The sequence below is a fragment of the Oceanobacillus sp. MO10714A genome (genome assembly GCF_037072045.1).
GTDB lineage: Bacteria > Bacillota > Bacilli > Bacillales > Amphibacillaceae > Oceanobacillus > Oceanobacillus indicireducens.
The window spans coordinates 230,531-286,996 of sequence record NZ_JAXHDC010000001.1 but is presented as its reverse complement, the minus strand read 5'-3'; the positions used below and the strand labels follow the sequence as shown (position 1 = coordinate 286,996).

The following is a 56,466-nucleotide window of genomic DNA, read 5'->3' as shown; positions in this document are numbered from 1 at the left end:
TTACGACAATTAACGAATGGCCATTTTTTTCAGCTGTCGTTACAAGAGTTCTGCCGGTCTGTTTCGTATATCCGGTCTTTCCCCCTGTAGCATTCTCATAATACCCAGTCACAAGCTTATGTTTATTCCGCCAACTGTAGGAACGGTTTTCAGATAAATAACTCGTACTGCCGCTAATTTCCCGAAACTGTTTATTTTTCATCGCCTCTCTTGTTAGAAGCGCCATGTCGTAAGCGCTCGAATAATGTTCTTCATCATCCAAGCCGTGCGGGTTTGTGAAATGAGTCTGATCCATCCCTAACCACATTGCCTTTTCATTCATCAAATAGACGAATCCCTCTTCACTTTCCCCAATATGTTCAGCAATCGCGACAGCAGCATCATTTCCTGAACGCAGCATTAGCCCATAGACAAGATCTTGAATTGTAATCTTCTCCCCCTGTTCCAGATAAATAGAAGAACCTTCTGTATAAATAGCATTTCTTGAAACAGTTGCCTTCTCGTCCATTTTTCCAGATTCAATTGCAAGAATAGCTGTCATGATTTTCGTAATGCTTGCAATCGGTCTTGCTTCAAATGCATCTTTTTCAAATAAAACTTGTCCACTCTCTGCATCCATTAAGATTGCCTGTGCTGCTGATACATCTGGAGCAGCCTGTCCATGCTCAGGTAAAAAGAAAAAAAGGGAAACGCATAATATGAATCCGAAGAATAATCGCATGCGAACTTGCCTCCTAGCATATTTCTCTATTTCATTCTATGCAGGAAGGTTTTCTATATATGACAAAGATAAACTTAATCGCGGATGTTCATTGCTCTTAACAAGCGATTGTTGACATCCTCCCAGTCCACAATATTCCACCAGGCTTCCACATAATCGGCTTTCTCTGTTTTATATTGTAAATAATAAGCATGTTCCCACATATCAAGGACAAGGAGCGGAATCATCGAAACGAGGTGATTCTGCTGATGTTTCTCAATTGATTCAATTACAAGCCGGTGGTTAACTGGATCGTACAATAATGCAGCCCAGCCCGGACCTTGGACACTTTTGGCGACATTTGTAAAACCTTCCTTAAAATGGGCGAAAGAACCAAAATCCCTATTAATCCATTGCTCTATCTGTTTGCTTGGTACTTTTGATGAGTATGGGGTCATATTTTTCCAAAAAACAGAGTGAAGCAGATGCCCTGATCCGTTGAAAGCCTGCTCTCGTAACCAATGTCTTAACATATCCGGTTCATGATTACGGTAATAAATCTCTTCTTCAGCTTTATTTAATCCATTCACATACGCTTGATGATGCACGAGATGGTGGAGCCTCATGATTTCTTCACTAATATATGGCTCCAATGCATCATAAGCATAGGGAAGCGGGGGAAGAACATGATTCGCATAATCTGCACGGATTAGTTCTTTTGAAGAATCACTTAAATGACGCCGCAATTCCTCCCCTTGCTGGTGGAGCTTCATTAATTGTTCTTCTTCCACGCCATTTTCAAGAGAAGCTTGAATTTCCTCGTCCCAGTTTCCCCAAGTATTTATCGTTTCCTCCGGTAAATCTTCCATTTGTATGGTCTTCTTTACATCATCACTCCACTTTTTTAACGCTCGTAAATACAATTCATTCATATTAAAAAGCCCTCCTCCAAAGTATTTTATGAAGGGGGCTGCTAATTGCGCCTATGAACTACTCTTCTAGTTCATCATTAAATCGTTCGAAAAACAAATCAACTTCTTGATTGTTTGTATCGTCTGTCGTTTCCGGAAGTGGCGGCAATTCGTCAAGGGAAGTTAAACCAAAATAAGTCAAGAAATCTTTCGACGTTCGAAAGAGGATGGGACGTCCAATCGTTTCTTTTCTGCCCATCTCTTCAATTAATGAGCGATTAAGTAATGTCTGAACCGGTCCATCGCTCTTCACCCCTCTGATCTCATCGATTTCCGCCCGGGTGATGGGCTGCTGATAAGCGATGATTGCAAGTGTTTCAAGGGCTGCCTGTGACATTCTTGTCGAGCGGGGTGTTTCAATTAATTTCTTGAAATACGAGCTATGTTCCGGTTTCGTTGTCAGGTGCAATACTCCATTTGCTTCCATGATTTTCAGTCCACGAGTTTTCTGTTCATAATCATCTTTTAATTCATCAATAAGCTCTGTTGCTACGTCTTCTGTAATATTAAGCACTTTACTTAATTGTTTAATGGTAACTCCTTCATCTCCTGTGGCAAAGAGAAGCCCTTCCGCGACAGCTTTCAGTTCTCCGATATCCACTTTCATTCCTCCATAGCATACAAATATAACACATCAAAATGCTTCGTTTGTTTACAATAAATTTGTCTATCCTTCATTAGTTCTAATAAGGCAAGAAAGGTGACGACTATATGGTTCCGGGTGCGCTCCGGAAATAATTCATCAAACCGGACGCCTTCCCTTGTTTTATTAACGATGGAAAGCACTTCTTCCATCCGCTCTTCTATTGAAATTTCGGCGCGCTGGACTTTCGTATCAAGCGGTTCACTCCATTTTTTCCTTTCTAGCATCTTACCGAGAGCACCAAGCATATCATAAATCGTAATTTCCCCTTGTACAACAGGCGGTTTTTTAGTTAGGATTTCATCAAATCCCATCGGTGGCCGTGTAAAGGTGTGAGTTGCTTCTTCTTCTTTCTTCTTGAACTTCTCAGCGGCTTCTTTGTATTTACGATATTCGATTAAACGCTGCATAAGTTCATCCCGCGGATCTTCCATATATTCTTCCACGTCTTCCGTCATTTCTTGCTTAGGTAGAAGCATTTGACTTTTAATTGCGACAAGCGTCGATGCCATAACGAGATATTCACTTGCAATATTCAACTCTAACACTTGGAAGGTATGGATATATTGCATATATTGTTTCGTTATGTCTGCTACAGGGATATCATAAATATCAATCTCATATTGCTTGATTAAGTGTAATAAGAGATCAAGCGGCCCTTCAAATTGTTCTATTTTCACCTTATAAGCTTCTTGCATCATTTGCATCCTTTCTAGAAAAGAAAAAAATATTATGTAATCTGCCCAAACATATTTGTTAGCAACACATAAGCTATATCGTAAGCAAAGTCAGAATGCTCTTCATCTGACTTTATCACCTACGCATTACGTAAAGGAGGTTTTTAGTTATGAGTGGTTACGGTGGAGGCTTTGCAGGAGGGTTCGCGCTAATTGTCGTGCTGTTTATACTCTTAATTATTGTAGGGGCAGCATGGTTCTAAGTCGAATGTAGGTGATTATTCTACCGGCTTAAAATAGCAGGTATAAAAGCCAGCCCGGTTGATGGGGCTGGCTTTTACTACTCAATCGAGTCACATTTCTCATAAAACTGTCTGATTTGTTCACTTGGGTAAACAATATATTTCTCACTATATATTTCTTTTATTTCTTGTATTAAAGTTTTCCCTAGGCCTAGGTTCCGGTGGGATGGGTTGACGGACAAATCTTGAATAATCGCATTCATTTCATCCTCCATTCGAACACCAATCGTACCTAGGATGTCATCTTCCTCGTTTTTCCATAAATACAAATGCCAATCCGGATTCGTTTCATACTCTTTTATATGTTGCTGGAGCTTTTTTACATCCCTTTTTTCATCAGGCATAAAAGATAATAAGCCCATTGCAATTTTCTCCATATTTTTCTTATAGCGAATTAACATATTAATCCCTCATTAATAAACTTAAACTTATATTAAGTCATTTCAACAATGAATCATTCTAAAGCATATATATATTTATGGCATTTTAATGCTAGTTTGTCAACAAAAATCGGTTATGAAAAAATGAATGGTCCTTAGTGCTCTAGAATTATTCAGCAGATACCCGCACTTCTTTCATGACATCACCATTCTGCATATTACGTGCAACTTCTAGTCCAGAAGTGATTTTTCCAAATACAGTATGGACTCCGTCTAGATGTGGTTGCGGTTCATGGACAAGGAAAAATTGGCTTGAGCCTGTGTCTTTACCAGCGTGTGCCATAGATAATGCTCCTGCTTCATGTTTGTGCGGATTACCTTCTGTTTCACACTTAATGGTCTTACCACTGCCACCAGCCCCAGTTCCTGTCGGGTCTCCTCCCTGGCTAACGAAACCAGGAATTACGCGGTGGAATGTCACCCCATCATAAAATCCTGAATTTGCAAGTTCTTCAAAGTTCTTTACCGTGTTCGGTGCAGCTTCAGGGAAGAATTCCATTTCAATTTTTTCCCCATTTTCCATTTGTATATAGCCTGTTTTAGTCATGCAAAACGCTCCTTCTATGTTTAGTTCATATTCCAATCTAGTTTACCATTTTCGATTATTATTGAAAAGAAATGTCATATCATTCATAGGATAAATCATTTTTTACAATGTCTTCTACGCTCTCTCTTCTTACAACGAGTCTATCCATACCATCTTCAACAAAGACTACCGCAGGCTTTGCTAAACGGTTATAATTACTTGCCATAGAAAAACCGTAAGCTCCGGTTGCAAAGACTGCAAGTACATCTCCGGGCTGGACTTCCGGAAGCGGCAGATCCCAGATAAGCATATCTCCTGATTCACATGCTTTCCCTGCAATCGATACAGTTGTTGTCGGTTCTTCCGTCGCTTTATTAGCGAGAACTGCTTCATACTGCGCCTCATAGAGGGCTGGGCGGATATTGTCAGCCATCCCACCGTCAACTGATACATAATTTCTTATATTGGGAATTTCTTTGGATGAACCAATCGTATATAAAGATACACCAGCATTTCCAACAATCGAGCGACCTGGTTCAATCCAGATCTCCGGCAGGGATATGTTTAAACGCTCACTGTTTTCTCTCACAGCTGCAACGATTTTTTCCGCGTAGATATGATATGCCAAAGGCTCATCTTCTTCTGTATAACGAATCCCGTATCCTCCACCAAGATTTAATACTTCCGGAACAAAATCTACTTGATCCAACCACTTTTCTAGTTGATCGAATAATAGATTAACAGCAACCATAAAACCTTCTGTTTCAAAAATTTGTGAACCGATATGGCAGTGTAGTCCCTTCAATTGAATATGTCCATGATTATGTAAGAGTTGAAAAGCTTCATCCGCTTGCCCGTTAATAAGATTAAAGCCAAACTTAGAGTCTTCATTCCCCGTCATAATATATTGGTGAGTATTCGACTCGATACCAGGCGTTACGCGAATAAGAACATCGATTGTTTTATTCTCTTCCCGAAGAATTTCTTCAAGCAATTGAATTTCATACAGATTATCAATGACGATACAGCCAATGTTTTCGTCAACTGCCATTTTTAATTCTTCTCTGCTTTTATTATTGCCGTGTAAGTGGATCCGCTCTGTTGGAAATCCAGCTTGAAGGGCGGTATATAGCTCCCCTTCTGAAACGACATCAAGACACAAGCCTTCCTGTTTCGCAACTTGTACCATTGCAATACTGGAAAATGCTTTACTTGCATATGCCACTTTAGCTTGGACATCTAAATCTTTAAACGTTTGGACGAAGCTTCGCGCATTTTTACGGATAATCCCCACATCATATACATATAATGGGGTTCCATATTTTTCAGCAAGCGTCAGACTATCAACGCCCCCGATCATTAAGTGCCCTGCAGCATTAACCTCAAATGGATGGTGGTCAATTATCATCTTCATCTCCCCCGTACGCTATATTGTAAAATGATACATTACTTTACCATATTAAAGGAGAAAACAAAAGCACAATGCCTTAAAATATTATAATTATACACTCAACGCATCACTTTCATTCAGCGTAAGTGCAACTCTCTTTCCAGGGTCCGCAGTCCAGACACCTCTCGCACCTGCTGAGCGGCTGGTGAGCCTCCTCGGGCTAACGCCCTGTGGGGTCTCACCTAGGCCTATCGACGAACAGGAGGTTCTAATGCCGGCATTGGTCACAGGAAGTGACCGCACTTAGCCGGCCTCCCGCAGGAGTCTCGAGGTGTCTGGACTGCTCCGAGGGGAAAGCCAAATTTGGAACCCTATTTATTATTCTAGGGATAGAACGCTCATCATGATTGGATCGTTTCCAATAATAATGTACTCTACCAGTTCAGTTGCCCGGCGGACGGTGACTCCTACGGGAAAAGCACGAGTCCAGACCTGAGCAGGAAGCGGTTTTCTTCCGAGGCAGACTAAGAACGCTCTCGTATGTGGCAACGTCTGACATTAACGTCCTGTGCGTCGAGGCTGAGGCCGTACCCGTGGAAAGCATCCGTCCGCCGGGTAACTGAACGGCGATTAGAGATCTAAACTAAAGGAAACGAGCAAAGACACTTACGCTGAATGAAAGGGAACGAATTATTTGTCTTTTCCTTTCCCTTTTTCAAGTGGTTGCCGGTAAACATTCTTCGGATGAACAATGCTTGGTCTTCTGTTCGTGTACGGAACAGGAATACGAAAGATGATATGGAGCAATGCACTTGGATTATAAGGAATGAACGGCCAGAAGTACGGCGTTTTCAATGATTTTTGCTCTACCAAAAATAAAATCGTTAACGTAAAACCAATCATTAATCCATTAATACCAAATAGCGCCGTTACAATCACTAGAAAATATTTAAGAATCTTATTCGCTGTCCCTAACTCATAACTAGGCGTCACATAGGAACCGATTGCTGAAATAGATACATAAAGGATGACTTCCGCACTGAACATACCAACATCAATCGCGATTTCACCAATCAATACCGCCGCAATCAAACTCATCGCAGTGGAAAGAGGCGTTGGGGTATGAACAGCTGCCATCCGCAAGAATTCAATCCCCAAATCGGCTAAAATGATTTGAAGAACGATTGGCACACTTCCTTCTTCGTTTGGACCGATAAAAGCCAGATTTTTCGGTAATAAACTCGGATCCTGGACAAACAATATCCATACGGGAAGCAGAAATATTGATAAGAATACGGCTAAGAATCTTATCCATCTTACGAAAGTACCAAATACCGGTGATTGTCTGTATTCCTCCGCATGCTGCAAATGGTGAAAATAAGTTGTAGGAAGAATAATCACACTTGGTGAAGAATCAACCGTCACTATTACATGTCCCTCTAACAAGTGATTCGCTGCTACATCCGGACGTTCGGTATAACGTACTAATGGAAAAGTATTCCACTTTCTTTTAATAATAAACTCCTCTAGTGACTTGTCGGCCATGGATAAACCGTCGACTTCAATACCTTCAATTCTTTCCTTGACTAAGTCTACAAGACCATCGCTGGCTATATCTTTAATGTAAGTGATACAGACGTCCGTTTTAGACCGTTCTCCCACTTTCATCATTTCATTACGCAAACGAGCGTCCCGCAATCTTCTTCTCGTTAAAGCAGTATTTTCTACCACATTCTCTGTATATCCATCTCTGGAACCCCGAATGACTTTTTCTGTGTCCGGCTCTTCAGGTGTTCGCCCAGGGTAATGTCTTACATCAATTGAAAATACTTGGTTATATCCATCTACAAATATGACAACCAAACCGGAAAGCATTTCATCTACTGCTTCATCCAATGTTTTCAACTTAGCTACCTGTTGATGTACTAAGCGGTTTGTAAAAATTTCGGGAAACTTCTCCTTTTCTTTCTCATTTTCATTCAAGTTAAGCATTTCTATTAATAACTCTTGAACGATGGTCGTATCACAAAGCCCGTTAACAAAATACAGTTGAACACGGCGACCAAGTATAATAACTTGCCGGTAGTCAACATCATAGGAAATATCCAGGCCTAACCTTTCCTTCATATACTTTTCATTTTTCTTAATATCTTGATATACTTTCGTTTTTACTTCCATCCCGTTCACTCCGAATTCTCGTTTAGTACGAATCTAAACCGTTACGAAATATAGCCATTGAAAAAGTGAGCCAATAATTTTACCGAACATAATCGCCATTAATAACCAAAGTAAAAAACTATCCAATTTTACTCGCTTCAGCAAAATAGGAAACACATTCAGTATTTCTGTAAGTGCCGCTGCGAGCATCCCATTAAAAATCCCATGCAATAACCCCCATAATACGAGCAGTATAACCGGCTCCTGCCAACTGCCGTTAAAGAAGGTGAGAAAAGTTCCAAATAATAAACCTAATATAATACTTGCTGTATATATTTTAATAAATGCTTCGCTTTTACTTAGCTGAATGAGGCGCGGAATGATCCTTAATACTGTAATAAAGGCAACAAAACCAGCACCAACCGTAATGCCACCACCAAAACCGATGAACGCTTGCGCGAGATTCAGACTAATTTCTTTCATCGAGCTCATTCTCATGCATCACTAAATACTGATTGAGTTCAGTTTGATAATTTGAGATTTCGATCTCAAGAGGACTAGGCTCTTCGTTAAACCGTTTATTGAACCAATGGTTGAAAAACAATAAAGTCCCGAGACCGAGACCAAGGGAATAAGGGATTTGAATCCATAATGGAAATTCATTTTCTTCACCGGTTAATATATAGTGGAGCTTCTGTTGAACTTCCTGCATGCTGACATCATAATGAAAGTTCATGATAGTCATTGCTGTACCAATAAATAAAAGCAACCAGATTAATACTGCAATAAACAAATTTGCTTTTTTCTTTTTCTTTTCTATCCGGATGACCGTTTGATCCGGTCCAACTGATTGGATATCCAGTTCAGGGAATTCTTTTATAAGTTCTTTAATAATGAGAAATACGTCAATGACAAGGATGTTGAGGTCTTTATCACTGATGCGGTAAATTGGTTTATTTTCAAGGTTCTCTTTAATCGCAAAAGGTGCTGCTATATGGGCAATATCTCTGAGATGCAGCTGCTTATTTTCATTTACATCCACATTACGCTTCATTCGCAAATAGACCGTATGAACCATAACATCATCAACCTTTACCGAGCATTTTGCTTAGTATGAGTATTTCGATTGAATTTTATCCTCCAAAAAACAATTTCAGAAATATATTCTATCGTTACAGAAATATACAACACTTTCCGCAGGGGCGAACAGAAATACCCCCAGCAAGGATCCCGATATCCATGCTGGGGGTATGTTTAGATTCCTAAGTATTCTTTTATCTCTTGTAAGAGCTTTTTTTCAATTCGTGATACTTGGACTTGGGAGATTCCTAGACGTTCTGCTACTTCCGTCTGGGTCTGGTCTTTATAATACCGCAAATAAACAATTAATCGCTCTCTTTCATCTAAATGCTGAATCGCTTCTTCCAAGGAAATTTTCTCAAACCACTTCGTATCCTCCGTTGAAATCTGATCTAGCAATGTAATCGGATCACCATCATTTTCAAAAACCGTTTCATGTATTGATTGCGGTGTTCTTGCAGCTTCTTCAGCATGAATGATTTCTTCTACGGAAAGATCCAACTCCTGCGCAAGTTCACTTACAGAAGGGGATCTGCCCAGTTCCTTCGTCAAGGCATCCTTCGCTCTCCGTATTTTATTCCCTGCTTCCTTTAACGTCCGACTCACCTTTACGCTCCCGTCATCTCGAATGAACCGCTGAATTTCACCGATAATCATCGGGACGGCGTAAGTGGAAAAACGTACGTCATAGGTTAAATCGAATTTATCGATGGATTTGATTAAACCGATACTGCCGATTTGGAATAAATCGTCCGGATCATACCCCCGATTGATAAAGCGTTGCACGACGGACCAAACAAGCCGAACATTCTGCTCCACCAAGAAATCCCTTGCTTCTTTATTGCCATTTTGGCTTTGGAAAAGTAGTTCTTTAACTTCCTCATTCGTAAGCTTATGCTTATTTGACTTTGGTTTTGTATTAAGATCCATTGGCTTTCATCCTAATTATAAACCGTTTTATTATTTATTAATTGCTTTGACATCTCTACCGTCGTACCTTCACCGGGACGGGAAACAATCTCTACTTTATCCATAAAGTTTTCCATAATCGTAAAACCCATACCTGAGCGCTCTAGTTCTGGTTTGGATGTATAGAGCGGTTCACGGGCTTCTTCAATATCGTCAATACCTAATCCTTTGTCTTCAATTCTAAGTTTAACTTCATTATCCTCTATTGAACAAAAGATTTTAATGAAATGATGAGGTTCATTCTGGTAACCATGAATAATCGCATTGGTTACCGCTTCAGAAACAACGGTCTTCATTTCTGTCATTTCCTCAACCGTAGGATCTAATGGAGCGATGAATGCTGCAACAGCTACTCTCGCAAAGGCTTCATTCTCACTAACACTCAAAAATTCCAATTGCATACTATTTTTCATGATGCCACCCCCAAGGTTTCCAAAGCATTTTCCTCATTTTCAGCAAGACGGATAATTTTAAATAACCCAGCCATTTCAAACAAGCGATTAATCGCTGGTGTAACAGAACAAACGACCATTTCACCACCAAGCTGTAATACTTCTTTATATCTGCCTAAAATAACGCCTAAACCAGAACTATCCATGAATGAGATTCCACCCAAGTTTAAAATAACATGTTTTACAGGACGACTATAAAGCATGTCTTTCCACTCTTTTCGAAGCGTTTCAGCTGTATGATGGTCCAGTTCTCCCGTCAGTCTGACAATTAGTACATCCTCCTTCACGGAAAATAAGGATTGTAATCCCAAATTAATCTCCTCCTCTTTAATTCCTTAATCTATGTTTCTTTATTCCTTCGTCTAATTCCTGCATGATGACAAAACTAGTCAGAATAACCGTTTATTCGACCCTTATTCAAAAACAGCCACTTCCTGTAAAGACCGTTTCATTAAGGTGAAAAAAGATGCCTTATGAATTGGGTGTTCTACGGTCAGCGGGGATTCGATTATAATTTCTTCACCATTTTTAATCAAAAGTGTTCCAATTCTGTCCCCTTGTTCAATTGGAAGACTGATATCGTCCATCAATTCATATTCTGTTGTTAAATCTTCAAGCTTTTGACCCTTCGTATGAATCGTGCTTATCGGGGATGCAGTAATGATATTTGTTTTTTTTCTGTCACCTTTTAACGTAGTAATTTCGGTAATGACCTCGCCTTCTTCATAGAGCCTTTCCGTTTCAAATTGATTAAATGCATAATCAAGCATTGAGGAAACAGCAGCATTTCTCGCTTTCGAGCTCTCGTATCCTAAAACGACAGCAACAACTCGCATGTCATCCTTTTTGGCAGTTGCAGTCAAACAATATTTCGCTTCACTCGTGTACCCTGTTTTTAATCCATCTACTTCAGGGTAAAAACGGACGAGTTTGTTTGTATTGACAAGCCAGAATTCCTTATCAGTATCTTTCCGTAAGTAGTCCTCATAAATCGAAGTAAATTCTGTGATTTTTTCGTATTTTAGCAGTTCGCGTGCCATCATTGCCATATCATAAGCTGTGCTGTAATGATCATCTGCTGGTAGTCCGGAAGTGTTTTGGAAGTTGGTATTTTCTAGACCTAGGGATTTCGCTTTTTCATTCATCGCTTTCACAAAAGCTTGCTCACTTCCCGCAATCCGTTCAGCAAGTGCTACACTCGCATCGTTTGCTGATGCTATTGCAATACCTTTCAAAAGATCTGTAACCGACATTTCCTCCCCTGCCTCAAGGAAAATTTGCGATCCACCCATAGACGCAGCATTTTCACTCACACGCACCTTCTCATCGAGTGATAAGGACCCTTCATCGATCGCTTCCATGATTAATAAAAGAGTCATGATTTTCGTCATACTTGCGGGTGGTAATTTTTCATGAGGATTCTTATTAAATAAAATGGTGCCAGTGTCCTGTTCAATCAAGATTGCTGACTTGGCATCCTCCGCGAGTTCCGGCTGATTTTCCTCCTTTGAAGCTGCATGAACTGCAAGTAGTGGGGTGAAACTAGTAAATAGTAAAAACGAGATAACTGTTAGAAGAATACTGCTTTTATTCATAGATTTACCTCCAAAATATAGTATGGAACTAGGATGCCCAATTTGGAGGGTTTTATACAGTAAAAAACCCTTATTCATTTGAATGGAATAAGGGCTTAATGCGTTTAGTTAAGCTCTTGGATGATATGCTTTGTACATATCTTTCAGTCTTTTCTTCGTAACATGTGTATAGATTTGCGTGGTGGAGATGTCCTCGTGACCAAGCATTTCTTGGACGATCCGTAAATCAGCGCCATTTTCGAGCAAATGGGTGGCAAAGGAGTGGCGTAAAGTATGTGGTGTTATATTTTTCTTAATACCAGCTTCTAGTGCTTTTTTCTTGAGGATTTTCCAAAATCCTTGTCGTGATAACGGTCTTCCATGCTGGTTGACGAAAAGTGTTTGCGTACTTTGTCCTTTAACAAGCTTCGGTCTAGCGTTTTCTAAATAGTCTTCAATCGCATGGATTGCTGTATTTCCCAATGGAACGATACGTTCTTTAGATCCTTTGCCGAAGCATTGCACAAATCCCATCATAAGATGCAGATCATTTGTTTTCAGTTCAATCATTTCCGTCACCCGTAAACCTGTTGCATACAATAATTCGAGCATCGCTTTCGTTCGTAATTCTAGCGGGGTGTCATCATTTATTTCAAGAAGCTTATCAATTTCCTCTTGCGCTAAGACGTCTGGTAACGTGCGGTCGTTCTTCGGCTTTTCAATATGGAGGCTAGCATCTTGTGCGACGATTTGCTCCCTGACTAAAAATTGATGGAGTGAACGGATAGAGGAAATATGCCGGGAAATGGTCGCAGTTGATTTCCCGTTATCCTTTAGATGATAGAGAAACTGTATAATATCGTTACGTGAAACTTCTTTCCAGTTCGTTTTAGCTGCTTCTTTCTCCAAATGTTTTATATAATTTTTTAAATCTCGCTTGTAGGAGGTCAGCGTATTTTCCGCTAGACCCCTTTCAATCTGTAAAAAATGCAAAAAATCTTCCAGTTCATTATGTAACATCGTTCTCATCCCCTATATTGTCTAATTTACCCTTTTTCAGCTCAAATGTAAATGACAGTCTGACCGAATATATGGAGTTAGACCGCAGCATTTACTTGAGTTTCTTATACACAAAAAAAGCTTCATCCCGTTTTTGGACAAAGCCGTTCTTTGCATTGTTATTGTACTTTCACTACTGATTCCTGGCATTGTTTGCAAATTCCATGAAACGTCAAACGATGATCCATCACCTGGAAACCGAAATCATTTTCAACAATTTTTTCAACATCTTCTAATAGATCATTAACAATTTCTTCAACAGAGCCGCATTCAATACAAACTAGATGGTGATGAAAATGTTTAGCGCCTTCTTTACGAAGATCATAGCGAGAGACACCATCTCCAAAATTTATTTTATCGACAATCTTCAGTTCAGATAATAACTCCAATGTTCGGTAGACAGTCGCTAAACCAATTTCAGGCGATTTTTCTTTAACTAATAAATAAACATCCTCCGCACTTAGATGATCTTCTTCTCTTTCTATTAATACCCGAACGGTTGCTTCTCGTTGCGGTGTCAATTTATAATTCTGTGCATGGAGTTGTTTTTTAATTTGTTCAATCCGATGTTCCATTCCCTGTTCGCCTCCCTCATAATCCCAACTTTATTATAGGCACCATTCGTAAGCGTGTCAAAGTATAGTCTATCACTTTATATTAATAATAATTATAAAGAAGGTTCGATTATAAGTAAAATGATTTGATTAGCGCCTCCATCAAACCACCGGAAATATAAACTTCAACGAAGGATGCGCCGATTGATACGATAATCAGGATTGAGAATATGACGATGTAATTGACAAATGGTTGCCAAAGCGAATCAACATTTCTTCTCGAAAATATTTTCCGTAAACTGAAAAGCGCAAAGATCATCGCCATTGTGCCGGCAAATATATAGATTGGGATGGCAATTAAATTATGTGGGGCTATCGTTAAAGTTGAAAACAAAAGACCTTCTGAACCTAGCTGATTAACGATGAAACCAACAGAGAATCCAATGACTAAGCCTTTAATGAACAATAAAATCCAAATAACCGGCAAGCCAATCACAGAAAGACCCAGTACAAATAATAACAAAAGATATTTCAAGTGAAAATAAAAGCTATCTTTCCATACCATAAAGCGGTCCACATCTTGTTCGTCTATCGTATGATTGAAAAAACGTTCCAAATAAAAAAACAAGTCCTGTTTCTGGATAAAATTCATGCTGTTAACGAGGAGCGCACCGAAGATGATTCCCGTTAACAGCAAAATGCACATGAATAAATAGATGATAGCGTAAGTTCGTATATGGTTGGCGAACCGTAATTTAAATTCTTGCATGTGGACCCTCCTTCGCATATTTCTATAATTATGCTATGAGGGTCTATAATTAAATAGAACTTATTACTAGATTCACCCTTGAAAAAGAAGAGAGTTTAATTGCTGGAATCTGTTTCACTGGCAACAACTTTACCATATTTACCGCCACCACCTGCTGCTATTTGCAATTCTCCATTCCGGTTTGCTAATATCATCTCGGCCAGTTTAGCAGGGACGACTTCTTCCAATTCTTCTTTACTCACCCGGTGAATGATATTCATTTCTGTACCGAATGCTTTTAATAGTTTTGCGTACGTTTTCGCACCTAAGGAAGGGATGAAGTCAAGCGGAACTTGGTGTACATAGGTTGGACGTTCACGAGAATATTCATTCGTTTTTAACATATCAATCCGTTCCTTCACACCATTTATCCGCTGTAGGGAGCCGCAGTTACTGCACGGTTCATTTTTAGGCGCAGGGTGTAAACATTTTTTACAAACCGTATGATAATATTTTCCAAGAAGTGGATTCATTCCATAATTACGAACTATTTTTCTTCCTTTGACGTGATGGATTGCATAGTAAAGCTCCTTAAAACTCGGTGTTTTCATAAGCACTTCCTGATATTCCCTCGCCATCTTCCCTAATGAATGGGCATCAGAATTCGTTAAAAATGTATAAGGATTAAGCTCATCAATCCCGTCAACCATATACGTGTCCGAACTAAGACCTAGCTCGACTGCATCAATTAATGAGTCATCTAATACTTCCCGGAGTGACTGCTGCACCCCTTTTCCGTATAAACTCTTAAATGGGGTGAATATATGGGCCGGAATAAACAAGCCGGATAACTCTTTTACTTTATACTGTAAATCCTTTGCGGAACCATAATACCTTTGGGAGCTGAGGTTAATATTTGTCATCCGTTCCCTTAGCCAAGCTGTAAAGGCGCTCATACTTGCTAGAGTCGGGAAAAAACAAAGCACATGGATCGGTCCTTTACAATTTTCATCATAGATTTCGATCTCTGAGCCTAGAATCAATGTCACTTGTTTGAACTGGATTCCACCATCTTTCAATTCTTTAGCCTGCTTCGTATCGATCAATTCCTGAATTTCAGCTTGTACGGCAGGGGCGTGGCAATCGATCACACCAACCATATCCAATCCCTTCTTTTCATCTGCTTCCTTTAGAATATTGGATAAGGTAAGTGTCTTTGCTCCTGTAATCTTCACCGGTCGATTATGGTAATCCCTGCCGATATGAATATGCAAATCTACAAAATACGATGATAAGTTCATTACATCCTCCCAAGAGCGTGTAAGTAGAGAATGGCATAATTTGTTTTCGCATCATGAATCTTTTCTTCTTCGACGTACTGCTTCGCTTCATCCAGTGTCAATTCAATGATTTCGATAAACTCATCGTCATCTCCTTGAACTGGTGTCTCCAACTTTTCCAATGTATCCGTAATGTAAATATAGATAAGTTCATCTGCAAAGCCAGGTGATGTATAAAAAGATGTGACGAAATTCAGTTCTTTCGTCGTATAACCCGTCTCTTCCTCCAGCTCGCGTATCGCTGCTGCAAGTGGTTGTTCATTATCATCCAATTTCCCTGCCGGTATCTCTACTAATGTTTTTTCAAGCGGTTTACGATATTGTTTCACAAATACGATTTTTTTATCCTTTGTAATCGGTATAATTGCCACTGCACCAGGATGTTTGACAATCTCCCTTTTTGCTTTTTCACCATCTGGTAAAACGACATCATCGACTTGCAGATCAATTATCTTTCCTTCATATATTTTTTCTGTATGAATTGTTTTTTCTTCAAAATTTTTCATTATAATCTCCTTTATTTCCTTGTATGTCTCACCATTTTATCATATATTTAATTATTAAAACTAGTAACTGATTGGCGTATGTCACGAATCTTCCTTATAATAGAGTTAACTTGAAACTAGTGAGGTGCAAGACATGAAAATGAATCAATTAGGGAAATCAGATATTTATGTATCCGAGCTTACCCTCGGTTGTATGTCCCTTGGACAAGACAAAAATAAAGCAAAAGAAATTATCAGTACCGCATTAGCACAAGGGATTAATCATCTCGATACAGCTGATTTATATGATTTCGGATTAAATGAAGAAATTATCGGAGAAATTATTAAAGATAGAAGACAAGATGTGATTCTCACTACGAAAGCTGGAAACCACTTTTCAAAAGAAACGAAGGATTGGTTCTGGGACCCGTCTAAAGAATATATCATGCAGGCTGCAAAAGAAAGCTTAAAACGACTCCAGACCGATTATATTGACTTCTTCATGCTTCATGGCGGAACGATGGAGGATCCAATAGACGAAACGATTGAAGCAATGGAAGAACTGAAAAAAGCAGGATTAATCCGAGCTTACGGTATCTCCTCCATCCGTCCTAATGTAATTGATGCATATGTGAGAAAATCTTCCATCGATGGTGTCATGCTGCAATACAGCTTGCTTGACCGCCGGCCGGAAGAAAGTGTATTAAAGCAGCTGGATGATAATAATATTAGTGCAGTAGCAAGAGGGCCACTAGCGAAAGGGATGCTGAGTACATATTATAAAGAAAATATTACGAAGAAAGCTGCAAAAGGTTTTCTCGATTATAACCAGACCGAGCTGCTGCAAACAGTTGAAAATATTGCCGCACTCTCTGAAGGTATGCCAATGAACGAATTGGCTTTAAAATATGTCTTACAACACCCTGCCGTGACAACAATTACCTTTGGTGCGAGTACGACAGAGCAAGTCATAGAAAATACCAAGGTTGATTTAACTACTGGATTATCTGAAGAAATGTATGAAAAATTAAAAGAACAAACAAAACGAAATATCTATGAGCAGCATCGGGTCTAAACCTACAATGTTTCGAAAGGATGGATCACTTGCAGACGATGATATTCGCTCACCGCGGAGCAAGTAACTATGCCCCGGAAAATACGATGCCCGCTTTCGAGCTCGCCTATCAGATGGAGGCGGAAGGAATTGAAACCGATGTACAATTAACAAAAGATGGCATCCCCGTTCTGATTCATGATGAAGACGTCCGGCGAACGACGAATGGAAGAGGTTTTATTATAGATCATCGATTAGAAGAACTACTGAATTTGGACGCTGGCGCTTATTTTGCACCTAAGTTCAAAGGTACCCGCATATTGACACTTGATCAATTCTTAGAGTGGGCATGTGATAAGCCGTTACACTTAAACTTAGAACTGAAAAATAATAAGATAGCCTATGAAGAAATTGAAATTAAAGTTCTTGACGCAATACGGAACTATAATGTTAAGAAGCATACGACGATATCGAGTTTTAACCCGGAAAGCGTCAAACGGATGAGGCAACTTGATCAGACATTAGACGTTGCCCTGCTCCGTTCAAGGAAACATCCTAATCTTGTGGGGTATGCCAAGGAATTAGGAGCAAGCTCTCTGCATGTTAAACATACCTTACTCACCCCATCCTTAGTTAGGGCATGTAAAGCTGCAAACATACAACTTCGGGTTTATACTGTAAATCGGACGATCTTAATAAAAAAATGCCTAAAACTCGCTTGTTCCGGCATCATTACCGACGTCCCGGATAAAGCACATCACATCCGGAATAATTTTAAATAAACCATCTATCACCTTCGTTCAGCGTAAGTATTTTGCTCGTTTATTTAATTTAGCGCTCTAATCGCCGTTCAGTTGCCCGGTGGACGAATGCTTTCCGCGGGCACAGCCGAAGCCTCGACGCACAGGACATGGCGAACTTAGTCTACCTCAGGCTGAGCACTAAGGGGTCTCCGGACTCGTGCTATTCCCGCAGGAGTCACCGTCCACCGGGCAACTGAACTGGTAGGGATGATTACTTTGAATGGAAATTATCTCCTCCCAATGAGCAAACATCGTACCTGTTAAATAATAGTGTTCTAAGTCAGGCCTTTCCTCGGAGCAGTCCAGACACCTCGAGACTCCAGCAGGAGGATAGGCCTAGGTGAGACCCCGCAGGGCGACAGCCCGAGGAGGCTCACCAGCCGCCTGCGGAAAGCGAGAGGTGTCTGGACTGCGGACCCCCAGGAGAAAGTAGAAAGTTGCACTTACGCTGAAAGTAAAGGTATACCTAGCTGTCTAAGAATACGGAAGTTGGATTAATAAGTAAACTATTTGTTTCGGAGGAAATCGCATGGAAATTACATTTCTTGGTACTGGCGCAGGTCTTCCATCGAAAAGCAGGAACGTGTCGGCTATTGCCCTACACCTTCTGCAAGAAGAGAATCAAATCTGGTTATTTGATTGCGGAGAAGCAACCCAGCACCAAATCTTACACACTTCGATTAAACCGAGGAAAATAAATAAAATATTCATTACCCATTTACATGGCGACCATATTTTCGGTCTCCCTGGCCTGTTAAGTAGCCGCTCCTTCCAAGGAGGAGATGATGCTGTCACAATTTACGGGCCACAGGGTTTACGTGATTATATCGTAACAGCACTGCGAATCAGCAAATCCCATTTGAACTATCCGATAACGATTAAAGAAATTAAAGATGGGACGGTTATTAAAGAAGACAACTATACAATTTATGTAAAAGAACTGGATCATGGAATCCCGAGCTTCGGTTATCGAATTGTCGAAAAAGACTCCCCTGGGGAGTTACTTGTAGACAAATTACAAGCAAAAGGAATACCAGCGGGACCGTTATACGGTAAAATTAAAAGTAATGAATATATTAATACGAAAGACTATGGTATACTCTATCGCAAAGATTTCCTCGGCCCAGATAAACCTGGGAAAATCATTACGATTATGGGAGATACCCGTTATCGGGAAAGTTTTACTTCTTTTGTTGAACGGTCTGATGTGCTCATTTATGAAGCCACCTTTAACGCGGAGCAGGAAGATTTAGCTTTTCAATACTTTCACAGTACAACGAAGCAAGCCGCAACCCTAGCGAAAGAAGGGAACGTAAAACAATTAATCATGACTCATATTTCGTCACGTTACCAGTTAGCAGATTATGAGGATTTATTAAAGGAAGCTCGAGAAGTTTTTCGAGACACAGAGCTTGCAAACGATTTTTATCATCATCAAATTAGGTAATGAATGAGGGTTACACAGTAGGAGAGAGAAAAAATGAATCGTATCCAAGAATTAATAGAAAATCAGCGAACCTTCTTTATCCATGGGAACACCACTGATTTTGAATACCGCAAAGAAAGTTTATTAAAATTAAGGAAAATGCTCAAAGAAAATGAAACAGAGATTTATTACGCTTTAAAACAAGATTTAAATAAATCAAAACATGAAGCCTTTGTGACAGAATTAGGCTTCTTATATTCCGAGATTGATTTTACATTGAAAAATTTAAAAACGTGGATGACTCCGGAAAAAGTCCCGTCCCCATTATCACATAAAGGATCGAAATCCTATATAATGAAAGAACCATACGGGGTTGTACTAGTTATATCGCCATGGAATTATCCATTACATCTTGCACTCGCACCCGCAATTGCGGCTCTTGCAGCTGGAAACTGTGTCATTATTAAACCATCCGAACATGCAATAGCAACATCCCAATTGCTACGTGCGCTCATACAAGATACGTTTGACCCTTCTTTAATTGACGTTGTTGAAGGTGGTGTAGAAACAACAGAAGCACTTCTGAAAGAAAGGTTTGATTATATCTTCTTCACCGGTAGTGCGAACGTTGGAAAAATAGTAATGAGAGCCGCAAGTGAACATTTAACACCGATCACGCTTGAATTAGGCGGAAAGAGTCCAGCAATTATTGATTCTGACGCCAATGTTAATCTTGCAGCTAAACGAATAACATGGGCGAAATTCACCAATGCGGGACAAACGTGTGTAGCCCCGGACTATCTCTATGTTCATGATGACGTCAAATTTAAATTTATGAAAGCACTCGTGAAACAGATTAAAGCCTTATTTGGAAAGCATCCGTTATACAATGAGGATTATACAAAAATAATTAATGAGAAACATTTCAACCGGTTAGTAAATTTTATTGATCAGGAAAAAGTTATTCATGGCGGAGGTTTTGCGCCTGACACGCGTTTAATCGAGCCGACTGTGATGGATAAAGTGACCTGGGATGATCCAATTATGCAAGAAGAAATTTTCGGGCCACTTCTCCCTGTTCTTTCCTTTTCCAATATTGAAGATGCCTTGTATACAATCAAGCGACAAGAAAAGCCGCTAGCTCTCTATTACTTTGGAGAAAATGAAAAAATTCAACAGCAGGTCATTGAGTTTATTTCCTTTGGTGGTGGGGCCATCAATGATGCTGTCTATCATTTAGGCAATCCGTTCTTGCCGTTTGGCGGTGTTGGCCAAAGTGGAATGGGAGCCTATCACGGTCAATACGGCTTTGACACATTTACCCACCAAAAAGGCATCCTTAAACAAACAACCAAATTCGACTTCCCGTTCCGTTACCCAGGAAGCAAGCTAAACACTTCAGTTGTGAAAAGAATCATGAAATAAACGGTAACTAAATAAGCTACCAAAAATCCGCAGTGCAAAGGAATCGGGGCTGCGGATTTCGTTTATTTTTTAAAGTCATCGAGGAAGTCTTTTTGAAAGCTTGTTCTGAATTCATTGGAATCATTGTCTTCTTTATTAGGTAATGCCTTAAATGTGTCCTCGCCAAATTTATCTGCAAGTTGGTTTACCGTCTGCTTTAACTTCTCTTTTTTCACCGCGTCTTCATACGTAAATAAATCAAGCTGCTCCCCAACATTACGCTTATCTTCTAGATGTTGAGCGGTCACTCCTAATAGCCGGATGGGTTGCTCATTCCAATGCTGCTCGAATAACTCAACCGCTATTGGCAGGAGATCCGCCTTCTCATCGATATATGTATCCAATTTCCTGCTACGCGTAACCGTCTTCCGGTCATGATAACGAATCATAACTTGCACACTTTTCCCCACGACTTCCTTTCGCTTCATGCGGCTAATGACCTTCTCAGAAAGCTTATCAAGCAAGTAGTGAATCTCTTGAAGGTTCGTTGTGTCGTATGGTAAAGTTTGTGAATTGCCGATACTTTTGAAATCAAAAATCGCATCGGGGTCGACTTCCCGATTATCAATGCCGTTTGCACGATTGATCAATCGCTCCCCGTTGATGCCAAGCAATTGCCGTAACTCATAAACATCTGCTTCCGCCAAATCTTTAATCGTATGAATTTTAATCGCTTTTAATTTTTCCGCCGTCTTTTCCCCCACACCATACATTTCATCAATGGGAAGTGGCCACAACGTTTCGGGCAACTCCCTTTTTCGGATAATGGTTATACCAAGGGGTTTCTTGAGGTCTGAACCCATCTTTGCTAAGAATTTGTTCGGGGCAATACCGATACTGCATGGCAAATCTAGTTCATTTAATATCCGCTTTTGTAAATTTCGAGCAATCTCTATAGGAGTACCTTGACCCTCCACGTCCGTCACATCTATGTAGCCTTCATCAATCGATACAGGCTGAACAAGTGGGGTAATTTCAGACATCATCCGGAAGATTTCACTTGAAGCAGCCCGGTACCGTTCAAAATTCGGCTTCAAGATGATAAGTTCTGGGCAAAGTTTCTTCGCTTGCCAAACCGTCATAGTTGTCCGAACTCCTTTTGCCCTTGCCTCATAACTGCTCGTTACAATAATCCCTTTTCGTTCTTCAGGGTTTCCTGCAATAGCGACAGGTTTTCCTTTCAGGTCCGGATTGAAGGCCATTTCAACAGATGCATAAAAACTATTCATGTCTATGTGAAAAATTACTCTTCTTCTCCCTGTTGGCTTCAGCGTAGACATGTTAACCACCCTCTACTGATTGGTTGTCACTCTCTATTATATCATAGAAAAAGCATCCATTAGGTCTGAATCAGACCCTGGATGCCTATTATAATGGTTTAATTTATCATTACTTTGTTGTTTCCATAACAATTGCTGTAATTAGTTCTGTAATTTTAATCAAATTGTCTATGGAGATTCTTTCTTTCGTCGTATGGATTTCTTCATAACCTACTGCAAGGTTCACGGTTGGAATTCCGAAACCAGCGATAATATTGGCATCACTGCCACCACCGCTTTTCAGCAGTTTACTTTCTCTACCAATCGATTTCGCGGCTCTTCTTGCCACTTCAACGACTTGGTCTCCACTTTCTTGTTTGTAGCCGGGATACATGAGCTTTATTTCTACTTCCGCTTCACCGCCAAGTTCACTCGCTGCGTGTTTAAACGCTTCTTTCATTGCTGCTGTTTGTTTATCGAGTTTCTTTTTGTCTAAGGAACGAGCTTCTGCAATAATATCTACATGATCTGCAACGATATTCGTTTGTTGTCCCCCTTCAAAACGACCGATATTTGCCGTTGTTTCTTCATCGATCCTTCCAAGCGGCATCTTAGATACTGCTTTGGCCGCAATCGTAATCGCAGAAACACCTTTTTCCGGCTCGACTCCAGCGTGCGCAGTTTTCCCTTTAACGGTTGCGAAGATCTTCGCCTGATTCGGCGCTGCGACAATAATGTCACCAACATCACCATTACTGTCAATTGCGTAACCGTAATCAGCGTGAATAAGAGAAGCGTCTAATGCTTTAGCACCTACTAGACCAGATTCTTCTCCGACTGTAATAATAAATTGAATATCTCCATGCTCCACATTTTCTTCTTTTAATAAACGAATCATTTCTAAAATTGCTGCAAGGCCAGCTTTATCATCTGCGCCAAGAATGGTAGTACCGTCAGACTTAATATAGCCGTCTTCTATTACTGGCTGGATATTTTTCCCTGGTACAACGGTGTCCATATGGGAAGTAAAATAAATAGTATCGCCATCCGATTTGGTCCCTTTTAGTGTACAGATTAAATTTCCTGCACCGTGACCAGTCTTTTCCTTTGCATTGTCTTCTTTCACTTCAACCCCAAGTTCAGTGAATTTCTTTTTCAGTAAAGCTGCAATTTCTGCTTCATATTTTGTTTCTGAATCCACTTGAACGAGCTCAAGGAATTCCTCTACTAATCTTGTTTCATTTACTGTGACCATTATTTAACCTCCAATTACTCTTATTAAATTATAGTGTGTGTTCAAAAAGAAGCAAGGTCGGCTAAGTAGTAGGGTGGCCTTGGCAAATTCGCCCCTAACGTACTATGCGCCGAAACTCGAGATTGCGAGAGCTCTCCGTACCGGAATAAGCTGGTGAGATATGAGAAAAGCAAAAGCAAGCCACCCAGCTTATCACTTATGTGACGGATTCTATACCATTCGGCTTAAGTAGAACTTCTACATTCATGAAGTGCCCTTTAAACAAGACTTTTTGAACAACCTCTTATAAAGGTATATTTCCATGTTTTTTATGAGGCCGTTCTTCCTCTTTGTTCCGCAGCATTTCTAAAGCTTGAATAAGCTTAATTCTCGTTTCCCTTGGATCAATGACGTCATCAACCATACCTAGACCTGCAGCTATGTAAGGGTTAGCGAATTTCTCGCGGTAGCTTGCAATTTTCTCTGTCCGCAAGCTTTCCGGATTTTCACTTTCAGCGATTTCCTTTGCGTATAGAATATTAACTGCTCCTTCTGGACCCATTACAGCTATTTCAGCGTTCGGCCAAGCGAAAACGAGGTCAGCACCGATTGACTTACTGTTCAATGCTACATAAGCTCCGCCAAATGCTTTTCGCGTAATCACCGTAATTTTGGGAACAGTTGCTTCTGAGTAAGCATATAAAATTTTCGCCCCATGACGTATAATACCACCATGCTCTTGTTTTACACCAGGGAAAAATCCGGTAACATCTTCAAAAGTGATAATCGGTATATTAAAGCAATCACAGAAGCGAATGAATCGGGAAGCTTTATCACTTGAATCAATATCAAGTCCACCGGCCATATATTTCGGCTGATTACAGACAAGACCAACTGCTTCACCTTTAATCCTAGCAAAGCCAACGACGATATTTTTCGCGAAATCTTGATGAATCTCAAAGAAACTATCTTCATCAACAATCGCTTCAATAACCTGCTTTACATCATACGGACGAACTGGATCAAAGGGGATGAGATCTGCTAAATTTAAACGGAGCTCTTCTTCCATTCGTTGCTCCTCATATGGCTGTCGCTTAGGCTTCTCTTCAAAATTCGCTGGAATATAGGATAATAGTTTTCTAACTGTATCAAGAGCAGCTTCTTCAGTTGGAGTTCTTATATGCGCATTTCCGCTTTTTGTATTATGGATCGAAGCACCGCCAAGGTCCTCTGAAGATATTTTCTCTCCAGTAACCGCTTCAATCACTTTCGGTCCCGTAATGAACATTTGTGAGGTCTTCTCCACCATTATGACAAAATCAGTTATTGCAGGTGAGTAGACCGCTCCACCCGCACTTGGACCCATAATAACTGAGATTTGCGGAATAACACCTGAATAGATGGAGTTGCGATAAAACACATGCCCATAGCCATCCAATGAAGAGACACCTTCCTGGATGCGTGCGCCGCCTGAATCGTTCAATCCGATAAACGGTACCTTTGATTTGGCTGCAAGGTCCATTACAGCCGCAATTTTTTCTCCATGCATCTCACCAAGAGCACCGCCATAAACAGTAAAGTCTTGGGCAAATAAATAGACAGGTCTTCCATCGATTTTTCCGTAGCCTGTTACAACTCCCTCTCCCTTACCGCTTGAGTTACAGAAGATAATCAATACGTTCCCTTGCAGTCATTTTCCCTTTTTCATGCTGCCTTTTAATTCGTTCGTCCCCTCCGCCTAGTTCAACTTCCCTCCGTTTATCATACAACTCATTAATCTTATCATACATATCCATCACTCATCACTTCCTTTTGCCTGTTCGCATAACTCAACTAAGACACCATGAGCTTCTTTCGGATGAATGAAAGCGATTTGACTGTCGTTTGCACCTTGTTTCGGTTCTTCATTAATGAGGCGGATGCCTTGTTCTTTCAACCGGGAAAGCCTCACCGCTAAATCTTCCACTTCAAAGGCTATATGATGGACGCCTTCCCCACGCTTTGTTAAAAATCCTTTGATCGGTGACTGGTCATGCAATGGTTCGAGTAATTCAATTCGTGTTTCCCCTATTTTTAAAAATGCGATTTTAACACCTTCCGACTCAACCTCTTCAATTGCTTCCACTTCAAGGCCGATTGTTTCCGTAAAAAAATGCAATGCGTCTTTAATCTGATGAACGGCAATACCAATGTGGGCAATCCTTTTCGGAGGAACTGGCGCTTCTTCCGGTCGCAGGAGATTCTTTAAATAAACAGCCATTTCTTCTGTTGATGATCCGCTCGTGAATATTCGTTTTATACCTTTTTCAAGCAGGAATGGTATATCCTCATTCGGGATAACTCCCCCGCCAATTACCGGAATATCCCCTGCATTTCGTTTCTCCAGTTCTTCAATTACTTTGGGAAATAGTGTATTATGTGCCCCTGATAAAGAAGACAAGCCAACAACGTCAACATCCTCTTGAATAGCCGCAGTAGCAATTTGTACAGGTGACTGACGCAGCCCGGTATAGATTACTTCCATTCCGTGATCACGCATTGCCTGAGCAATGACGAGTGCTCCACGATCATGCCCATCGAGTCCAGGCTTCGCAATTAGTATTCTGATTTTCCTCATGATACCTTCCCCCTTAAAATCCTGTGTACTCACCAAACTCATCACGCAACACGTTACAGATTTCACCAATCGAGGCATAAGCTTTTACAGCATCTAATATATATGGTATCAAATTAGCCTCCTCGTCAATTGCCACCCTGCGCAGTGCTTCGAGCTTTTGGTCAACTGCTTCTTGGTTCCTCTTTTTGCGTACTTTGTGTAAATTATTGATTTGGGCCTTCTCCAACGCCTCATCAACCTTCAATAGATCAGGGTTAACCTCTTCCTCCAATTTAAATTGATTGAGTCCGACAATAATTTCTTCTTCACTTTCAATTCGTTTTTGCGTTTCATAGGCATTGTGATGAATCTCCCGTTGCATATATCCTTCTTCAATTGCTTGCACGGCCCCTCCGAATTCCTTGATCCGTTCTAAATAATCCATTACTTTTGCTTCCAGCTCATCTGTTAGCGCTTCCACATAATACGAGCCACCAAGGGGATCGACCGTATCCGCAACTCCACTTTCATGGGCAATAATCTGCTGTGTCCGTAAAGCTATTCGTGCCGATTCCTCTGTCGGTAAAGAAAGTGCTTCATCGCGTGAATTTGTATGCAGACTTTGTGTGCCTCCTAATACTGCTGCAAGGGCTTGCATGGTCACACGAACAATATTATTATCCGGTTGCTGCGCAGTCAGTGTTGAGCCGCCAGTCTGAGTATGGAAACGCAATTTCCAACTTTTCGGTTCCTTTGCCTCATAATGTTCTTTCATAATTTTTGCCCAAATTCTTCTCGCTGCCCGGAATTTAGCAATTTCTTCAAAAAAGTTATTATGAGCATTAAAGAAAAATGCCAGCCGTGGTGCGAAAGTGTCCACATCAAGACCGGATGCAATTGCAGCATCGACATAAGCCATTCCATTTGCGATTGTAAACGCCGCTTCCTGTACAGCATTTGAACCCGCTTCCCGGATATGATATCCAGAAATACTTATCGTATTGAATTTAGGCAAATGTTCTTGACAATAAGCGAAGATATCTGTAATTAGCCGCATGGATGGCTTCGGCGGGAAAATATATGTCCCCCTTGCGATATATTCCTTTAAAATATCGTTCTGAATCGTTCCAGTAAGCTTTTCAGATGATACACCCTGTTTTTCCCCTAGTGCAATATACATACATAAAAGAATTGCTGCAGGAGCATTAATTGTCATGGATGTACTTACTTTGTCTAGTGGAATTTGATCTAATAAATTCTCCATATCAGCCAATGTATCAATTGCGACCCCGACTTTCCCAACTTCCCCTTCACTCATGACATCGTCTGAGTCGTAGCCTATTTGTGTAGGTAAATCAAAAGCGACAGAAAGACCTGTCTGGCCTTGTTCCAATAAGTAGCGGAATCTTTTGTTCGTCTCACTTGCAGAACCGAATCCAGCATATTGTCGCATTGTCCATAATCTGCTGCGGTACATCGTAGGCTGGATCCCGCGCAAATAAGGATATTGACCTGGATAGCCCAAGTTATAATTTGCATCCTCTGTTCCATATAAATAGTCAACCGTGATTTCAGAGGAAGTGTGAAACCTTTCTTTACGCTCCGGAAAGCGCTTTAATGTTTTCTCGACATCTTTTATCCATTTTGTTTTTTCACTCTCATGCTTTTCAGGCATATTAGTTCCCCCATTCTCCAGCAGTTCCATAGCAAAAACATTTTCTAACAATTTTTAAACTTGTCCAATGAGCAATTTCACGTTAAAATACTTAATAGTAGTAATTGTGATAAGGAGGTCAGAGAATTGTCCAAACAATCTTATACAAAAAGACAATCAAAACGTCAACGCAGGACAAAGATTATTGTATACGTAATGATTATCCTTATGTTGTTGTCAACATTCACTTACGGGTTGGCCGCCTTCGCTTTTTAATGAATCCGACTAATAAAAATGACTTACAAAGACTGGTAAATAAAACCGGTCTTTTTTAATTTCTTATTGATTCCACGTTCACATCTGAAAACTGCCCATTGCTTTCATACAGCGTAAGTGTCTGCTCTTTCACTATTAAGGGCTCTAATCGCCGTTCAGTTGCCCGGTGGACGGATGCTTTCCGCGGGCACAGCTGGAGCCTCCTCGGGCTACCGCCCTGCGGGGTCTCCAGACTCGTGCTTTTCCCGCAGGAGTCACCGTCCACCGGGCAACTGAACTGGTAAGATGATTATTATTGAAAGCATTTATTCTAGTCCCATGTCACGATAGAAATTATATCTGTGGAATAATAAAGAGTGATCTAAATTGGGCTTTCCCTCGGAGCAGTCCAGACACCTCGAGACTCCTGCAGGAGGAAAGGCATAGGTGAGACCCCGCAGTACGCAAAGCGTACGAGGAGGCTCACCAGCCGCCTGCGGAAAGCGAGAGGTGTCTGGACTGCGGACCTCCGGAAGAGAGTTACAGACACTTACGCTGTATAAAAGGAATTCAGTTTATTCTTCAGTTTATTTTAAGTTTTATAAAGAAATGTTTAGTTATTTTAGGGTATGTAAGGTTGAGCTATGTAGTAAAAAGGAGACTGACTTGTGCTTGCCAGTCTCTACCTGATAATAATTAGATTTCTTCACAGTGTGCGTCAAATAACGCTTGCAGCTTCACCATTACGTCCATTGCACTATAGCTTTCGATATCGTGACGTTCTAGCATAGACACGATCTCGCCGTCTTTAAGTAAAGCAAAGGCTGGGGAGGATGGCGGGTAGCCTTCGAAATATTCCCTTGCTCGTTCCGTTGCCTCACGATCCTGACCGGCGAATACCGTTACTAAATGGTCTGGCCGTCTATCATAGTGAATAGAAGTTGCCGCTGCAGGGCGTGCAATTCCTCCTGCACATCCACAAGTTGAGTTAACCATAACTAATGTAGTTCCTTTTTGTTTAAGTGCTTCATCCACCTCTTCTGGTGTTCTAAGCTCTTTAAAACCTGCTTCTGTTATATCTTTTCGAGCGGCATCAACAATATCATTCATAAACAAGTTAAAATCCATCACAAACACTCCTTTCCCGGGATAAACATAAATTTGTCTAAATACATATTTAGCTTAGCAGGGAATATTATTAATTTCAATTAAATAAATTGCAAAATACCTTCATAACGACCGATTAATAAACTGAAGTCGTACTTTCATTCATATTCTCAAGAATTTCTTTCACCCTTCTTAAGAACTGACCACAGACCAATCCGTCGAGTATACGATGATCTAATGATAAACATAGGTTAACCATGTCTCTTGCAGCAAACATATCGTCAATTATAACTGGTCGCTTTACAATCGATTCTACCTGAAGAATTGCCGCTTGCGGGTGGTTGATAATCCCCATCGATTGCACCGAACCAAATGTACCCGTATTATTTAGCGTGAATGTGCCACCACTCATATCTGCAGTAGTTAGTTTACCACTCCTTGCTTTCTGTGCTAGTTCTGTGATCTCTCGGGCAATTCCTTTAATCGATAACTCATCAGCATGTTTAATGACGGGAACAAACAATTCCTCATCACTTGCTACTGCAATTGAAATATTTATTGCTTTTCGCTGAATAATTTTATCTCCTGCCCATGTACTATTAAGCTGCGGGAATTCTTTTAATCCCTGCGCGACAGCTTTAACGAAGAAAGCAAAGAAGGTTAAATTATAGCCTTCTTGTTCTTTAAAATCTTTCTTAAGTGAATTACGATAATTAACAAGGCTGGTTACATCTGCTTCAACCGTCATCCATGCATGTGGAATTTCTTGAGTAGAGGTGACCATTTTTTGAGCAATCGCTTTTCTTACACCGGTTACCGGAATTTCGATATCGCCGGTTTCTGATTGAATGAACGATTCGACCGATTTTTTCGGCCTTTGTTGATCCGGTTTCGGTGCATCAGTTGCTGGAGGCTCTGTTGCTTCTGGTTGGGGAATATTTCCGGATTCGATGATTTTCTCAATATCTTTTCTCGTAATTCGACCACCACGTCCAGAACCTTCCACATTATTTAAATCAATATTATTTTCCTGTGCTAGTTTTAATACGGCCGGAGAATATCTCTTCTTCATCGAAGTGTCTTTTTCCTCGCTAGGAGCAGGTTCGATTACTTTATCTTCCCCGGTAGTCCTTTCATCTTGCTCAGGCGAGGCCCCGCCTTCTGTTTCAATTTGGCACATTACTTCACCAACTGCAATGGTATCTCCTTCATTTGCAACAAGTTCTTTTATTACACCTGAGAAGGAAGACGGTACTTCGGCATTCACTTTATCTGTCATTACTTCAGCGATGGGGTCATATTTATTAATTTTATCCCCAGGTTGTACAAGCCAGGTTGTAATGGTCCCTTCCGTCACACTTTCTCCAAGTTGCGGCATTGTAATTTTTTCCAAGCCCATTTTTTCATCCTCCTAAAGCTTAAAATTCAGCTAAATCACGCATCGCATTCTCGACTTTGTCCGGATTAATCATAAAGTATTTTTCCATCGTTGGAGCATAAGGCATGGCAGGTACATCCGGTCCAGCGAGACGCTTGATTGGTGCATCCAAATCGAATAGGCAGTTCTCTGCTATAATTGCTGCCACTTCGCCAATGATGCTCCCTTCTTTATTATCTTCTGTGACAAGTAATACTTTTCCAGTCTTCGTTGCCGCTTCAATGATAGCTTCCTGATCGAGCGGATAAACGGTGCGTAAATCAAGAATATGAGCTTCAATCCCCTCTTCCGCAAGCTTTTCCGCTGCTTGCAGGGCGAAATGTACACCAAGTCCATACGTAATAACCGTGATATCATCGCCTTCACGTTTCACATCTGCTTTTCCGATTGGAAGTACATAATCGTCGCTAGGGACCTCTCCTTTAATGAGTCGGTAAGCCCGCTTATGTTCGAAAAACAAAACAGGATCATTATCCCGGATTGCTGCCTTAAGTAACCCTTTTACATCGTATGGGGTAGACGGCATGACAATTTTAAGTCCAGGCTGGTTGGCAAACATTGCTTCAACAGATTGAGAATGATATAAAGCACCATGTACGCCACCGCCATACGGAGCACGGATGGTAATCGGTGCCTGCCAGTCATTATTAGAGCGATAACGAATTTTAGCTGCTTCTGAAATAATTTGGTTGAATGCGGGTAAAATAAAGTCAGCAAACTGCATTTCAGCTACCGGCCGCAAACCGTACATTGCCGCTCCGATTCCAACCCCAGCAATCGCTGATTCAGATAGAGGTGTATCCAATACACGCGCTGCGCCAAATTCATCGTAAAGTCCGTCCGTTGCTCGGAATACGCCACCTTTCTTACCGACGTCTTCACCGAGAATAAAAACTTTATCATCCCGTTGCATTTCTTCTCGTAATGCAGTAGTTACCGCTTGTATATAAGACATTACTGCCATTTCTCTTATCCCTCCTGTTCTTCATAAACAAAGCGTAATGCATGTTCCGGTTCTGCATAAGGAGCTTCTTCTGCATATTCGGTTGCTTCGTTCACAATCCCCTGTACTTCACTATTAATCTTTTCTTCGATTTCATCTGTAAGTACACCGGATTCTTTTAAGTAAGTGGAGAAAGTAAGGATACAGTCATCTCTTTTCGCTTCTTCCACTTCCTCTTTCTCACGATACGTGCGGTCGTCATCATCACTCGAATGAGCGGTAAGACGATATGTTACTGCTTCGATGAGTGATGGACCGTCTCCGTTAATCGCTCTCTCCCGCGCTTCTTTAACAGCAGCATAAACTTCAATTGGATCATTTCCATTAACCGTCACGCCATGCATGCCATAGCTTTTAGCCCGCATTGACACGTTTTCACTTGCAACCTGACGATCAAATGGCACAGAAATTGCGTATTTATTGTTTTCAACCATCGTGATGACCGGAAGCTTGTGTACACCAGCAAAGTTCAGACCTTCGTGAAAGTCACCTTGATTTGTAGACCCTTCGCCGAGTGTTACAAAGGAAACAAACTCCTCCTTCTCCATTTTACCTGCGAGGGCAACACCTACCGCATGTGGTAGCTGCGTTGTAACAGGAGAAGACCCAGTTAATATCCGATTTTTCTTTTGACCAAAGTGCCCTGGCATCTGTCTTCCACCAGAGTTTGGATCCTCCGCTTTCGCAAAAGCGGAGAGCATGATATCTTTTGCCGTCATTCCGAACGCTAAAACAACACCTAAGTCGCGGTAATATGGTGCTGTCCAATCTTGCTCCCGGTCAAGCGCAAAGGATGCTCCAATTTGTGCCGCTTCCTGACCTTGACAGGATATAACAAATGGAATCTTGCCTGAACGGTTCAATAACCACATCCGTTCATCGATTTTCCTGGCGAGCAGCATCGTTTTATACATGTCAAGTACTTGTTCGTCTGTTATGCCAGCTTGTTGATGACGATTTAAACTCATCTTTCGTTCACTCCTTTTATTTAAACCATTTAACCATGGATTTGCTTTCCATCTACAGCGAGTGCCGCTTCACCTATCGCTTCTGAAAGCGTAGGGTGCGGATGTACAGCAGATGCAATTTCCCATGGGGTTGCATCAAGGACCTTTGCAAGACCTGCTGCTGAGATCATATCTGTCACATGGGGTCCAATCATGTGAACACCTAGTAAATCATCTGTATCCCTGTCCGCAACGATTTTTACAAAGCCTGCTGCTTCACCATGAACTAGCGCTTTTCCGACTGCTTGAAATGGAAATTTGCCTACTTTCACATTATACCCTTTGTCCTTCGCTTCTTTCTCTGTTAAACCTACATGTGCTGCTTCTGGACTCGAGTAGATGCAACTCGGAATCGTTTCATAGTCAAGCGGCAATGGATTTTCATTTGCAAGATGTTCTACTGCTTTTATTCCTTCATGAGAAGCAACATGTGCAAGTTGCATACCACCTATCACATCACCAATCGCATAAATATGCGATTCTTTCGTTTGCATGGAGGAATTCGTTACGATAAAGCCTTTTTCTACTTGAATATCCGTGTTCTCTAAACCGATATTTGCTACATTAGCCGTTCTACCGACCGATATAAGAATTTTTTCCGCATTGAAATTGATTTTTTCCCCAGCAACTTCTGCCTGTATGGAAACATCATCCGCAATATCTATCGTATCGGCGAGGACATTCGCCCCTTTCACAAAGTGAATCCCCTTTTTCTTAAGGAGGCGCTCCATTTCTTTCGCGATTGCTTCATCTTCCGTTGGTAAGATTTGTTTCGCATATTCAATGACTGTTACATCCACACCAAAGTCATTCAGCATAGATGCCCATTCAATTCCAATTACTCCACCGCCAATGATGAGCATGGAACTTGGGAGTTCTTCCAATTGTAAGGCATCATCTGAAGACAAGATATGTTCCCCGTCAAATGGCAGGCCGTTCAATGAGCGAGGACTTGACCCGGTAGCGATAATTACATTTTTAGGAGTCAAAATTGTATTTTCCTCCCCATTTTCATACTCTACCGAAATCGTGCCAGGCATTGGAGAAAATATGCTGGGACCAAGAATTCTTCCAAACCCTTCATAAACATCGATTTTCCCCTTCTTCATCAGTCCCTGTACACCTTGATGCAGTCGGTCGACAATTGAATTTTTCCGGGCCTGGACTTCTAGGAAATTTATCGTCGTATCTTTCGTTTCAATTCCGTAAACACTTGCTTCCTTTGTCTGACGATACACTTCAGCACTGCGCAATAAAGCTTTAGATGGGATACAGCCTCGATGGAGACATGTCCCTCCAAGCTTCCTATTTTCAACGACTGCCGTCTTCAGTCCAAGCTGGGAAGCACGGATTGCTGCAACATATCCCCCCGTACCTCCCCCTAATATGACTAAATCGTAATCCTCTGCCATTGTCTATAACCCCTTTCCAGTTTACATTCCATTCTAGCGATTTAAAATAGATCGTTCATTGACTAGGAATTGGCTGCGTGATTCCCGTTTCGCTTTAATTCGTTCTTCAGCCATTCGGTCAGCCGCAACATAAGTCGGGATATTATCTCTTCTGGATATAGCAAAAACACGCTCAAGATTGGAATAAATTACTTCAACTTTTTGTAACGCTCTTTCTTTATTATAACCGGCAAGCTCATCTGCAACATTAATTACTCCGCCTGCGTTAATAACATAGTCCGGCGCATAAACAATTCCCATTTCATGGATAATATCCCCATGCTTTTCTTCTGCCAACTGATTATTTGCAGATCCTGCAATCATTTTCGCTTTAAATTGTGGTATTGTTTCATCGTTGATGATGGCCCCTAATGCACACGGAGAGAAAATATCACACTCAACGCCATAAATCTCATCCGGTCCAACGGCTGTTGCCCCAAATGCTTCTACCGCACGTTGTACAGCAGCTTCGTTAATATCCGTGACGATAAGATTTGCACCTTCATCATGGAGATATTCACAAAGTGCAAAAGCGACATTACCAACTCCTTGGACGGCGATTGTTTTTCCTTCCAATGAATCTGTGCCAAATGTTTCTTTTGCTGCTGCTTTTATCCCTTTGTAGATTCCATAAGCGGTTATTGGAGAAGGGTTTCCGGCTGCTTCTGGTGTAGTTGGTGAAGTCCCAGTAACGAACTCCGTTTCCAAATGGATAAGATCCATATCTTCCGTTGTCGTTCCAACATCTTCTGCAGTGATATAACGTCCATTCAACCCTTGGATATAACGACCGAAAGCACGGAACAACTCTGGATTTTTGTCCTTTTTCGGATCACCAATTATGACTGTCTTCCCACCACCTAGATCGAGTCCTGCAGCAGCATTTTTATAAGTCATTCCTTTAGCAAGACGGAGTGCATCTTCAATCGCGGCTTCTTCCGTCTCATACGTCCACATCCGTGTTCCTCCAAGAGCTGGTCCGAGTGTTGTATCATGGATTGCAATAATTGCCTTCAATCCAGATGCCTTATCCTGGCAAAGTACTAATTGCTCATAATCATATTTCTCCATATATTTAAATAATTCCATTTCCCATTCCTCCTAGTTTATTTATTTATTTTTTACAAAGGCAAACTGTATGTAAGCGCTTTAATATCCATTTATGATTAAATTTTATTCAAGCTGATATTTCTCGATTTTATAATATAAATTTCGAATAGAGATATCTAATGCTTGAGCTGTTTTCGTCTTATTGAATCCATTATTTTCATATACTTTATAAATATAATCTTTTTCAAAATTTTCCACGGCATCGGTTAATGAATCCCATTCCGGAAACATGAGATTGGATTGTTTCAGATTGGAAGATGAATGAAGTAATTTCGGTAAATACTCCTTTTTAATTTCTTTTTCCTGATTATCCATGAAAATCATCGCCCGCCCAATAATATTCTCTAGCTCCCTTACATTCCCTGGCCAGTGGTATTGTTCAAGCAATGCGATTGCATCGTCACTAATATACTGGACATCCCTTCGATAATCCTTATTAAGCTTTTTAATAAGATGATGTGCCAGTTCACGAATGTCGGAAACTCGTTCTCTTAAGGATGGTATAAAAATTGGTAAACGATTTAATCGGTAGTAGAGATCTTCTCTAAATGTCCGATTACTGATTGCTTTTTCCAGGTTCGTGTTCGTTGCTGTAATGATTCGAACATCTATCGGGATCGATTGCTTGCCACCAACACGGATAATCTCCTGCTCTTCCAAGACCCGCAATAGTTTAGACTGCATATCTAAAGATAATTCCCCGATTTCGTCGAGAAAGACACTGCCTTTATTCGCTTCCTCGAAGGCGCCGATTTTACTTTTCGATGGGTCAAGTGATTCATAACCGAATAATTCAACTTCAAGTAATGTTTCTTTAATCGTGGCACAATTGACACGAATGAATTTTTCTTGCTTTCGGTTACTTTCATTGTGAATAGCATGTGCAAACAATTCTTTCCCTGTACCGGAATCGCCTCTTAGCAATACAGTTGCAGGGGTTTTCGCCCCAACTTTCGCTTGTTCAAGTGCTAGTTGCATTTCTGACGATGAACCGATAATATCATCGAACGTATACTTTGCTTCCAAACTGCGAATGATTTGCCTTGCCCGCTCGAGTTCATTTGTAAGAGCTTGAATTTCCGAAACATCATGCAGGACTCCAACACTTCCTTGAATTTTACCTTTCGCAATGACGGGAGCAACATTTACAATAACTTCCCTTTTTTTCTGACCGACCTTCATGCGAACCCCACGATAGACACTGCCTGTTTCGAGCACCTTCATATGCATGCTTTCCCCTTCATGGATATCGACTGTCGCCGGTTTACCAATCACATCTTCTTCTGTTAGCCCAGTAATTTTTGTATATGCCGGATTAATCATGATGCCATTGCCATGTTTATCAACAACACTTATCGCAGCATCTGAAGATTTAATGATAGCTTCAAGCATATTTTTCAGTTCAATTAAGTCAGTGTTTTCCTCCGCCAGTTTTACAACTTCGGTAATATCTTTAAATACAGTAAATGCTCCAACGAGATCATTGCTTTCACTGATTAATGGTATTCGTGTTGCAATGATTTTTTTTCCGTTTTCTAATGGGAACTTTTGATTAATTTCTTTTTCTTTCGTCTGAAGCACGATAGGTAGGCGCGAATTTTTTATAACATCTCTTATACGCTTGCCAATAAACATATCTTTTTGAAGCCCAATAATCTCTGCGGCTTTCTCATTCACAAATTGAATAACCTCATTCCTGTCAATGACAATCATGCCATCACGAATATGGTTGAGGATTAATTCTTGATTATCGCTTTGCTGCTTTATTCGTTCGAGCAATGCATCTTTTTCATCCACGAGTTCAGAGATGATGTAGGCTACGGAGCCAGGAACGACTACTGTCTGCTCCCTTTTTGAACGGATCAATTCCTCCAAAACAGCCTGATCACCTGTAGCTTCAAAGATGATATCGATCTCCTTATCGATCCAGTCTTTCCAATCACTTCCGGTTTGAATGTGTAACTTATTTGTTAATGCAAGGCCGGGTGCCCCTTCATTGTGATCAATTACTGCCACAATTTTCATAGTTGTTGTGGAGTGAATGATATGGATTAATGCCGTACCTCCCCGTCCGGCACCAACAATAAGTACATTTTTCATCGATTCACCACCTTTGCATTATCTTGCATACTAATATCATACGTTATCATGAATGAATTGGCAATGATTAATTGATTGTGATAATTACTGCACGTTATGTAAGAAATGCCTGTGTTGGAATGATATTGTTCCGTTTTAATAGTCATCTTTGCTATACTCTATAGTTGAGACAACTTTTGATATGATTAAAGGGGAATGAGTATGAGAAATATAGCAATTCTTATTTTATTAATCCCAGGCGTCATTGCTGCTATTGGAATTAAATTAATGCGAGATACTTTATTTAATGATTTTTATACCATTTTTATCTATTCGTGGATCCAGTTCGGAGTTGGATTAGTTTTATTCATCGGGGGGATTGCTTTCCTTGGGGGATTTATCGTTTTCCGTGACCGAAAAAATAAAGCGAAAGAGAAGAATTCCTCTGTTAATGGTGAATAAACAAAATTTATTAACTTTTTATCGTAATTTTGCATGATTTTATGGTATGATAAGTAGAAAATTATCTTTATGCAGTAAATTAAGGAGGAAATCAGATGAAGGTCGCAAAATTTGGCGGCAGTTCAATGGCTAGTGCAAGCCAATTAATTAAAGTTGGAGATATAATAAAGGATGATGCAAGCCGCAAATTTATCGTTGTGTCAGCTCCCGGGAAACGCTTCAAGGAAGACACAAAGATGACCGACTTGCTGATCGATCTTGGAACCGCATATTTACAGCAAACCAATTTTGCTGAACAGTTCGAGGCTATTATGCAGCGTTTTACGGAGATTGTTACGGAATTGGAACTTCCAGATACTTTATTGGATGAATTTACTGAATCATTAAAACGAGTACAGGAACTATCTGATAATGAAGCAAGTTTAATGGATGCTGTAAAGGCAATCGGCGAGGATAGTTCGGCGAAAATGCTAAGTGCCTATTTAAATAAAATCGGTATCAATTCGTCATATATCAACCCACAGGAAGCAGGCCTCATACTTAGTGATGAACCAGGTAACGCACAAATTCTTCCGGATAGCTTCGATAAGATTCGCATGCTTCGAGAACGTGATGGAGTACTCGTAATCCCTGGTTTCTTCGGGTACACGGAAGAAGGAAAGCTTGTTACATTTTCAAGAGGTGGGTCAGATATCACGGGATCGTTAATTGCGGCGGGTGTGGAAGCTGAAATTTACGAGAACTTTACCGATGTAGATTCTGTGTTTACAGTGAACCCTTCCTTCGTATCTAATCCGAAAACAATTACGAAACTTACGTATAAAGAAATGCGGGAATTATCCTATGCAGGTTTCTCTGTTTTCCATGATGAAGCTTTGATTCCCGCCTATCATGCTAAAATTCCTGTTGCAATCAAAAACACGAATAACCCTTTAGCTAAAGGAACATTAATTGTAGCAGAACGGGAATTAAATGGACGAGTCGTAACTGGTATTGCGAGTGATACCGGCTTTTGCAGCCTTTACGTCAGTAAATATTTAATGAACAGGGAGATCGGGTTTGGCCGTAAATTATTAAACATCTTTGAAGATGAAGGTGTTTCATTTGAACATGCCCCGTCTGGGATTGACAATATGTCTGTTATCTTCCGAGAAAGAAATTTACCGCGTGATAAAGAGAGAATTATTTTAGAACGAATTAAAAACGAACTCCATCCGGATACGGTCAGCATTACAAGAGGAATTGCAATAATCATGGTCGTTGGTGAAGGACTTGTCAATTCAATCGGTGTCGCGAACCGGGCAACAGAAGCCTTTACGAAAGCAAATGTAAATATTGAAATGATTAACCAAGGTTCTTCTGAGGTATCCATGATGTTCGGTATTCAAGCTGCCGATTTGAAACGAGCCATACGCTCTCTGTATGAGTTATATTTTATGGAGGAAGATGCATTAGTGAGAAGCGGTTCATAATAGTGCATATAAAAGAGACTGGACTAACCAATCCAGTCTCTTTTTTTAACTGACCTGATGTTCAAGTCTAAGTCGGTCCGCGACCATCGCGATGAATTCACTGTTCGTTTTCCACGGAATACCTTAAACGGTTAACATAACGGTAGTTTAACGCTATTTGTAACGAAGACTTAGCGCAACTTTATCGGTTTAATTCTAGTAGTTTGTTACAATAATTGTACGCTAACTTTTCGGATAAGACAAGCCTTATTTACGTATGCATAAAAAAAAGAACGGACGCCCCGAAGGACGCCCCCAACTTGGGAACGCCCTCGGCTTCGTGTATTTATTTACTTTTCTTCTGGCGGGGAAGACTTCGGTATCTGATACTGTACCGATACTCCTTTCCTTTCTCCGCTACTAAAACTGCTAATATGCGAAACCTGTCCGCCCTGTTCCTTTACCTCTCTTACTAGCTTTTCGTATTCCTCCGTAGTAAGCGCAATTGCGTTCTTTGTAATAACTTCTTTCATTTAATCGTCTCCCTTTTCGTTTTTTATTCGAATTGAATCGAATTAATAATGGGATCACTCGTAAACTTGTCGGATATAACCGACTGCGCGCCTTCCGTAAGCGAGACGCCTGTAATAATCACGTCCGCCGGCTCTTCGACGTTACGTTCTATCATCCGTAAAATAGTTTCCTGTAACGCTTTTTCAATAAATGAAACGACGTCAAGACCGCTCATATCGTTCATAGAGGTTTCATAACCGCCCTCAAATTCGATATTTGCGCTGTTACTTCGATGATAGAATGTAACCGCCCGTTTTAGCTCCGTCTTTTTCGTCTGTATATTAACTGTAACTTTCATAATAGAATCGCTCCCCTTTTCGATTGAATTAGTTTAGGCGGAAAATTAAAGGCGTCCGCCTGCGCCTTAGCTTTACTACTTACGCCTAAAATAACTTTCTACGCCCGCCTGTATAGGCTCGATGGATTAATTTTAATTGGTTATAAGCCGTTCCAGTATAATCCGGCAACGCTGCCGCCATTCTTGCAGCTAGTTCAACCCCTTCCGTATCCTCACGAAGTCTGTTCGACAAACTACGAAGCTTACGCTTGGAAGTACGGTCTTCCTCGTCCACTAAGTCAACAAGGCGATATAATTCGTTTGCGATAGCTGCTTTGCGCCCCTCGCTGTAATACTTCATATCCGATTCAATCCTCTGGATAGCTTTTCCTACGTCGGAAAGTTTGGCAACGCCTACTAGCTCATTCATAAGTTGTTGCGCCCCTTTTTCATCGGTAGGCGTAATGTTACGGGTAAGGTTCGCTCGCTGTCGTTGGGCTTCGTCCTTTGTTGCTTGAACAACTGCCGCATATTCGTCTTGTAACGCCTTGACCTCCTTGTCGAGTTCCTCCCGCAACTTTGCGGCTTCCTCTGCGAAAAATTCCGGGTCTTTATATCGAGGGTCTTTACTTTCCTCCAACTTTTCGTAATTCTTCTTAAACCTCTCGACTAATCCAGATATTTCACGGTCGAAACGGTCAAGCTCCCGCCCTGCTTCGAAACGTACGGCGTTCCCCTTCTCTTCCATTGCCTTAGCTTGATGCTCCTTAACAGTATAAATGCGATCCATTCCGTATTCTGATCCATCTAAGTTGACATCGTTTAACATGAACACTTGTACATCTTTCATAATTTAATTAACCCCTTTTTGTAATTTATTTGTTTTACTGATCTTCGGCGTTTTTACCGCCCGTACTATCGTCCGTAACCGCTCTTTCCTTCGACCGCCTGAACGAATGGCAGCGATACATTTGACGAAATCTCACCGTCAAGTATTAAATCTTCATTACGGATATAACGTTTCATATCGTCCGAAGCTTTATAGTACGCCTGCAACTCCGGATCAATCGTCTTATAAGCGACTTTATAGACCGTTTCGCCTGTACTCCGATCGATTAGGTACGCTGTGACAAAATGCTCGTACCTGCTGACCTTCTCGACCGTAATACGCCCCGTAACTTTCCCCTCCACGTCCTCGGCTTCCTCCGCCTTATTTCTTACGAATAACCTCAAGCGCTTCCCTCCATTCCATTTCCTGTTCTCTTATCCGTTCTTTTGCCTCTTGTACCGCCCTTGCTGTTTTCTCTTTTGCACGAGCCATGCGCTTTTCTACGATTTCAGTTACTTCTTCCCGAGTGAATAACTTTTCTTTGCTCATTTTACTAGCCCCTTTTTATAATTACTTTAATTGGCGGCCGCCCTTACTTCATTCTCTGCTTCCGCTCCGTCTAATTCTGTGAATAACTTCTCTGGAATGTAAGTTATCCCCTCCGGAATAACTTCGCTTACCGACCCCATCCGCTCGGCCGCGTCGTTATACAATAAGCGAGGCAACTCGTATCGATGCTTATATAATTCATTTCGTATGAAATGGACGTCCGTTCTCTTTGCTGCCATGCCTACCGACTGAATAGAGGCGTATTCGTTCGCCTTTAGTCGCTTCTCAATAAAATCGAGGATATAATCGGACTTCCTCCGCCTACCGTATCTCTCCGGAATATATAGCGAATGTATTTCGTAGTAAACTTGGCTGTCGTATTTTACGAGTCCTATCGCCGTATAACCTGCGTCATTCGGTAGTGTCTCTGAATAAGCGCGCCATTTCGTTTTCACGTCTCGGAGCACTCGCCCGAATCCGAATTTCTGTTCGTAATCCTCGAAGCTGCCGGAATAACTCGGCGTTTCCAGCTTCATATTTCCGATATTAAAGTCGCAACTGTCTACGATAGCAAAGATACTCTCCGGCGAATCGGCGCATAGTCCTTGGCGGATCGTCCCTCCCGTTCCGTTTGTTATCCGATAATTACCGCTTGCGTCAACCGTCATTTTAAGATTGTTCAATATCTGAATAACCTCCGTTCTGTCGCGTGATTCTCCGATAATTTCCTCGCGTAATAATTGCGTTCCCTTTCCGTAAGTTCGTTTGGTTATGATACATTTCACCCTACCGCCTCCCCGCCGTGTATCTGACAGATTTCCGTTAAAATATCGCCGTCATAACAGGCTTTTTAACTTCCTTGTTATATTTCCGGTGTATTCGTACCTAGTAATTATTCATACGTGCATATGACAGATTTCCGTTAAAAACAACGTGAAATAAGCGCCTTTACTTATCCGCCTTAGTGTTCGTACCTAAACGGCTTAAACGCGCTGTAATACTCTTATTTCCTTGAATATCTGTCATGGACTTATTACCTTTACTTGAAACATTCGCTCGGCTGGTCTACGCTGTTCAATCGGTATTCTAAATTGAACGCCTTTCCGCTTCTTGCCTTCGTAATATTCCGCCATGATCCGCCAGTTCTTTCTAAACTTGTATCGGCGAATACGCTGTATTAAGTCCTTGTCCTCGGTGTAGCCTACAATAAAGCCAGTCTCCAAGCGCCATAGTTCATTGTTCACTCGTCCGGCTCCTTCCTGCGCCTTGACCGCGGTGGACGGTCGTTATCCATCCTAATACCATTCTTGTTATACTGGCGTAGCGACTGTCGCGGTTTCCTTGGCTTGCTCCTATGTTTGAAACTTCGGTTATTTCTTCGTTTGTATCCGTTCATTACGCTGTCCCGTCCCTTTCTTCGCTTTCTTTAATTCGCTCGATTGCTAATACCGTTCTATGCTCGAAGTACGTCCGGGCGTCCTTAGAGAGCTGCTCAAATACTTCTGAAAATGTGCGGTTACTTCTACTTGCCATCCGCTCGAACAACTGCAAGGCTTGGCGCTCGTCCGTTTCTTCGCGGATCATATGCATAATGACCGGTAAGTCGTTTTTAATTCGGTTACAACTAGCGCACGCCATAGTGACGTTAGAAAACGTATTTCCTCCGTAATATTTCATCGGGGTAATGTGATCTAGCGTTCGAGACTTCTCTTCGATTTCCTCCCCACAATACGCGCATTCCTTTTCAGACAGTACCCAAAGTACATCGATTAATGTCAATGTATCTTCGACCTCCATCCCTTGCTCAAGCTCTATGCGCTTAACCGCTTTCCGGCTGTCTTGCAATGCTTGAGACGCTTTTCCTCGGAACGTACCGTTATAACGCTTCATACGCTCCCTAGCGGTTACTCGCTCGCACTCAATGCAGTACGTCCTTTCCGAATTATAAAATGCTTGTAACGGCTTTTCGACTTCACATCGGGAACAAGTACGCTCGGCAATCGGCTGCTTACTCATTTGCGCCACCTCCCTTGATTGCGTCTATAGTGCGGTCAATCCTTTTTAGCCTGCGGTAAATTTCGATAATTGTTTTCAATCGTTCGCTCTCTCCTTCATTCGTTTAGTTTTACTTGCGTAGTTCTTGCTCGATTGCTTCCATCGTGGAATTAATTTCTAGCGTCGTATGATGCCCAGCCGCCTTAAGCTGCGCTAGTGCCTTTAAATACTCGATCAATTCCGCTAGTTTCGGTTGCTCGCTCATTCTCTCTCGCTCCTTCCGGCGTAAGTGAGTTCGGTAATCCCTCCGAATATTGGGAATTAAAAAAGACGCCCCCTCGTTCGGTTGCGCCTTCCTATCGTCGGTTTCTTGCTTTAACCTTTGCGTGTAAACTTACTAACTCGCTTTCTATTATCTTTAACGCGTCCCCGTAGTTAGCCCCTTTTTCCTTCGCTGCGGGCGTCTTAACGTATTGATAAGCTAACTTCCGCGCTAACGCCGAAACTTTAAACGCGTGTGTTCTTGCTAATACGCTAGTATCGGTTTTACGATAAACAAACTTTTTTATATCTTCCACTTACCGCACCCCTAACTTTTTCAATGCTTGGTGTCGTTCTACAAACTCGATAAAACCCGGATCATTCGGATTGAAAGCATGTGCGATTTTACCCTCAACATTTCCGCTAACTCTTCGATTTCCTGACTCAATTTCCGCCAAAGTCGAGTAAGTTACTCCGATATGTTCTGAAAATTGTTCTTGCGTCATTTTCAGATACCAACGAATTAATTTTACTGTTTCTTTATTCATCTAACTAATCCCCTTTCTATATGTTTTTCTCTGTTTGTAAGCGAAAAAAAAATACCCTTTTCCGCCTCTACTACTGCGTGATATAACCGTTTGTTTACGTAGTTTTATGCTCTTTTCCGAAAAAATAAATAAATAATTCAAACTATCCTATCCGGTTTATAGAAAGCGGTCATTTCCATTTCGTTCAACTCCGCCCACCCTTCCGAATCGTCCTCGGATGGACTCATATCTATCGGAATCTCTTCCTTCCTGCGTTTATAAATCGGATCGAGTAGCGTTCCTTCTCGGTGTCGCCTAACTTCGTACTCATGTTCACATCGTCCCCCGTTATAGCAAGTTATCTTTTTCCCATTGCGACTAACATCGTAAAAGTAATTGCCACATAATTCACAACGATTAATGCGAATCGGCTCAAATTTCACGTTACGCCAATTTAACGGAATAGGAAAAGGGAACTCGCTACATACGTCATCTATTACCTGGCGAAAATAGCGCCTGTCATGTTTCCGTAAGTCTAGTAACTTCCGTTGGAACTCATCTACTTCGGGGCTGCTGCTTACGTCCTCTAATCGTTCCGTTAAGACTTGGAATAGTTGAACGGCTGCCTCTGCCGGAATACCTTCGTTTTCTAACCGTTCGACCTCTTTTACGTAACTTGTCAAATTGTCTCCCCCTTGGCTGTTTCGTTAGTTATGCGGCGCGGCTGCCACATTTTCGTTCTTGTATTATCTTTTATATTAAAACCTTATCGAAAATGGTATAGTATATACGAAGGACTATTCGCTAGAATAGGACTTCGGCAAACAATGAGCGTAAGCGAATAAGTTTGCTTAGTCTTTTGACCTTTCTTTTGATCTTTCATATCGGAAAATGATTCCGCCTTATCGTATGTTAGAAGTTCTTTTCGGAAGAAAAGGACTTCTTGAGGATACGAACGTATGTGAGTATCCGAACTCTTTTGGTCTTATATTCGTAATAACGCTTAAGCTCGGTATTACTTGTTGCTATCTTACTACTTGCTGTCTTTAACGTTGCTATCTTTACTCTACCGTTCTAGGTACTTTCATAACTACCGTTTTCGGTAAGATGGGCGACACCCTAAACGGAATGACCGTCTTATTCCGACAATATTTCAGAATAATTCGGAATGATTTTCTGTCCGTTTTCGTCCACTAGATAACCGTCGTCACTTATTCGCGGAAAAAAAGACGGTTTATACCACTTGTAACGCTTTGTCCCCTCGTAATAGTCCTTAACTTCCGATAGTATTCCGTTTGCATGGAGAATATCGGTTAGTAGTTTATGACGTTTTACATTAATTCCGGTCATTTCCTGCAAACGGATTTGACTCGGGAAACTGTACCCGTACCTTTCATTTTCCGAACCGTCCGCTCTTTGCTTGTTTCCGTCTATATATGATAGTAGCGCGAAGTAAAACGGAATTATGTCGCCCGCCTTTGCGCTTTTCTTATGTTTTTTAATATCAGATATGATCCGCGGGAAGACTTTCCGCATTAATTCACGGTTAAACAATTCGTATCCCTCCGCCTCTAATAATTCTTTTTTATCGTTCGGTTGTTCCCTATAAATTGTTTGTTGTGCCATTCGTTAACCCCCGTATATTTACTATTTTTTATAACTTAGTTCTCTGAATGCTTTCCGAAATTCTGCCGTATCTTCGAATATAAAAGCTGCCCTCCCTCTGATTTGCGATGACGGTTTAACCTCGATTACCGAGAATCCCGCCTTAATTAACTTGTCCGCCATATAAATGTTAAGAATTGCTTTATACTTCTTCATTCTTTAAACTCCTTTTATCTCCGTTTTAAGTTAAAAAAAAATAAACTATATTCGTGAGAGGTTTCTCATTAATACCGGAATGTCGCCACTTAAAAGCGCACCCCTGCCGGCATTCCCTTTCCGACAAGTTGCGAAATAACTCCCTCTATATAGATAGGATAGCTAAACGGGTTAAATACAAGTATCATCCGCCAATCGTCATAAAACGTTCACAATTTCGTCACAATTAGAAGCCATCCCGAGAATAAGCCTTGACTTTTTCGGAATAACTTCGGATAGAACGCCACAAGCTAGGAAGCAGCCTGTGAGAAGTACATAAAATTACGTAGGATGTTCACATATCTTGTAATTCCTTCCAAGCCTTCCGTAGATATTCGTCACTTTCTTCTTGTGAAGGCTCTGCGCCTATTTTCGTTTCTAGCCGTGCAACCATGTAATTAATATCGTCGGTACTAACACCGTAGTCGATTAAACGGCTTTTAAGTTCTACATAAAAACGGCGTAAAGAGTGGGGCAACTTGGCATGGTATTCGTGGATTGTCCCAAGATGAAGTAAATACCTTTGCCTAGGCTTGCCCTCATCATTCCGATAACTCTCGGTTAAAACAACATCAAACGCTACTTTATTCCCTGGATTAAACCATTTATCAGCTAGATTACGCTTCTTCACTCGAATAAATATTATAAGTACCTCCTTAAATATGTAGTGCCTACGGAATGTGCGACGTGCTACTTTTCATAGTCACTACTTTTTTACTTTCTCCTTTTAAATTTACTTTTGTTGTACGTTTTCGGTACTAATTACTTATTTATATAGGGTAATCATTTAACGGACTGCAAAAGGCTAGGTTTTAACTTAGGCGGCTTTCATTGTTACCTCTACTAATACCATCGTAAAACACCCTGCCATTTTTCCGATAATCTGCGAAATATTTTCACCTCCCACTTATAACAACGAGAAAAGTGACGTCATTTTCCCGAAAAACCGCAAATTATTTTAGCCACTACTTGTGATTAACACGAAATAAATCCGATTTTATCCAAATTAAAATAATTCCGTCAATTTGGAACAAGAAAAAAGCCCGGTAAATCGTCAAGTTTCCGGGCTGTTGCTTTCAAATCGTTCGACTCGATGTAATACTTCATCATATCCGTTCTTAAATAGATCATAAAGCGGTAGAAGTTTCATTGAACGGTCTTTAACAATTTCCCTTTGCGATAATAATTCCGCCATTTCCTTCCCGTTTTCCTCAATATTTCCTCGCCTGCCTAACTCATTTAATCTGCGGTCAATAATCGAGTTTTGGTTGCGGTAATACTCGAAGTCCTCAACGATATTTTTGCGTAACTTTTCTAATTGTCCTAGGTAAATTCGATACTTATTATTCAATTGGTTCAACTAACACGCCTCCCCTTAAGTTGTTACTAAAGCCACATACAAGAATATTAACGTCATTCCGAATAGCACAATATAAAACCGGTCTACCTTGTCATAGTTCCGCCATTTCGTTATAATGCGATGTATAAGGACTGTCATGATATGCATCCCTTTCCGGCGGGAACTTACGCCAAAAAAGAAGCCCCGCCAAAAATTCCGCCTTGACTCCCCAAAGTCAGGGCTTTTTATGTTCTGCCGCCTTTTCTAATTCCACTGCCATTTCGTCGTAATGTTCTTCGTCCCAGTCCGTGCCGCCTTGATACTTCATAACTTCGATGAAATGTACGGGAATGTTATGTAATATGAAGTACCTTCTTTCAATCTCCGATAAGACTTCCGCAAAGATGTCTAGCCACTTATCGCCTTCTACTCCGACAATATCCCTGCGGGCGTCATACTTAAGCGCAAAGTAATTTTCGGCTAGTTCTCCGTTATCCATCGACTTAATTCCAAAGCGTCCACTTCCGGGCACTCCCGAATATGTTCCGTAAATACCTACCCGTAAATTTAATTCGTTTGTTTCCGGAATCCAGCTTTCATTCTCCGTTGTAACCGTAACCTCTTCCCCACTGATCCACTGAATTGCTACCGTATTAACTGCTATATTCGCCATTTTTTCTACTTCCCTTCTGATTATTTAATAGACCGTCAACCATTTCCGCCAACTCTGCGGCTTTCTCTTCGTTCCCTTCTATCCGGTAGGCTGTTGTGGCCTTGTGTATGGCCTCGACGATAACCGCCATTTCTCCGAATGAAGCCGTTATTTGGACGTTACTTCCGTTGTTTACTATTCGCATATATCCGTCCTCCCCTTTCCGTTTAATTAATTTTAAAATATTCGTTGGTTCCTTCGACAATAAACGTTTGCCCATTCGGAATTAAATCGAACCTTGCTCCGCATAAGCTGCATTTCGTTAGTAAACTAAACTCCGAATGTTTTACGTATTCATGCCAAGTATCTTTGCGACAATCGTTACAATATTCCTGCATGATCCTCGCCATATAACAGCCCTCCTTCACATTCGATAATTACGATTTTCGTAACCGTTAAACATAGTATAATTACGATTTTCGTAATTGTCAACGATTATTTACTAATTTCGTAATTTAATTTATAATTGACTTAACGAAGCATGGCGAAATTAAAACGAACTATTACGAAGGAGGCGAACCATGACGACACCCGAGCGAGTATTTACGATACATCTTGCGAAGTTATTAGAAGATAGGGGAATGACACAGGCGCAACTAGCGGACGTTACCGGAATAAGACGGGCGACTATAAATGACTTGTACCATAACCGAAGTAAGCAGATTCCCGTTAACGTTATCGTTCCGATAATAGAGGCGTTAAACTTAAATGGTATCGAGGAACTAATGTCGATGGTTCCAATTGAACCGACGGAAGGCGAACGAAGTAGCAGCGAAAATAGCAGTGATAAAAGTAACTTGTAAAGTAAATATAATTGACGGATAAAGGCGAAATTTTCGGCTTGCGAACGAGTTACTACTATATATAGGCGAAAATAACCGAACAAGATACTGTATATAGTACCAGCTAACGAACGTTTACATGTCTATGAGAAGTTGGGCGAGGGGTTGCGAAGTGTATGCGAAGAATTATCGGGCGCACTGTTCATGGGAGACAGACCCTGAAAAACTCGAGGGGGCTTCTTTCGTTCTATCAGGCGGCTTTACTTGAATAACCGCCCGATTCCTTTCCCGGTTATCTTCCCGAGAAGCCTTCGTCCTAACCGTTTTCCAATCTTACCTCTTCTGATTGCGTTCATATCGTTACTTATCCGAAGTAACTTATATATTAAGCGTTTCATTTCTTCCGCCTCCTTTATAATTTAAATTCACGTAAACTATTGTTGATTTCATCGGCTCTGATCCCTATATAACGTCGTGTAATAGCTTGGCTGCTATGGTTAAATATATCCGATAACATTACTAAGTCATTATACTGTCTGTAATAGTGATATCCGAAGGTTTTCCGAAGTGTATGCGTCCCTATGTCGTCCCTTCCGATAGACTCGGCGGCCGTCGTTAGTATGCGGTAGGCTTGCGTAGTAGAGATATGGTTGTCGCCTTTCCGGCTAGGGAATAACCAGCCTTCCGTCGGTTCTCCGATAGATTCGATATAGTCCGATATTTCCGCCATTAGATGCGCTAAGTTTATAATACGTTTCTTGTCCGTCTTTCCCTCCGATATGGCTAGGCTTGTTCGTCCCTTTACGTCCTCAATCCGAAGCGTTATTATATCACCTATCCGTAACCCCGTATTAATTCCGATATTGAATAGTAATAAATTCCGTTTAACATATGGCTTACTACTTGCTACTTGAATAGCCTCCCTAAATTCCTCTATTTCGTCCGCCGTTCTTAACGGTTGAACGTCTATAATCATACCTTTTTTACTTTTCGTACTCAATGAAATCATCGCCTTTCCGTTGTATTGTTTTAACTCTATTTCAACAATACCATACATTCATATTCAACGCAAGCAATTAACGCTATTGTTATCGTATTTCGAATGTATTCTTTTAACAATAGATTACATTCGCGGAATTAAGCGGGCATATCCGATTCAAGCGGGAATTGTCCGACTGAATTAAGCGGAATTGACGAATATTCTTCCGATTATGAACGGCGATAGCAGCCAAATTATAGGCGGATCAGGCACGGCAGAGACGAAGGATTATCCGCATATATCCGTAGCCTTAGCGGGTACAGGTAGGAACGAAAGCTATACGGCTACCTCCATCATGCTGCCGTACATGCTACCCTAACCGTGGGAGAGGACGGCTACAACGGTCACAAGACGGAGGAAGGACGATAGAAGGACGATAGAAGGACGGCACAAGGACGACGTGCAGGCAAGGGAGGGGAACGGGGCAAGAACGCCCTAGAACCGCCATACAACGCCTGTAACGGCTTAAACGATCAGGTTTCGACTGCCCTTTAATCGAACGCGCGCTCCCAAGAACAGGCGTCCCCTCCCCCGGGGCGTATGCGAACAAACGTTTTCCGTGGGTGTCCGAACATTTGCGTTAAAATTTTAAAAGTCGAAGGTAAAATATTTTCCGGAAAATTTTCGTAACTTCCGGCTCCTTGCCCGCTAGTTCCGCGTTCTCCGTATGCAACCTCGTTGCCTCTTCTTCCAACCGCTCTCTTTCCGCCTGTTCCGCCCTTAACTGACGTTTCAAGTCGCGCAATTCCTTAACGGTCATTTCGACGGGCGTCTTAGTTTCGCCTTTTGACGTAGTATGTTCGGCTTCTCGTTGTTCGGGCGGAAGGGTTGCGATTTCGTATAAGGCTCGAAGTCCTAAACGTGGGTACGTACCCACATCTTCGGAAAGTTCCTCGAATACACGTATGAACTTATTTGCGGTACTTCGGTCTATACCGACCTCGCCTTCGCACCATCTCGCCCATTCCCTATGCGCCAAGTCGTTTTCCTTTACGTGTTTCAATCTGCGTCCAATCTCGATTTCTCGCCGCGACATTTCCGTAGGCTTTTTCACTTCTCCGGAAGGAAGTTCGTATTCTTTCGTAAGTTCTTCGTCAGAGAATGATGTTAGTGCCTCTAGTACCGTTATTGACTTCGGTAAAACAGACTCCGGAGTCCGTTTTGAAAAACGATCATATACCGCAACGAACCTGCTCGCATGTCTTTGCGTCATTCCGATACTTTCAAGCCACTCCGTCCATTCCCCGTGAGCCAAGTCGTTTTCCTTAACGTGTTTCAACCGCCTGCCTATCTCGAAGATTGCTTCGCCCGCTATGCTAGCCAATCGAAGTAAACGGAATCCTTACGCCCAATCCTTCGACTAATTTCGCCTGTTAGCTTCTGCCATGCGGAATATAACAAGCCCGGAAGACTGCGAACTTGACCCAGCTTATATTTTCGAATCACGTTATAAAACACGTCTACATACTCGCTCCCATAGTCTTCCAGCGTTATTCTACGGTCTATTGACGCCTTTGCCCGTAAAAGAATGCCGTAGGTATCGTACAAGCCCCTAGCGTCGAAATATGGCGTCAATGCTTCGTAAATGGTTTCTGGAATGGCGGTACTTAGTCCGCGCTTGCTCGCTGCTTTTCCGTCTAGTTCCCCGTCTCTAGTACGTGTATTAGATATATTGCGATTGCATAAAGGTTCATTCTCAAAATGTCGGCGCTTGTCCGTTGTCTCCGTTGCTTCCTCGTCGGCTGCAGGCTCTGACATCCGTTCTGCCATTTGCTCGGAATCAAACGGGAGAATCTGAATAATACTCGCTCCCCTTCCGCCTGACTTCGGCCGGATCATTCCTATGCGGCGAATAATACCTAACGACTCTAGGCGCTTCAATACCCGCGCTATGGTACGTACTGACTTCGATACGCCTTCCGCAATAGTTCCGACCTTCAGATGACTAGCGCCCGAATACTTAACGGAATACCTAGCGATAAAGCGAAGTATATTCCGATCCGTTGCGTTTAATTTGTCTGCGTGTGCTTGCTCGTGTTGCTTGACGTGGTAATTTAACTCTTGCGTATTATTGAACGTTTGATAATTCGATAGATAATTTAAGTTAGAATTCATTTCGATTGCCTCCGAATCTTCGATAGATTTGTGAGGCGCACAAAAAACGTATGTTCTATTTTATGGCGTACTTAAATAAGCCTTGCCTTTTCCGAATTTTTTCGATACAATTACTTTAACCGTGTAGTGTATCGGAATTCGTTTTATACGTTTTCCGGTGCGCTCTTTTTTTTTTTTTTGTCTAAAAATTTAACTAAATATCTAAATTGTTTAGCGGTGAATGTCTCTGATACTTCGCCCCGACTTCGTTGTCGGTAAAGTCTAAATACGCTTGCTGCGTAACTTCTACACTAGAATGACCTAGGATTCGGCTTAAAGTCGCCCAATCCCCACCGTTAAGTAAGTAATACTTTGCAAAGTTGTTCCGTAACTGGTGCGGTTGAACGTTTAGTCCGACTAACCGACCGTGCTTCCGGAATGACGTTTCTATTGCCCGAATGTCAAGCTTGTTACCTCGGATTGACGGGAAAACATAAGCGCTATCGCTGTACCTATCGCGATACTCAAGCCATGATTTCAAGTTCCGGCTCGTCTTCTTCGAAAAGTAGACGAACCTATCCCGCTTGCTCTTGGTATGGCGTAGGAGTAATGCGCAATTTCTGATATCGATGTCGGACGGTACAATTTCGCTTAACTCGCCTACTCTTGCGCCCGTATCGAGAATAAGCCTCGCAAATATCCAATCGCGGAAGCCGTGGAACGTAGTAACGTCAAATGCTCGAAAAAACATAGCAAGTTCATTCTCCGATAGCAACGGCTTAACTTTCCTCTGCGGTTTAATCTTCTGAATATCGATACAAGGATTAATCCGGATCACTTTTTCACGATAGAGGTAAGAGAAAAAGGCGTTTATATTCCGCTGGTAATTCGCTAACGTCGTTTCACTGACTTTCTTTCCGTAGTCCGGGCGGTTGTGCGGGCTATTTATCTTTGCGGAACTATCGTCTGCTAATGCCTTGTACTTGCCACGTTCTCGGACGTAATTAAAGTAAGCGCGAATATGTTCGGCCTTTACCTTATCGGCTCGCGTGATTCCGTGTTCATCTGTTAAGTACCGTTGAAATAGTCGAAGAGTCTGATCGTAACTCCGCATTGTCTTAACGGACAAGCCTCGAGCGTTACAGTCCATCATGTAATGGTCAATTTCGAATAACATATCGTGCATACGTTGCACCCTCCCTTTCTTTTTGAACGCAAAAAAGCGCGTCACCCTACCGGAATTACTTTCCGATAAAGTGACGCGCTTTCTTACTCTCCGTATATTCGTTTATAGGATTCCGTTCCTAGTTTATCGCTTTATTTGTGCGGCAGACTTACCGCAAACGTTGACGTGACGGGCTTAACTGACCTGATGTTCAAGCCTAAGTCGGTCCGCGACCATCGCGATGAATTCACTATTCGTAGGTTTTGCTTTAGAAATATTAATTGTATAACCGAATAATGCCGAAATTGAGTCAATGTTGCCCCTACTCCAAGCAACTTCTATCGCATGACGAATCGCCCGTTCTACTCTTGAGGCCGTTGTGTTATATTTTTTTGCAATTTGCGGATAAAGCGTTTTCGTAATTGCTCCCAATAAGTCGATATTATTATAAACCATTGTAATTGCCTCTCGTAAATACATATACCCTTTAATATGTGCAGGTACTCCAACTTCGTGAATAATATTTGTGATGCTTGCTTCTAGGTTATGTGTTTTGTTCGTTTTTTTCGGTTTCCTTACCTTTGCTTTGAAATTATCGGTATTTGTACTGATTGTTCGGATTCGGTCTGCTAAATGGTCCAAATCAAATGGTTTTAAAATGAAATAAGAAGCACCGAATTCGACTGCTTTTTTCATTACTTCTTCCTGGCCGAACGCAGTTAACATAATGACTTGTGGTGTTTTATTCAATTCCATGGTACGCAATTGATTCAGCACTGCAATTCCATCGATATGTGGCATAATAATATCTAATATAAGTATATCGGGTTCTAAAACCTCCAACATTTCTAGGCATTCTCTGCCATTGGATGCTGTACCGATTACTTCAATATCATCTTGACCTTCAAAATATTCCTCCATCAACGTGATTAATTCCGGGTTATCATCGACTAAACATACTGAAATACTTTCCACTTTACGAATCCTCCTTATTTTTACTCTTCCCTCTTACATATTCTACAAAAGATATTATTATCCTTCTTTATTTTAAAGAATTTGCATATTTTTATATTTCTCTATTATCTCTACATTTACCTTTATATACCGAGCATTTTCGACAAATTTATTCGACTCGTTTCGACAAAAATCATTACTTAATTTCAAGGGGATTAAAGCAGTATAATCATAATTGCGTTCATTCATCGTAAGTGTGTGTAACTTACTTCTGGAGGTCCGCAGTCCAAACACCTCTCGCTTTCCGCAGGCGGCTGGTGAGCCTCCTCGGGCTGTCGCCCTGCGGGGTCTCACCTAAGCCTATCCTCCTGCAGGAGTCTCGAGGTGTTTGGACTGCTCCGGGGAAAGGCTTGATTTGGGCACTATTTTTCATTTAGAATGAGGAAGCCTATTATGGACGGATATTTCCATTAATAATAATCCTCTCTACCAGTTCAGTTGCCCGGAGGACGGTGACTCCTGCGGGAAAGCGGAGACGATGAGACCCCGCAGGAAGTGCCTTTCTTCCGAGACAGACTAAGATCGCCATGTCCTGTGGCAACGTCTGCATTAGCACGTCCTGTGCGTCGAGGATCAGCGCGGAGCTCTAGGATGCGCATCCGTCCTCCGGGCAACTGAACGGCGATTAGAGATCTAGCTAAGAGAACGTACTAAACACTTACGCTGAATGAAAGCAGAAAGAACTTGCAACAGGGGGCCTGTTACAAGTTCTTGGTCAACTTGCTTGTGCAATGGTTTCTTCTTTCTCGTTAATGGTTATTCCTGCATCATTTAGCATCCATTCGATATGAACGCCATAACCGGATGTTGGATCATTTACGAATACGTGTGTTACGGCGCCTACTATCTTCCCATCCTGGATAATTGGACTGCCGCTCATTCCTTGGACGATTCCGCCTGTTTTTTCGAGTAGACGAGGATCGGTTATTTTAATAACCATCCCTTTAATATCTGGTTTTTCTTGGGGGGTCGAACTGACGATTTCAATGTCAAATTCTTCCACTTTTTCATCAGCAACAACAGTCAATATTTTTGCTGGACCTTCTTTTACCTCATCTGAACGTGTAATTGGTAATGGCTCATCGTATTTATCATTTGTTATTTTTGATTCAAGCACACCAAAAATACCATGTGGTGTATTTTTCACAATGCTTCCGATCACATTCCGGTCTGCGGAAAATCTTGCCTGTTTCTCTCCGGGTGTACCTTGGTTACCTTTTTCGATATGGACGACGGATGACCGAACGATCCTCCCTTTCATTAACTCAATTGGTTTTTTTGTATCCATATCGGAAATTACATGCCCGAGCGCACCGTATCGCTTGCTCACTGGATCATGGAAGGTCATTGTTCCTATTCCCGCTGCGGAGTCCCTAATATAAAGCCCAATTTTGTACTCCTGATCACGTTCATCTTGTACAGGTTGTAATGATGTGTCGAGTGTCTCATTACCCCTTTTCAGTTTAATCTTTAGAGCTTCATTTTGTTTTCCTGCAGCGTTTACTAATGGTTTGATCTGACTCATATCTTTAATTGGCTTACCATTAATTTCGACGATCATATCGCCTATCAATACTTTTGCATCCTGCCCAGGGGATAATGCCCCTTCTTTACCTTGAATGGAATGATGTCCAACTACAAGCACTCCTACTGTTTCCAGCTGAACACCGATCGATTGACCACCTGGAATAAGTTTAATGTCTTCATCCCTTTGTATCGGTTCTAATGAACTGCTTTCTTCCGCTGAAGCGGTTTTAAGTGAAATCAGATTCGAAAAAACATCATGAACCATAGGCTTCGCATCAGAATGTGAAAGTCCCCCTGTTAGAAACGGATTTGTAAAGGAAAGGAGAAATAAGAAGCTGGCGAATAGTGTAAAGGTATGTTGTATCCATTGTCTCTTTGTTTTTTTCATGTATATTAACACCCCTCGCATCTCACCCATACCAATTTTTTTTCTGTACTTCTAATTTGAGCGAAGCAGGCCTTTTTTAAACTGGTGATTCATAAGTGAAATGCTTAAGTTTACCTTGCATAAAGTAATGACGTTCAGAAGAGGCTAATTTATAATGATATGAGAAAAAAACATTAAAAAAAGCCGGTGCTGTTAGTTTCCGGCTAATCCACAATATTATTCCTGATGATCTTTTAACTTGAATATATCGGCAAGGTCAAGCATTTCCTTTGCATGTTCTTTTGCTGTTTCTGTCAGTTCCGTTCCAGTTATCATCCGACTCAATTCCTCCATTTGTTCATCTGGACTTAGTTCGGTAACAGTGGTTGAAGTCCTGTCATCCTTTTCATGTTTTTCAATTAATTTATGCGTATCGGCCATGGCAGCAACTTGTGGTAAATGGGTAATACAGAGAACTTGGGAAGCGTTAGATATTTCATATATTTTCTCAGCAATTGCCTGGGCAACGCGTCCACTTACACCTGTATCAACTTCATCAAAAATAACACTTGTGACTCCTTGATGTTTTGCGAAGATTTTTTTCAGAACGAGCATAATTCTGGATAATTCTCCACC

At 41.3% G+C, this 56,466-nt stretch carries 69 protein-coding genes and 1 pseudogene (2 of these 70 only partly in view); 10 read left to right on the top strand and 60 right to left on the bottom strand.

All coding sequences use genetic code 11. The features are described from left to right. The 4 genes from SPD53_RS01580 to SPD53_RS01565 all read right to left on the bottom strand — a co-directional run. Window positions 1-721 carry the 5' portion of a D-alanyl-D-alanine carboxypeptidase family protein gene (locus SPD53_RS01580; protein WP_336251459.1) on the bottom strand. Its footprint begins 176 nt before the window's first position, so 721 of the gene's 897 nt are visible here — the first part of the coding sequence; it begins with the start codon at window positions 719-721; its stop codon lies off the left edge, out of view. Between the two features lie 74 nt (window positions 722-795). Continuing rightward, a complete protein-coding gene (locus SPD53_RS01575; RefSeq protein WP_336251458.1) occupies window positions 796-1,632 on the bottom strand; it encodes a superoxide dismutase in 837 nt (278 codons plus the stop codon). A gap of 58 nt (window positions 1,633-1,690) precedes the next feature. Then, window positions 1,691-2,272 (bottom strand): SMC-Scp complex subunit ScpB, encoded by a 582-nt coding sequence (gene scpB, locus SPD53_RS01570; protein WP_156855925.1) that lies wholly within the window; start codon window positions 2,270-2,272, stop codon window positions 1,691-1,693. 2 nt (window positions 2,273-2,274) lie between these two features. Continuing rightward, the gene (locus SPD53_RS01565; RefSeq protein WP_156855979.1) at window positions 2,275-3,012 is read right to left on the bottom strand and encodes a segregation/condensation protein A; all 738 of its coding nucleotides are present in this window, start codon (window positions 3,010-3,012) and stop codon (window positions 2,275-2,277) included. Window positions 3,013-3,161: 149 nt separating this feature from the next. On the opposite strand from SPD53_RS01565, the gene SPD53_RS01560 reads away from it, so the two are divergent. Beyond that, complete coding sequence (locus SPD53_RS01560) at window positions 3,162-3,254, top strand: YjcZ family sporulation protein (protein ID WP_156855926.1); 93 nt, start codon at window positions 3,162-3,164, stop codon at window positions 3,252-3,254. Window positions 3,255-3,331: 77 nt separating this feature from the next. Here the strand turns inward: SPD53_RS01560 and SPD53_RS01555 are convergent, their stop codons facing one another. The 15 genes from SPD53_RS01555 to SPD53_RS01485 form a co-directional block, all read right to left on the bottom strand. After that, on the bottom strand, window positions 3,332-3,694 hold the full coding sequence (locus SPD53_RS01555; RefSeq protein WP_336251457.1) for a GNAT family N-acetyltransferase: 363 nt from the start codon (window positions 3,692-3,694) through the stop codon (window positions 3,332-3,334). A 148-nt stretch (window positions 3,695-3,842) separates the two neighbouring features. Then, complete coding sequence (locus SPD53_RS01550) at window positions 3,843-4,280, bottom strand: peptidylprolyl isomerase (RefSeq protein ID WP_156855928.1); 438 nt, start codon at window positions 4,278-4,280, stop codon at window positions 3,843-3,845. 79 nt (window positions 4,281-4,359) lie between these two features. Next, the gene (lysA, locus tag SPD53_RS01545) at window positions 4,360-5,667 is read right to left on the bottom strand and encodes a diaminopimelate decarboxylase (protein ID WP_336251573.1); all 1,308 of its coding nucleotides are present in this window, start codon (window positions 5,665-5,667) and stop codon (window positions 4,360-4,362) included. Between the two features lie 672 nt (window positions 5,668-6,339). Continuing rightward, on the bottom strand, window positions 6,340-7,827 hold the full coding sequence (locus SPD53_RS01540; protein WP_336251456.1) for a spore germination protein: 1,488 nt from the start codon (window positions 7,825-7,827) through the stop codon (window positions 6,340-6,342). 33 nt (window positions 7,828-7,860) lie between these two features. After that, a complete protein-coding gene (locus tag SPD53_RS01535) occupies window positions 7,861-8,289 on the bottom strand; it encodes a stage V sporulation protein AB (RefSeq protein ID WP_188856791.1) in 429 nt (142 codons plus the stop codon). Then, window positions 8,276-8,884 carry a stage V sporulation protein AA gene (locus SPD53_RS01530; RefSeq protein WP_188856792.1) on the bottom strand — a complete coding sequence of 203 codons (609 nt, stop codon included), beginning with the start codon at window positions 8,882-8,884 and terminating at the stop codon, window positions 8,276-8,278. Before SPD53_RS01530 ends, SPD53_RS01535 begins: the two co-directional genes overlap by 14 nt. 176 nt (window positions 8,885-9,060) lie before the next feature. Further along, the gene (sigF, locus tag SPD53_RS01525; RefSeq protein ID WP_336251455.1) at window positions 9,061-9,816 is read right to left on the bottom strand and encodes an RNA polymerase sporulation sigma factor SigF; all 756 of its coding nucleotides are present in this window, start codon (window positions 9,814-9,816) and stop codon (window positions 9,061-9,063) included. A gap of 11 nt (window positions 9,817-9,827) precedes the next feature. Beyond that, a complete protein-coding gene (gene spoIIAB, locus SPD53_RS01520; protein ID WP_156855933.1) occupies window positions 9,828-10,268 on the bottom strand; it encodes an anti-sigma F factor in 441 nt (146 codons plus the stop codon). Next, on the bottom strand, window positions 10,265-10,618 hold the full coding sequence (gene spoIIAA / locus SPD53_RS01515) for an anti-sigma F factor antagonist (RefSeq protein ID WP_229782628.1): 354 nt from the start codon (window positions 10,616-10,618) through the stop codon (window positions 10,265-10,267). The genes spoIIAB and spoIIAA overlap by 4 nt, the downstream gene beginning before the upstream one ends. A gap of 102 nt (window positions 10,619-10,720) precedes the next feature. Beyond that, on the bottom strand, window positions 10,721-11,902 hold the full coding sequence (locus SPD53_RS01510) for a D-alanyl-D-alanine carboxypeptidase family protein (protein WP_188856793.1): 1,182 nt from the start codon (window positions 11,900-11,902) through the stop codon (window positions 10,721-10,723). Between the two features lie 108 nt (window positions 11,903-12,010). Further along, window positions 12,011-12,901: a site-specific tyrosine recombinase XerD gene (gene xerD, locus SPD53_RS01505; RefSeq protein ID WP_156855936.1), complete on the bottom strand. Its 891-nt coding sequence runs from the start codon at window positions 12,899-12,901 to the stop codon at window positions 12,011-12,013. Between the two features lie 158 nt (window positions 12,902-13,059). Further along, the gene (gene fur, locus SPD53_RS01500; RefSeq protein ID WP_156855937.1) at window positions 13,060-13,515 is read right to left on the bottom strand and encodes a ferric iron uptake transcriptional regulator; all 456 of its coding nucleotides are present in this window, start codon (window positions 13,513-13,515) and stop codon (window positions 13,060-13,062) included. A gap of 109 nt (window positions 13,516-13,624) precedes the next feature. Then, window positions 13,625-14,263, bottom strand: a complete 639-nt coding sequence (gene spoIIM, locus SPD53_RS01495; RefSeq protein ID WP_336251454.1) for a stage II sporulation protein M — start codon at window positions 14,261-14,263, stop codon at window positions 13,625-13,627. Window positions 14,264-14,358: 95 nt separating this feature from the next. Next, entirely contained in the window at window positions 14,359-15,543 is a 1,185-nt protein-coding gene (locus tag SPD53_RS01490) for an endonuclease Q family protein (protein WP_336251453.1), read from the bottom strand. Continuing rightward, window positions 15,543-16,088, bottom strand: a complete 546-nt coding sequence (locus tag SPD53_RS01485; protein WP_156855940.1) for an NUDIX hydrolase — start codon at window positions 16,086-16,088, stop codon at window positions 15,543-15,545. The genes SPD53_RS01490 and SPD53_RS01485 overlap by 1 nt, the downstream gene beginning before the upstream one ends. A 133-nt stretch (window positions 16,089-16,221) precedes the next feature. On the opposite strand from SPD53_RS01485, the gene SPD53_RS01480 reads away from it, so the two are divergent. The 4 genes from SPD53_RS01480 (at window position 16,222) to SPD53_RS01465 (ending at window position 20,775) form a co-directional block, all read left to right on the top strand. After that, entirely contained in the window at window positions 16,222-17,142 is a 921-nt protein-coding gene (locus tag SPD53_RS01480) for an aldo/keto reductase (RefSeq protein ID WP_156855941.1), read from the top strand. 20 nt (window positions 17,143-17,162) lie between these two features. Beyond that, window positions 17,163-17,903, top strand: coding sequence for a glycerophosphodiester phosphodiesterase (locus SPD53_RS01475; protein ID WP_442946170.1), 741 nt, complete (start codon window positions 17,163-17,165; stop codon window positions 17,901-17,903). Between the two features lie 550 nt (window positions 17,904-18,453). Beyond that, window positions 18,454-19,371, top strand: coding sequence for a ribonuclease Z (rnz, locus tag SPD53_RS01470; RefSeq protein ID WP_156855943.1), 918 nt, complete (start codon window positions 18,454-18,456; stop codon window positions 19,369-19,371). Window positions 19,372-19,404: 33 nt separating this feature from the next. Continuing rightward, window positions 19,405-20,775: an aldehyde dehydrogenase gene (locus SPD53_RS01465; RefSeq protein WP_156855944.1), complete on the top strand. Its 1,371-nt coding sequence runs from the start codon at window positions 19,405-19,407 to the stop codon at window positions 20,773-20,775. 62 nt (window positions 20,776-20,837) lie between these two features. Here the strand turns inward: SPD53_RS01465 and SPD53_RS01460 are convergent, their stop codons facing one another. From SPD53_RS01460 to SPD53_RS01440, 5 genes and pseudogenes are all read right to left on the bottom strand, one after another. Then, window positions 20,838-22,094, bottom strand: a complete 1,257-nt coding sequence (locus SPD53_RS01460; protein ID WP_442946169.1) for a DNA polymerase IV — start codon at window positions 22,092-22,094, stop codon at window positions 20,838-20,840. Window positions 22,095-22,203: 109 nt separating this feature from the next. Continuing rightward, on the bottom strand, window positions 22,204-23,328 hold the full coding sequence (locus SPD53_RS01455) for a M20/M25/M40 family metallo-hydrolase (protein ID WP_336251452.1): 1,125 nt from the start codon (window positions 23,326-23,328) through the stop codon (window positions 22,204-22,206). Between the two features lie 283 nt (window positions 23,329-23,611). Beyond that, window positions 23,612-25,103 (bottom strand): annotated as a pseudogene (locus SPD53_RS01450) (acyl-CoA carboxylase subunit beta). Beyond that, window positions 25,103-25,924: a methylmalonyl-CoA epimerase gene (gene mce / locus SPD53_RS01445; protein WP_336251451.1), complete on the bottom strand. Its 822-nt coding sequence runs from the start codon at window positions 25,922-25,924 to the stop codon at window positions 25,103-25,105. Before mce ends, SPD53_RS01450 begins: the two are co-directional and overlap by 1 nt. A 13-nt stretch (window positions 25,925-25,937) precedes the next feature. Next, window positions 25,938-27,578, bottom strand: coding sequence for an acyl-CoA mutase large subunit family protein (locus tag SPD53_RS01440; protein ID WP_336251450.1), 1,641 nt, complete (start codon window positions 27,576-27,578; stop codon window positions 25,938-25,940). Between the two features lie 60 nt (window positions 27,579-27,638). Between SPD53_RS01440 and prli42 the strand changes: the two genes are divergently transcribed. Next, entirely contained in the window at window positions 27,639-27,833 is a 195-nt protein-coding gene (prli42, locus tag SPD53_RS01435; protein WP_336251449.1) for a stressosome-associated protein Prli42, read from the top strand. Between the two features lie 675 nt (window positions 27,834-28,508). Here prli42 and SPD53_RS01430 read toward each other — a convergent pair. From SPD53_RS01430 to SPD53_RS01400, 7 genes are all read right to left on the bottom strand, one after another. After that, window positions 28,509-28,940 (bottom strand): BrxA/BrxB family bacilliredoxin, encoded by a 432-nt coding sequence (locus SPD53_RS01430; protein ID WP_336251448.1) that lies wholly within the window; start codon window positions 28,938-28,940, stop codon window positions 28,509-28,511. A 115-nt stretch (window positions 28,941-29,055) separates the two neighbouring features. Continuing rightward, window positions 29,056-30,318 carry a dihydrolipoamide acetyltransferase family protein gene (locus SPD53_RS01425; RefSeq protein WP_336251447.1) on the bottom strand — a complete coding sequence of 421 codons (1,263 nt, stop codon included), beginning with the start codon at window positions 30,316-30,318 and terminating at the stop codon, window positions 29,056-29,058. A gap of 19 nt (window positions 30,319-30,337) precedes the next feature. Further along, window positions 30,338-31,321: an alpha-ketoacid dehydrogenase subunit beta gene (locus tag SPD53_RS01420; RefSeq protein WP_336251446.1), complete on the bottom strand. Its 984-nt coding sequence runs from the start codon at window positions 31,319-31,321 to the stop codon at window positions 30,338-30,340. 5 nt (window positions 31,322-31,326) lie between these two features. Beyond that, the gene (locus SPD53_RS01415) at window positions 31,327-32,328 is read right to left on the bottom strand and encodes a thiamine pyrophosphate-dependent dehydrogenase E1 component subunit alpha (RefSeq protein ID WP_336251445.1); all 1,002 of its coding nucleotides are present in this window, start codon (window positions 32,326-32,328) and stop codon (window positions 31,327-31,329) included. A 29-nt stretch (window positions 32,329-32,357) separates the two neighbouring features. Continuing rightward, the gene (gene lpdA, locus SPD53_RS01410; protein ID WP_336251444.1) at window positions 32,358-33,779 is read right to left on the bottom strand and encodes a dihydrolipoyl dehydrogenase; all 1,422 of its coding nucleotides are present in this window, start codon (window positions 33,777-33,779) and stop codon (window positions 32,358-32,360) included. A gap of 33 nt (window positions 33,780-33,812) precedes the next feature. After that, entirely contained in the window at window positions 33,813-34,907 is a 1,095-nt protein-coding gene (locus SPD53_RS01405; RefSeq protein ID WP_336251443.1) for a Leu/Phe/Val dehydrogenase, read from the bottom strand. An 84-nt stretch (window positions 34,908-34,991) separates the two neighbouring features. Beyond that, entirely contained in the window at window positions 34,992-37,028 is a 2,037-nt protein-coding gene (locus SPD53_RS01400; protein WP_336251442.1) for a sigma 54-interacting transcriptional regulator, read from the bottom strand. Between the two features lie 201 nt (window positions 37,029-37,229). On the opposite strand from SPD53_RS01400, the gene SPD53_RS01395 reads away from it, so the two are divergent. Together SPD53_RS01395 and SPD53_RS01390 are read left to right on the top strand one after the other, a co-directional pair. Continuing rightward, window positions 37,230-37,469, top strand: coding sequence for a DUF2627 domain-containing protein (locus SPD53_RS01395; protein WP_156855958.1), 240 nt, complete (start codon window positions 37,230-37,232; stop codon window positions 37,467-37,469). A gap of 95 nt (window positions 37,470-37,564) precedes the next feature. Next, window positions 37,565-38,941, top strand: a complete 1,377-nt coding sequence (locus SPD53_RS01390; RefSeq protein ID WP_156855959.1) for an aspartate kinase — start codon at window positions 37,565-37,567, stop codon at window positions 38,939-38,941. Between the two features lie 329 nt (window positions 38,942-39,270). On the opposite strand, the gene SPD53_RS01385 is transcribed toward SPD53_RS01390, so the two are convergent. The 19 genes from SPD53_RS01385 to SPD53_RS01295 all read right to left on the bottom strand — a co-directional run bounded on the left by SPD53_RS01385 (window position 39,271) and on the right by SPD53_RS01295 (window position 48,192). Further along, a complete protein-coding gene (locus SPD53_RS01385) occupies window positions 39,271-39,453 on the bottom strand; it encodes a hypothetical protein (RefSeq protein WP_336251441.1) in 183 nt (60 codons plus the stop codon). 23 nt (window positions 39,454-39,476) lie between these two features. Continuing rightward, window positions 39,477-39,791: a hypothetical protein gene (locus SPD53_RS01380; protein WP_336251440.1), complete on the bottom strand. Its 315-nt coding sequence runs from the start codon at window positions 39,789-39,791 to the stop codon at window positions 39,477-39,479. 85 nt (window positions 39,792-39,876) lie between these two features. Continuing rightward, window positions 39,877-40,620 (bottom strand): hypothetical protein, encoded by a 744-nt coding sequence (locus tag SPD53_RS01375; protein WP_336251439.1) that lies wholly within the window; start codon window positions 40,618-40,620, stop codon window positions 39,877-39,879. A 65-nt stretch (window positions 40,621-40,685) separates the two neighbouring features. Then, window positions 40,686-41,003 (bottom strand): hypothetical protein, encoded by a 318-nt coding sequence (locus SPD53_RS01370; RefSeq protein WP_336251438.1) that lies wholly within the window; start codon window positions 41,001-41,003, stop codon window positions 40,686-40,688. Continuing rightward, the gene (locus SPD53_RS01365) at window positions 40,981-41,148 is read right to left on the bottom strand and encodes a hypothetical protein (RefSeq protein WP_336251437.1); all 168 of its coding nucleotides are present in this window, start codon (window positions 41,146-41,148) and stop codon (window positions 40,981-40,983) included. Before SPD53_RS01365 ends, SPD53_RS01370 begins: the two co-directional genes overlap by 23 nt. Window positions 41,149-41,174: 26 nt before the next feature. Next, window positions 41,175-41,933, bottom strand: coding sequence for a hypothetical protein (locus SPD53_RS01360; RefSeq protein WP_336251436.1), 759 nt, complete (start codon window positions 41,931-41,933; stop codon window positions 41,175-41,177). A 237-nt stretch (window positions 41,934-42,170) separates the two neighbouring features. Further along, complete coding sequence (locus tag SPD53_RS01355; RefSeq protein WP_336251435.1) at window positions 42,171-42,392, bottom strand: hypothetical protein; 222 nt, start codon at window positions 42,390-42,392, stop codon at window positions 42,171-42,173. A 151-nt stretch (window positions 42,393-42,543) separates the two neighbouring features. Then, a complete protein-coding gene (locus tag SPD53_RS01350; RefSeq protein ID WP_336251434.1) occupies window positions 42,544-43,164 on the bottom strand; it encodes an HNH endonuclease in 621 nt (206 codons plus the stop codon). 109 nt (window positions 43,165-43,273) lie between these two features. Beyond that, window positions 43,274-43,408, bottom strand: coding sequence for a hypothetical protein (locus tag SPD53_RS01345; protein WP_336251433.1), 135 nt, complete (start codon window positions 43,406-43,408; stop codon window positions 43,274-43,276). Window positions 43,409-43,499: 91 nt separating this feature from the next. Further along, the gene (locus tag SPD53_RS01340) at window positions 43,500-43,721 is read right to left on the bottom strand and encodes a hypothetical protein (RefSeq protein ID WP_336251432.1); all 222 of its coding nucleotides are present in this window, start codon (window positions 43,719-43,721) and stop codon (window positions 43,500-43,502) included. Beyond that, window positions 43,722-43,952, bottom strand: a complete 231-nt coding sequence (locus tag SPD53_RS01335) for a helix-turn-helix domain-containing protein (RefSeq protein ID WP_336251431.1) — start codon at window positions 43,950-43,952, stop codon at window positions 43,722-43,724. A 137-nt stretch (window positions 43,953-44,089) separates the two neighbouring features. After that, entirely contained in the window at window positions 44,090-44,614 is a 525-nt protein-coding gene (locus tag SPD53_RS01330; RefSeq protein WP_336251430.1) for a CGNR zinc finger domain-containing protein, read from the bottom strand. 454 nt (window positions 44,615-45,068) lie between these two features. After that, window positions 45,069-45,557, bottom strand: coding sequence for a hypothetical protein (locus tag SPD53_RS01325; RefSeq protein ID WP_336251429.1), 489 nt, complete (start codon window positions 45,555-45,557; stop codon window positions 45,069-45,071). A 21-nt stretch (window positions 45,558-45,578) separates the two neighbouring features. Beyond that, a complete protein-coding gene (locus SPD53_RS01320; protein ID WP_336251428.1) occupies window positions 45,579-45,752 on the bottom strand; it encodes a hypothetical protein in 174 nt (57 codons plus the stop codon). Window positions 45,753-46,086: 334 nt separating this feature from the next. Beyond that, window positions 46,087-46,422, bottom strand: a complete 336-nt coding sequence (locus SPD53_RS01315; RefSeq protein ID WP_336251427.1) for a hypothetical protein — start codon at window positions 46,420-46,422, stop codon at window positions 46,087-46,089. A gap of 423 nt (window positions 46,423-46,845) precedes the next feature. Next, a complete protein-coding gene (locus SPD53_RS01310) occupies window positions 46,846-47,151 on the bottom strand; it encodes a hypothetical protein (protein ID WP_336251426.1) in 306 nt (101 codons plus the stop codon). Between the two features lie 214 nt (window positions 47,152-47,365). After that, complete coding sequence (locus SPD53_RS01305) at window positions 47,366-47,803, bottom strand: hypothetical protein (RefSeq protein WP_336251425.1); 438 nt, start codon at window positions 47,801-47,803, stop codon at window positions 47,366-47,368. After that, entirely contained in the window at window positions 47,784-47,987 is a 204-nt protein-coding gene (locus tag SPD53_RS01300) for a hypothetical protein (RefSeq protein ID WP_336251424.1), read from the bottom strand. The genes SPD53_RS01305 and SPD53_RS01300 overlap by 20 nt, the downstream gene beginning before the upstream one ends. 22 nt (window positions 47,988-48,009) lie before the next feature. After that, window positions 48,010-48,192, bottom strand: a complete 183-nt coding sequence (locus tag SPD53_RS01295; RefSeq protein ID WP_336251423.1) for a hypothetical protein — start codon at window positions 48,190-48,192, stop codon at window positions 48,010-48,012. A 171-nt stretch (window positions 48,193-48,363) separates the two neighbouring features. On the opposite strand from SPD53_RS01295, the gene SPD53_RS01290 reads away from it, so the two are divergent. Next, on the top strand, window positions 48,364-48,645 hold the full coding sequence (locus SPD53_RS01290) for a helix-turn-helix domain-containing protein (RefSeq protein ID WP_336251422.1): 282 nt from the start codon (window positions 48,364-48,366) through the stop codon (window positions 48,643-48,645). 239 nt (window positions 48,646-48,884) lie between these two features. Here SPD53_RS01290 and SPD53_RS01285 read toward each other — a convergent pair whose 3' ends face one another. Both SPD53_RS01285 and SPD53_RS01280 read right to left on the bottom strand, forming a co-directional pair. Beyond that, window positions 48,885-49,022 (bottom strand): hypothetical protein, encoded by a 138-nt coding sequence (locus tag SPD53_RS01285; protein ID WP_336251421.1) that lies wholly within the window; start codon window positions 49,020-49,022, stop codon window positions 48,885-48,887. Between the two features lie 14 nt (window positions 49,023-49,036). Further along, window positions 49,037-49,681 (bottom strand): tyrosine-type recombinase/integrase, encoded by a 645-nt coding sequence (locus tag SPD53_RS01280; RefSeq protein WP_442946267.1) that lies wholly within the window; start codon window positions 49,679-49,681, stop codon window positions 49,037-49,039. 154 nt (window positions 49,682-49,835) lie between these two features. On the opposite strand from SPD53_RS01280, the gene SPD53_RS01275 reads away from it, so the two are divergent. Continuing rightward, on the top strand, window positions 49,836-49,982 hold the full coding sequence (locus tag SPD53_RS01275; RefSeq protein WP_336251420.1) for a hypothetical protein: 147 nt from the start codon (window positions 49,836-49,838) through the stop codon (window positions 49,980-49,982). A gap of 261 nt (window positions 49,983-50,243) precedes the next feature. Here the strand turns inward: SPD53_RS01275 and SPD53_RS01270 are convergent, their stop codons facing one another. The 8 genes from SPD53_RS01270 to recN all read right to left on the bottom strand — a co-directional run. After that, window positions 50,244-50,987 carry a DUF3102 domain-containing protein gene (locus tag SPD53_RS01270; RefSeq protein WP_336251419.1) on the bottom strand — a complete coding sequence of 248 codons (744 nt, stop codon included), beginning with the start codon at window positions 50,985-50,987 and terminating at the stop codon, window positions 50,244-50,246. Next, window positions 50,975-51,778, bottom strand: coding sequence for a helix-turn-helix domain-containing protein (locus SPD53_RS01265; protein WP_336251418.1), 804 nt, complete (start codon window positions 51,776-51,778; stop codon window positions 50,975-50,977). The genes SPD53_RS01270 and SPD53_RS01265 overlap by 13 nt, the downstream gene beginning before the upstream one ends. Before the next feature lie 193 nt (window positions 51,779-51,971). After that, complete coding sequence (locus tag SPD53_RS01260; RefSeq protein ID WP_336251417.1) at window positions 51,972-52,943, bottom strand: tyrosine-type recombinase/integrase; 972 nt, start codon at window positions 52,941-52,943, stop codon at window positions 51,972-51,974. A gap of 174 nt (window positions 52,944-53,117) precedes the next feature. After that, on the bottom strand, window positions 53,118-53,897 hold the full coding sequence (gene spo0A / locus SPD53_RS01255) for a sporulation transcription factor Spo0A (RefSeq protein WP_156855960.1): 780 nt from the start codon (window positions 53,895-53,897) through the stop codon (window positions 53,118-53,120). Window positions 53,898-53,969: 72 nt separating this feature from the next. Then, complete coding sequence (locus SPD53_RS01250; protein WP_336251416.1) at window positions 53,970-54,230, bottom strand: hypothetical protein; 261 nt, start codon at window positions 54,228-54,230, stop codon at window positions 53,970-53,972. A 97-nt stretch (window positions 54,231-54,327) separates the two neighbouring features. Beyond that, window positions 54,328-54,486, bottom strand: a complete 159-nt coding sequence (locus SPD53_RS01245) for a hypothetical protein (protein ID WP_336251415.1) — start codon at window positions 54,484-54,486, stop codon at window positions 54,328-54,330. 165 nt (window positions 54,487-54,651) lie between these two features. Next, window positions 54,652-55,851, bottom strand: a complete 1,200-nt coding sequence (gene spoIVB, locus SPD53_RS01240; protein WP_336251414.1) for a SpoIVB peptidase — start codon at window positions 55,849-55,851, stop codon at window positions 54,652-54,654. Window positions 55,852-56,067: 216 nt separating this feature from the next. Then, window positions 56,068-56,466, bottom strand: the 3' portion of a protein-coding gene (gene recN / locus SPD53_RS01235) for a DNA repair protein RecN (RefSeq protein ID WP_188856809.1). The gene runs 1,308 nt beyond the window's last position; the window shows 399 of its 1,707 coding nt (coding positions 1,309-1,707); the start codon falls outside the window, past its right edge — the gene reads right to left on this strand; the stop codon is at window positions 56,068-56,070.

Bases quoted from the DNA above. Each gene is read 5' to 3' on its own strand.
- SPD53_RS01575 (WP_336251458.1), bottom strand. From the start codon at position 1,632: ATGAATGAATTGTATTTACGAGCGTTAAAAAAGTGGAGTGATGATGTA.
- SPD53_RS01565 (WP_156855979.1), bottom strand. From the start codon at position 3,012: ATGCAAGAAGCTTATAAGGTGAAAATAGAACAATTTGAAGGGCCGCTT.
- SPD53_RS01560 (WP_156855926.1), top strand. From the start codon at position 3,162: ATGAGTGGTTACGGTGGAGGCTTTGCAGGAGGGTTCGCGCTAATTGTC.
- SPD53_RS01555 (WP_336251457.1), bottom strand. From the start codon at position 3,694: ATGTTAATTCGCTATAAGAAAAATATGGAGAAAATTGCAATGGGCTTA.
- SPD53_RS01550 (WP_156855928.1), bottom strand. From the start codon at position 4,280: ATGACTAAAACAGGCTATATACAAATGGAAAATGGGGAAAAAATTGAA.
- lysA (WP_336251573.1), bottom strand. From the start codon at position 5,667: ATGATAATTGACCACCATCCATTTGAGGTTAATGCTGCAGGGCACTTA.
- SPD53_RS01540 (WP_336251456.1), bottom strand. From the start codon at position 7,827: ATGGAAGTAAAAACGAAAGTATATCAAGATATTAAGAAAAATGAAAAG.
- SPD53_RS01535 (WP_188856791.1), bottom strand. From the start codon at position 8,289: ATGAAAGAAATTAGTCTGAATCTCGCGCAAGCGTTCATCGGTTTTGGT.
- SPD53_RS01530 (WP_188856792.1), bottom strand. From the start codon at position 8,884: ATGGTTCATACGGTCTATTTGCGAATGAAGCGTAATGTGGATGTAAAT.
- sigF (WP_336251455.1), bottom strand. From the start codon at position 9,816: ATGGATCTTAATACAAAACCAAAGTCAAATAAGCATAAGCTTACGAAT.
- spoIIAB (WP_156855933.1), bottom strand. From the start codon at position 10,268: ATGAAAAATAGTATGCAATTGGAATTTTTGAGTGTTAGTGAGAATGAA.
- SPD53_RS01510 (WP_188856793.1), bottom strand. From the start codon at position 11,902: ATGAATAAAAGCAGTATTCTTCTAACAGTTATCTCGTTTTTACTATTT.
- xerD (WP_156855936.1), bottom strand. From the start codon at position 12,901: ATGTTACATAATGAACTGGAAGATTTTTTGCATTTTTTACAGATTGAA.
- fur (WP_156855937.1), bottom strand. From the start codon at position 13,515: ATGGAACATCGGATTGAACAAATTAAAAAACAACTCCATGCACAGAAT.
- spoIIM (WP_336251454.1), bottom strand. From the start codon at position 14,263: ATGCAAGAATTTAAATTACGGTTCGCCAACCATATACGAACTTACGCT.
- SPD53_RS01490 (WP_336251453.1), bottom strand. From the start codon at position 15,543: ATGAACTTATCATCGTATTTTGTAGATTTGCATATTCATATCGGCAGG.
- SPD53_RS01485 (WP_156855940.1), bottom strand. From the start codon at position 16,088: ATGAAAAATTTTGAAGAAAAAACAATTCATACAGAAAAAATATATGAA.
- SPD53_RS01480 (WP_156855941.1), top strand. From the start codon at position 16,222: ATGAAAATGAATCAATTAGGGAAATCAGATATTTATGTATCCGAGCTT.
- SPD53_RS01475 (WP_442946170.1), top strand. From the start codon at position 17,163: ATGGATCACTTGCAGACGATGATATTCGCTCACCGCGGAGCAAGTAAC.
- rnz (WP_156855943.1), top strand. From the start codon at position 18,454: ATGGAAATTACATTTCTTGGTACTGGCGCAGGTCTTCCATCGAAAAGC.
- SPD53_RS01465 (WP_156855944.1), top strand. From the start codon at position 19,405: ATGAATCGTATCCAAGAATTAATAGAAAATCAGCGAACCTTCTTTATC.
- SPD53_RS01460 (WP_442946169.1), bottom strand. From the start codon at position 22,094: ATGTCTACGCTGAAGCCAACAGGGAGAAGAAGAGTAATTTTTCACATA.
- SPD53_RS01455 (WP_336251452.1), bottom strand. From the start codon at position 23,328: ATGGTCACAGTAAATGAAACAAGATTAGTAGAGGAATTCCTTGAGCTC.
- mce (WP_336251451.1), bottom strand. From the start codon at position 25,924: ATGAGGAAAATCAGAATACTAATTGCGAAGCCTGGACTCGATGGGCAT.
- SPD53_RS01440 (WP_336251450.1), bottom strand. From the start codon at position 27,578: ATGCCTGAAAAGCATGAGAGTGAAAAAACAAAATGGATAAAAGATGTC.
- SPD53_RS01430 (WP_336251448.1), bottom strand. From the start codon at position 28,940: ATGGATTTTAACTTGTTTATGAATGATATTGTTGATGCCGCTCGAAAA.
- SPD53_RS01425 (WP_336251447.1), bottom strand. From the start codon at position 30,318: ATGGGCTTGGAAAAAATTACAATGCCGCAACTTGGAGAAAGTGTGACG.
- SPD53_RS01420 (WP_336251446.1), bottom strand. From the start codon at position 31,321: ATGGCAGTAATGTCTTATATACAAGCGGTAACTACTGCATTACGAGAA.
- SPD53_RS01415 (WP_336251445.1), bottom strand. From the start codon at position 32,328: ATGAGTTTAAATCGTCATCAACAAGCTGGCATAACAGACGAACAAGTA.
- lpdA (WP_336251444.1), bottom strand. From the start codon at position 33,779: ATGGCAGAGGATTACGATTTAGTCATATTAGGGGGAGGTACGGGGGGA.
- SPD53_RS01405 (WP_336251443.1), bottom strand. From the start codon at position 34,907: ATGGAATTATTTAAATATATGGAGAAATATGATTATGAGCAATTAGTA.
- SPD53_RS01400 (WP_336251442.1), bottom strand. From the start codon at position 37,028: ATGAAAAATGTACTTATTGTTGGTGCCGGACGGGGAGGTACGGCATTA.
- SPD53_RS01395 (WP_156855958.1), top strand. From the start codon at position 37,230: ATGAGAAATATAGCAATTCTTATTTTATTAATCCCAGGCGTCATTGCT.
- SPD53_RS01390 (WP_156855959.1), top strand. From the start codon at position 37,565: ATGAAGGTCGCAAAATTTGGCGGCAGTTCAATGGCTAGTGCAAGCCAA.
- SPD53_RS01385 (WP_336251441.1), bottom strand. From the start codon at position 39,453: ATGAAAGAAGTTATTACAAAGAACGCAATTGCGCTTACTACGGAGGAA.
- SPD53_RS01380 (WP_336251440.1), bottom strand. From the start codon at position 39,791: ATGAAAGTTACAGTTAATATACAGACGAAAAAGACGGAGCTAAAACGG.
- SPD53_RS01375 (WP_336251439.1), bottom strand. From the start codon at position 40,620: ATGAAAGATGTACAAGTGTTCATGTTAAACGATGTCAACTTAGATGGA.
- SPD53_RS01365 (WP_336251437.1), bottom strand. From the start codon at position 41,148: ATGAGCAAAGAAAAGTTATTCACTCGGGAAGAAGTAACTGAAATCGTA.
- SPD53_RS01350 (WP_336251434.1), bottom strand. From the start codon at position 43,164: ATGAGTAAGCAGCCGATTGCCGAGCGTACTTGTTCCCGATGTGAAGTC.
- SPD53_RS01345 (WP_336251433.1), bottom strand. From the start codon at position 43,408: ATGAGCGAGCAACCGAAACTAGCGGAATTGATCGAGTATTTAAAGGCA.
- SPD53_RS01335 (WP_336251431.1), bottom strand. From the start codon at position 43,952: ATGAATAAAGAAACAGTAAAATTAATTCGTTGGTATCTGAAAATGACG.
- SPD53_RS01325 (WP_336251429.1), bottom strand. From the start codon at position 45,557: ATGGCACAACAAACAATTTATAGGGAACAACCGAACGATAAAAAAGAA.
- SPD53_RS01320 (WP_336251428.1), bottom strand. From the start codon at position 45,752: ATGAAGAAGTATAAAGCAATTCTTAACATTTATATGGCGGACAAGTTA.
- SPD53_RS01305 (WP_336251425.1), bottom strand. From the start codon at position 47,803: ATGGCGAATATAGCAGTTAATACGGTAGCAATTCAGTGGATCAGTGGG.
- SPD53_RS01300 (WP_336251424.1), bottom strand. From the start codon at position 47,987: ATGCGAATAGTAAACAACGGAAGTAACGTCCAAATAACGGCTTCATTC.
- SPD53_RS01295 (WP_336251423.1), bottom strand. From the start codon at position 48,192: ATGGCGAGGATCATGCAGGAATATTGTAACGATTGTCGCAAAGATACT.
- SPD53_RS01290 (WP_336251422.1), top strand. From the start codon at position 48,364: ATGACGACACCCGAGCGAGTATTTACGATACATCTTGCGAAGTTATTA.
- SPD53_RS01285 (WP_336251421.1), bottom strand. From the start codon at position 49,022: ATGAAACGCTTAATATATAAGTTACTTCGGATAAGTAACGATATGAAC.
- SPD53_RS01280 (WP_442946267.1), bottom strand. From the start codon at position 49,681: ATGTATGGTATTGTTGAAATAGAGTTAAAACAATACAACGGAAAGGCG.
- SPD53_RS01275 (WP_336251420.1), top strand. From the start codon at position 49,836: ATGAACGGCGATAGCAGCCAAATTATAGGCGGATCAGGCACGGCAGAG.
- SPD53_RS01265 (WP_336251418.1), bottom strand. From the start codon at position 51,778: ATGAATTCTAACTTAAATTATCTATCGAATTATCAAACGTTCAATAAT.
- SPD53_RS01260 (WP_336251417.1), bottom strand. From the start codon at position 52,943: ATGCACGATATGTTATTCGAAATTGACCATTACATGATGGACTGTAAC.
- SPD53_RS01245 (WP_336251415.1), bottom strand. From the start codon at position 54,486: ATGCAGACGTTGCCACAGGACATGGCGATCTTAGTCTGTCTCGGAAGA.
- spoIVB (WP_336251414.1), bottom strand. From the start codon at position 55,851: ATGAAAAAAACAAAGAGACAATGGATACAACATACCTTTACACTATTC.